This window comes from Mycobacteroides salmoniphilum, assembly GCF_004924335.1.
Taxonomy (GTDB): Bacteria; Actinomycetota; Actinomycetes; order Mycobacteriales; family Mycobacteriaceae; genus Mycobacterium; species Mycobacterium salmoniphilum.
On sequence record NZ_CP024633.1, the window covers coordinates 1,477,578 to 1,533,723 of the forward strand.

General features: G+C 65.1%; 60 protein-coding genes and 1 pseudogene (2 of these 61 only partly in view). 42 read left to right on the top strand and 19 right to left on the bottom strand.

Going from position 1 to position 56,146, the window contains the following annotated elements:
* The 6 genes from DSM43276_RS07345 to DSM43276_RS07370 form a co-directional block, all read left to right on the top strand.
* On the top strand, window positions 1–515 hold the 3' portion of the coding sequence (locus DSM43276_RS07345) for a DUF937 domain-containing protein (protein WP_078325445.1). 100 nt of this gene lie to the left of the window's left edge; the window shows 515 of its 615 coding nt (coding positions 101–615); its start codon lies beyond the left edge, outside the window; its stop codon occupies window positions 513–515.
* A gap of 176 nt (window positions 516–691) precedes the next feature.
* Window positions 692–3,352 carry a valine--tRNA ligase gene (locus DSM43276_RS07350; RefSeq protein ID WP_078328931.1) on the top strand — a complete coding sequence of 887 codons (2,661 nt, stop codon included), beginning with the start codon at window positions 692–694 and terminating at the stop codon, window positions 3,350–3,352.
* On the top strand, window positions 3,349–4,785 hold the full coding sequence (gene folC / locus DSM43276_RS07355) for a bifunctional tetrahydrofolate synthase/dihydrofolate synthase (RefSeq protein WP_078328932.1): 1,437 nt from the start codon (window positions 3,349–3,351) through the stop codon (window positions 4,783–4,785). The genes DSM43276_RS07350 and folC overlap by 4 nt, the downstream gene beginning before the upstream one ends.
* A gap of 62 nt (window positions 4,786–4,847) precedes the next feature.
* A complete protein-coding gene (locus tag DSM43276_RS07360) occupies window positions 4,848–5,192 on the top strand; it encodes a DUF4233 domain-containing protein (protein ID WP_234802984.1) in 345 nt (114 codons plus the stop codon).
* A 10-nt stretch (window positions 5,193–5,202) separates the two neighbouring features.
* On the top strand, window positions 5,203–5,613 hold the full coding sequence (ndk, locus tag DSM43276_RS07365; protein WP_078328934.1) for a nucleoside-diphosphate kinase: 411 nt from the start codon (window positions 5,203–5,205) through the stop codon (window positions 5,611–5,613).
* Window positions 5,614–6,022: 409 nt separating this feature from the next.
* Window positions 6,023–8,851: an Rne/Rng family ribonuclease gene (locus DSM43276_RS07370; RefSeq protein WP_078328935.1), complete on the top strand. Its 2,829-nt coding sequence runs from the start codon at window positions 6,023–6,025 to the stop codon at window positions 8,849–8,851.
* Between the two features lie 7 nt (window positions 8,852–8,858).
* On the opposite strand, the gene DSM43276_RS07375 is transcribed toward DSM43276_RS07370, so the two are convergent.
* Entirely contained in the window at window positions 8,859–9,194 is a 336-nt protein-coding gene (locus DSM43276_RS07375) for a heme-binding protein (protein ID WP_109556002.1), read from the bottom strand.
* Between the two features lie 43 nt (window positions 9,195–9,237).
* Window positions 9,238–9,579, bottom strand: coding sequence for a hypothetical protein (locus DSM43276_RS23775; protein WP_078328936.1), 342 nt, complete (start codon window positions 9,577–9,579; stop codon window positions 9,238–9,240).
* 304 nt (window positions 9,580–9,883) lie between these two features.
* On the opposite strand from DSM43276_RS23775, the gene rplU reads away from it, so the two are divergent.
* The 8 genes from rplU (at window position 9,884) to DSM43276_RS07420 (ending at window position 15,879) form a co-directional block, all read left to right on the top strand.
* Window positions 9,884–10,195, top strand: a complete 312-nt coding sequence (gene rplU, locus DSM43276_RS07385; protein ID WP_078291167.1) for a 50S ribosomal protein L21 — start codon at window positions 9,884–9,886, stop codon at window positions 10,193–10,195.
* A gap of 12 nt (window positions 10,196–10,207) precedes the next feature.
* Window positions 10,208–10,465 (top strand): 50S ribosomal protein L27, encoded by a 258-nt coding sequence (gene rpmA, locus DSM43276_RS07390; RefSeq protein WP_078298462.1) that lies wholly within the window; start codon window positions 10,208–10,210, stop codon window positions 10,463–10,465.
* A gap of 53 nt (window positions 10,466–10,518) precedes the next feature.
* Window positions 10,519–11,967: a GTPase ObgE gene (gene obgE / locus DSM43276_RS07395; RefSeq protein ID WP_078328937.1), complete on the top strand. Its 1,449-nt coding sequence runs from the start codon at window positions 10,519–10,521 to the stop codon at window positions 11,965–11,967.
* The gene (gene proB / locus DSM43276_RS07400) at window positions 11,964–13,070 is read left to right on the top strand and encodes a glutamate 5-kinase (RefSeq protein ID WP_078325452.1); all 1,107 of its coding nucleotides are present in this window, start codon (window positions 11,964–11,966) and stop codon (window positions 13,068–13,070) included. Before obgE ends, proB begins: the two co-directional genes overlap by 4 nt.
* A gap of 139 nt (window positions 13,071–13,209) precedes the next feature.
* On the top strand, window positions 13,210–13,848 hold the full coding sequence (locus tag DSM43276_RS07405) for a hypothetical protein (protein WP_136629003.1): 639 nt from the start codon (window positions 13,210–13,212) through the stop codon (window positions 13,846–13,848).
* Between the two features lie 34 nt (window positions 13,849–13,882).
* Window positions 13,883–14,503 (top strand): hypothetical protein, encoded by a 621-nt coding sequence (locus DSM43276_RS07410; protein ID WP_136629004.1) that lies wholly within the window; start codon window positions 13,883–13,885, stop codon window positions 14,501–14,503.
* 169 nt (window positions 14,504–14,672) lie between these two features.
* The gene (locus tag DSM43276_RS07415; protein WP_078325610.1) at window positions 14,673–15,266 is read left to right on the top strand and encodes a hypothetical protein; all 594 of its coding nucleotides are present in this window, start codon (window positions 14,673–14,675) and stop codon (window positions 15,264–15,266) included.
* Window positions 15,267–15,372: 106 nt separating this feature from the next.
* Window positions 15,373–15,879, top strand: a complete 507-nt coding sequence (locus tag DSM43276_RS07420; protein WP_234802986.1) for a hypothetical protein — start codon at window positions 15,373–15,375, stop codon at window positions 15,877–15,879.
* Window positions 15,880–15,881: 2 nt separating this feature from the next.
* Here DSM43276_RS07420 and DSM43276_RS07425 read toward each other — a convergent pair whose 3' ends face one another.
* The gene (locus DSM43276_RS07425; protein ID WP_078328940.1) at window positions 15,882–16,748 is read right to left on the bottom strand and encodes a ribokinase; all 867 of its coding nucleotides are present in this window, start codon (window positions 16,746–16,748) and stop codon (window positions 15,882–15,884) included.
* Window positions 16,749–16,804: 56 nt separating this feature from the next.
* Between DSM43276_RS07425 and DSM43276_RS07430 the strand changes: the two genes are divergently transcribed.
* The 10 genes from DSM43276_RS07430 to DSM43276_RS07475 all read left to right on the top strand — a co-directional run bounded on the left by DSM43276_RS07430 (window position 16,805) and on the right by DSM43276_RS07475 (window position 26,206).
* Window positions 16,805–18,109 carry a glutamate-5-semialdehyde dehydrogenase gene (locus DSM43276_RS07430; RefSeq protein WP_078328941.1) on the top strand — a complete coding sequence of 435 codons (1,305 nt, stop codon included), beginning with the start codon at window positions 16,805–16,807 and terminating at the stop codon, window positions 18,107–18,109.
* Window positions 18,110–18,179: 70 nt separating this feature from the next.
* Window positions 18,180–19,028 carry an AAA family ATPase gene (locus DSM43276_RS07435; RefSeq protein WP_078325457.1) on the top strand — a complete coding sequence of 283 codons (849 nt, stop codon included), beginning with the start codon at window positions 18,180–18,182 and terminating at the stop codon, window positions 19,026–19,028.
* The gene (locus DSM43276_RS07440; protein WP_078328942.1) at window positions 19,028–20,455 is read left to right on the top strand and encodes a vWA domain-containing protein; all 1,428 of its coding nucleotides are present in this window, start codon (window positions 19,028–19,030) and stop codon (window positions 20,453–20,455) included. Before DSM43276_RS07435 ends, DSM43276_RS07440 begins: the two co-directional genes overlap by 1 nt.
* A 32-nt stretch (window positions 20,456–20,487) precedes the next feature.
* Window positions 20,488–21,147: a nicotinate-nucleotide adenylyltransferase gene (gene nadD, locus DSM43276_RS07445; protein ID WP_167668334.1), complete on the top strand. Its 660-nt coding sequence runs from the start codon at window positions 20,488–20,490 to the stop codon at window positions 21,145–21,147.
* Window positions 21,144–21,545, top strand: coding sequence for a ribosome silencing factor (rsfS, locus tag DSM43276_RS07450; protein ID WP_078328943.1), 402 nt, complete (start codon window positions 21,144–21,146; stop codon window positions 21,543–21,545). The genes nadD and rsfS overlap by 4 nt, the downstream gene beginning before the upstream one ends.
* Window positions 21,542–22,207, top strand: a complete 666-nt coding sequence (gene gpgP, locus DSM43276_RS07455) for a glucosyl-3-phosphoglycerate phosphatase (protein ID WP_078328944.1) — start codon at window positions 21,542–21,544, stop codon at window positions 22,205–22,207. Before rsfS ends, gpgP begins: the two co-directional genes overlap by 4 nt.
* Entirely contained in the window at window positions 22,194–22,937 is a 744-nt protein-coding gene (gene octT, locus DSM43276_RS07460; protein WP_078328945.1) for a diglucosylglycerate octanoyltransferase, read from the top strand. The genes gpgP and octT overlap by 14 nt, the downstream gene beginning before the upstream one ends.
* A 3-nt stretch (window positions 22,938–22,940) precedes the next feature.
* Entirely contained in the window at window positions 22,941–23,777 is an 837-nt protein-coding gene (locus tag DSM43276_RS07465) for a DegV family protein (protein ID WP_078325462.1), read from the top strand.
* A 96-nt stretch (window positions 23,778–23,873) separates the two neighbouring features.
* Window positions 23,874–24,674 (top strand): ComEA family DNA-binding protein, encoded by an 801-nt coding sequence (locus tag DSM43276_RS07470; protein WP_078328946.1) that lies wholly within the window; start codon window positions 23,874–23,876, stop codon window positions 24,672–24,674.
* Window positions 24,671–26,206, top strand: coding sequence for a ComEC/Rec2 family competence protein (locus DSM43276_RS07475; protein WP_412458642.1), 1,536 nt, complete (start codon window positions 24,671–24,673; stop codon window positions 26,204–26,206). The genes DSM43276_RS07470 and DSM43276_RS07475 overlap by 4 nt, the downstream gene beginning before the upstream one ends.
* A 44-nt stretch (window positions 26,207–26,250) precedes the next feature.
* Here the strand turns inward: DSM43276_RS07475 and DSM43276_RS07480 are convergent, their stop codons facing one another.
* The 5 genes from DSM43276_RS07480 to DSM43276_RS07500 form a co-directional block, all read right to left on the bottom strand.
* Window positions 26,251–27,666, bottom strand: a complete 1,416-nt coding sequence (locus DSM43276_RS07480) for an FAD-dependent oxidoreductase (protein WP_078328947.1) — start codon at window positions 27,664–27,666, stop codon at window positions 26,251–26,253.
* Between the two features lie 85 nt (window positions 27,667–27,751).
* On the bottom strand, window positions 27,752–29,077 hold the full coding sequence (locus DSM43276_RS07485; RefSeq protein WP_078328948.1) for a hypothetical protein: 1,326 nt from the start codon (window positions 29,075–29,077) through the stop codon (window positions 27,752–27,754).
* Entirely contained in the window at window positions 29,074–29,439 is a 366-nt protein-coding gene (locus DSM43276_RS07490; protein WP_078328970.1) for a hypothetical protein, read from the bottom strand. Before DSM43276_RS07490 ends, DSM43276_RS07485 begins: the two co-directional genes overlap by 4 nt.
* 18 nt (window positions 29,440–29,457) lie before the next feature.
* A complete protein-coding gene (locus DSM43276_RS07495; protein WP_109555992.1) occupies window positions 29,458–29,616 on the bottom strand; it encodes a hypothetical protein in 159 nt (52 codons plus the stop codon).
* On the bottom strand, window positions 29,613–31,466 hold the full coding sequence (locus DSM43276_RS07500) for a hypothetical protein (protein ID WP_078328949.1): 1,854 nt from the start codon (window positions 31,464–31,466) through the stop codon (window positions 29,613–29,615). Before DSM43276_RS07500 ends, DSM43276_RS07495 begins: the two co-directional genes overlap by 4 nt.
* A 153-nt stretch (window positions 31,467–31,619) precedes the next feature.
* Between DSM43276_RS07500 and holA the strand changes: the two genes are divergently transcribed.
* Window positions 31,620–32,570, top strand: a complete 951-nt coding sequence (gene holA / locus DSM43276_RS07505; RefSeq protein WP_078328950.1) for a DNA polymerase III subunit delta — start codon at window positions 31,620–31,622, stop codon at window positions 32,568–32,570.
* A 73-nt stretch (window positions 32,571–32,643) separates the two neighbouring features.
* Here holA and rpsT read toward each other — a convergent pair whose 3' ends face one another.
* Window positions 32,644–32,904, bottom strand: a complete 261-nt coding sequence (gene rpsT / locus DSM43276_RS07510) for a 30S ribosomal protein S20 (protein ID WP_078325465.1) — start codon at window positions 32,902–32,904, stop codon at window positions 32,644–32,646.
* Between the two features lie 247 nt (window positions 32,905–33,151).
* On the opposite strand from rpsT, the gene DSM43276_RS07515 reads away from it, so the two are divergent.
* The 4 genes from DSM43276_RS07515 to gplR1 all read left to right on the top strand — a co-directional run bounded on the left by DSM43276_RS07515 (window position 33,152) and on the right by gplR1 (window position 37,385).
* Complete coding sequence (locus DSM43276_RS07515; protein ID WP_078328951.1) at window positions 33,152–34,807, top strand: circularly permuted type 2 ATP-grasp protein; 1,656 nt, start codon at window positions 33,152–33,154, stop codon at window positions 34,805–34,807.
* Window positions 34,807–35,784 (top strand): alpha-E domain-containing protein, encoded by a 978-nt coding sequence (locus tag DSM43276_RS07520; protein ID WP_078291117.1) that lies wholly within the window; start codon window positions 34,807–34,809, stop codon window positions 35,782–35,784. Before DSM43276_RS07515 ends, DSM43276_RS07520 begins: the two co-directional genes overlap by 1 nt.
* 32 nt (window positions 35,785–35,816) lie before the next feature.
* A complete protein-coding gene (locus DSM43276_RS07525; protein WP_078325467.1) occupies window positions 35,817–36,656 on the top strand; it encodes a transglutaminase family protein in 840 nt (279 codons plus the stop codon).
* A gap of 63 nt (window positions 36,657–36,719) precedes the next feature.
* Complete coding sequence (gplR1, locus tag DSM43276_RS07530) at window positions 36,720–37,385, top strand: TetR/AcrR family transcriptional regulator GplR1 (RefSeq protein WP_078298529.1); 666 nt, start codon at window positions 36,720–36,722, stop codon at window positions 37,383–37,385.
* 20 nt (window positions 37,386–37,405) lie between these two features.
* Here gplR1 and DSM43276_RS07535 read toward each other — a convergent pair whose 3' ends face one another.
* Entirely contained in the window at window positions 37,406–37,993 is a 588-nt protein-coding gene (locus DSM43276_RS07535) for a type II toxin-antitoxin system PemK/MazF family toxin (RefSeq protein WP_078325468.1), read from the bottom strand.
* Between the two features lie 77 nt (window positions 37,994–38,070).
* Between DSM43276_RS07535 and lepA the strand changes: the two genes are divergently transcribed.
* Window positions 38,071–39,924, top strand: coding sequence for a translation elongation factor 4 (gene lepA / locus DSM43276_RS07540; RefSeq protein ID WP_078325469.1), 1,854 nt, complete (start codon window positions 38,071–38,073; stop codon window positions 39,922–39,924).
* 138 nt (window positions 39,925–40,062) lie between these two features.
* On the opposite strand, the gene DSM43276_RS07545 is transcribed toward lepA, so the two are convergent.
* The gene (locus tag DSM43276_RS07545) at window positions 40,063–40,827 is read right to left on the bottom strand and encodes a DUF899 domain-containing protein (protein WP_234802988.1); all 765 of its coding nucleotides are present in this window, start codon (window positions 40,825–40,827) and stop codon (window positions 40,063–40,065) included.
* 55 nt (window positions 40,828–40,882) lie between these two features.
* Here DSM43276_RS07545 and DSM43276_RS07550 point away from each other — a divergent pair, with 55 nt between their 5' ends.
* The 5 genes from DSM43276_RS07550 to DSM43276_RS07575 all read left to right on the top strand — a co-directional run bounded on the left by DSM43276_RS07550 (window position 40,883) and on the right by DSM43276_RS07575 (window position 45,650).
* Entirely contained in the window at window positions 40,883–41,893 is a 1,011-nt protein-coding gene (locus DSM43276_RS07550; RefSeq protein WP_078328972.1) for an NAD(P)H-dependent flavin oxidoreductase, read from the top strand.
* A complete protein-coding gene (locus DSM43276_RS07555; protein ID WP_078325472.1) occupies window positions 41,890–42,072 on the top strand; it encodes a hypothetical protein in 183 nt (60 codons plus the stop codon). Before DSM43276_RS07550 ends, DSM43276_RS07555 begins: the two co-directional genes overlap by 4 nt.
* 81 nt (window positions 42,073–42,153) lie before the next feature.
* Window positions 42,154–44,082: a glycoside hydrolase family 15 protein gene (locus tag DSM43276_RS07560; RefSeq protein ID WP_234802662.1), complete on the top strand. Its 1,929-nt coding sequence runs from the start codon at window positions 42,154–42,156 to the stop codon at window positions 44,080–44,082.
* Window positions 44,079–44,846: a hypothetical protein gene (locus DSM43276_RS07565; protein ID WP_078328973.1), complete on the top strand. Its 768-nt coding sequence runs from the start codon at window positions 44,079–44,081 to the stop codon at window positions 44,844–44,846. Before DSM43276_RS07560 ends, DSM43276_RS07565 begins: the two co-directional genes overlap by 4 nt.
* Before the next feature lie 15 nt (window positions 44,847–44,861).
* Window positions 44,862–45,650: a hypothetical protein gene (locus tag DSM43276_RS07575; protein WP_078329035.1), complete on the top strand. Its 789-nt coding sequence runs from the start codon at window positions 44,862–44,864 to the stop codon at window positions 45,648–45,650.
* On the opposite strand, the gene DSM43276_RS07580 is transcribed toward DSM43276_RS07575, so the two are convergent.
* Genes DSM43276_RS07580 through DSM43276_RS07600 form a run of 5 tightly spaced genes read right to left on the bottom strand, consistent with a single transcriptional unit; the run spans window position 45,640 to window position 50,526 of the window.
* Complete coding sequence (locus DSM43276_RS07580; protein ID WP_078328974.1) at window positions 45,640–46,893, bottom strand: FAD-dependent oxidoreductase; 1,254 nt, start codon at window positions 46,891–46,893, stop codon at window positions 45,640–45,642. The two genes, DSM43276_RS07575 and DSM43276_RS07580, sit on opposite strands and share 11 nt — an antisense overlap.
* Entirely contained in the window at window positions 46,880–47,401 is a 522-nt protein-coding gene (locus DSM43276_RS07585) for a hypothetical protein (RefSeq protein WP_109556005.1), read from the bottom strand. The genes DSM43276_RS07580 and DSM43276_RS07585 overlap by 14 nt, the downstream gene beginning before the upstream one ends.
* Window positions 47,398–48,555, bottom strand: a complete 1,158-nt coding sequence (locus DSM43276_RS07590) for a hypothetical protein (RefSeq protein WP_078328975.1) — start codon at window positions 48,553–48,555, stop codon at window positions 47,398–47,400. Before DSM43276_RS07590 ends, DSM43276_RS07585 begins: the two co-directional genes overlap by 4 nt.
* A 1-nt stretch (window position 48,556) precedes the next feature.
* Window positions 48,557–48,970 (bottom strand): hypothetical protein, encoded by a 414-nt coding sequence (locus DSM43276_RS07595; RefSeq protein ID WP_078328976.1) that lies wholly within the window; start codon window positions 48,968–48,970, stop codon window positions 48,557–48,559.
* Complete coding sequence (locus tag DSM43276_RS07600) at window positions 48,967–50,526, bottom strand: hypothetical protein (protein WP_078328977.1); 1,560 nt, start codon at window positions 50,524–50,526, stop codon at window positions 48,967–48,969. Before DSM43276_RS07600 ends, DSM43276_RS07595 begins: the two co-directional genes overlap by 4 nt.
* A gap of 60 nt (window positions 50,527–50,586) precedes the next feature.
* Between DSM43276_RS07600 and DSM43276_RS07605 the strand changes: the two genes are divergently transcribed.
* The 7 genes and pseudogenes from DSM43276_RS07605 (at window position 50,587) to DSM43276_RS24070 (ending at window position 55,041) form a co-directional block, all read left to right on the top strand.
* Window positions 50,587–50,847 (top strand): hypothetical protein, encoded by a 261-nt coding sequence (locus DSM43276_RS07605; protein ID WP_078328978.1) that lies wholly within the window; start codon window positions 50,587–50,589, stop codon window positions 50,845–50,847.
* A gap of 167 nt (window positions 50,848–51,014) precedes the next feature.
* On the top strand, window positions 51,015–51,110 hold the full coding sequence (locus DSM43276_RS24065; protein ID WP_372990850.1) for an Ms4533A family Cys-rich leader peptide: 96 nt from the start codon (window positions 51,015–51,017) through the stop codon (window positions 51,108–51,110).
* Between the two features lie 133 nt (window positions 51,111–51,243).
* On the top strand, window positions 51,244–52,299 hold the full coding sequence (locus DSM43276_RS07610) for a sulfate ABC transporter substrate-binding protein (RefSeq protein WP_078328979.1): 1,056 nt from the start codon (window positions 51,244–51,246) through the stop codon (window positions 52,297–52,299).
* The gene (gene cysT, locus DSM43276_RS07615; protein ID WP_078328980.1) at window positions 52,296–53,195 is read left to right on the top strand and encodes a sulfate ABC transporter permease subunit CysT; all 900 of its coding nucleotides are present in this window, start codon (window positions 52,296–52,298) and stop codon (window positions 53,193–53,195) included. The genes DSM43276_RS07610 and cysT overlap by 4 nt, the downstream gene beginning before the upstream one ends.
* Entirely contained in the window at window positions 53,192–54,007 is an 816-nt protein-coding gene (cysW, locus tag DSM43276_RS07620) for a sulfate ABC transporter permease subunit CysW (RefSeq protein WP_078328981.1), read from the top strand. The genes cysT and cysW overlap by 4 nt, the downstream gene beginning before the upstream one ends.
* Window positions 54,008–54,021: 14 nt before the next feature.
* Window positions 54,022–54,684 (top strand): annotated as a pseudogene (locus tag DSM43276_RS07625) (sulfate/molybdate ABC transporter ATP-binding protein); the annotation flags it as partial.
* Window positions 54,685–54,714: 30 nt separating this feature from the next.
* A complete protein-coding gene (locus tag DSM43276_RS24070) occupies window positions 54,715–55,041 on the top strand; it encodes a TOBE-like domain-containing protein (protein WP_406801206.1) in 327 nt (108 codons plus the stop codon).
* A 69-nt stretch (window positions 55,042–55,110) separates the two neighbouring features.
* Here DSM43276_RS24070 and DSM43276_RS07630 read toward each other — a convergent pair whose 3' ends face one another.
* From DSM43276_RS07630 to DSM43276_RS07640, 3 genes are all read right to left on the bottom strand, one after another.
* Window positions 55,111–55,263 carry a zinc transporter permease gene (locus tag DSM43276_RS07630; protein ID WP_078291081.1) on the bottom strand — a complete coding sequence of 51 codons (153 nt, stop codon included), beginning with the start codon at window positions 55,261–55,263 and terminating at the stop codon, window positions 55,111–55,113.
* 75 nt (window positions 55,264–55,338) lie between these two features.
* Window positions 55,339–56,034: a sirohydrochlorin chelatase gene (locus DSM43276_RS07635; RefSeq protein WP_078328982.1), complete on the bottom strand. Its 696-nt coding sequence runs from the start codon at window positions 56,032–56,034 to the stop codon at window positions 55,339–55,341.
* Window positions 56,027–56,146, bottom strand: partial view of a sulfate adenylyltransferase subunit 1 gene (locus tag DSM43276_RS07640; protein WP_078325482.1) — the 3' portion only. The gene runs 1,161 nt beyond the window's last position; the window shows 120 of its 1,281 coding nt (coding positions 1,162–1,281); its start codon lies beyond the right edge, outside the window; it ends in the stop codon at window positions 56,027–56,029. Before DSM43276_RS07640 ends, DSM43276_RS07635 begins: the two co-directional genes overlap by 8 nt.

The window sequence follows — 56,146 nt, forward strand, 5'->3', positions numbered from 1 at the left end:
TGGTGCCGCTGTTGGTGGGCGGATTCCAGGCCAATGCCGACGACCCGGATAAGGCCGCTGATCTGCAGGCCAATGTCAGCAGCGCCCCAAGTACCCTCCTCGACGGCGGAGTGAACGTTGAGGACGTCGATCAGAACGCAGGCAGCGCGGTCGTCGCGTCGCTGTTCGGCGACAACAACGCCGACGATGTCGCCGCGAAGCTGGCCGGGGCGGGCGCGGGTAGCAGCGACCTGATCAAGCAGCTGCTGCCGATCCTTGCTCCGATCGTGCTGGCTTTCGTCGCCAAGAAGCTCACCGGCGGTGGCGCGCAGGCCGCGCCCGCAGAGGCGCCCGCGGCCAGCGGCGGCGGTATCGGTGACATTCTGGGCAACATCCTTGGCAGCGCCGTCGGCGGCGGGGCAGCCTCTGGCGGGAACAACCCGCTCGGCAGCATCCTGGGCAGCGTGCTCGGCAGCAAGGGTGGGAGCGACGCCCTGGGCAGCATCCTCGGCGGGCTGCTCGGCGGCAAGAAGTAGCCACACAGCAGCAGACGAAACCACCCGGAGCCTTCACGGACCGGGTGGTTTCGTCACGTAAGGGCCCGTCCGGTCCCACGGATATGACCTCGGTGTGGCGCGCAGCCCCCAATCGCGCGGTGGCGTCACGCTCGGCGCGTGAAAAGCCGTGGACCGGCAACCCTAGAATCTGATGGGTGACCCAAAGCCCTGACACGAACGCCGCCAGCTCCCTGCCCACCTCATGGGACCCGGGAGCGGTAGAGGCGGATCTCTATCAGGGCTGGGTGGACGCCGGATACTTCACCGCCGACCCCGCCAGCGGCAAGCCTGGCTACTCGATTGTGCTGCCGCCCCCGAACGTCACCGGCAGCCTGCACATGGGCCACGCGCTCGACCACACCCTCATGGACGCGCTAACGCGCCGCAAACGCATGCAGGGCTACGAGGTGCTGTGGTTGCCGGGTATGGACCACGCCGGTATCGCCACCCAGAGCGTGGTGGAAAAGCGTCTTGCCGTCGACGGCAAGACCAAAGAGGACTTCGGTCGCGAGCTGTTCATCGACAAGGTGTGGGACTGGAAGCGCGAGTCCGGCGGCACCATCGGCGCGCAGATGCGTCGCCTCGGCGACGGTGTCGACTGGAGCCGCGACCGATTCACCATGGACGAGGGTCTGTCCCGCGCGGTGCGCACCATCTTCAAGAAGCTGTTCGACGCCGGGCTGATCTACCGTGCCGAACGGCTGGTCAACTGGTCGCCAGAGCTGCAAACGGCATTGTCCGATATCGAGGTCAACCACAAGGAGATCGAGGGCGAGCTCGTCTCCTTCCGGTACGGCTCCCTGGACGACAACCAGCCGCACCTGGTGGTCGCGACCACCCGTCTGGAAACGATGCTGGGTGACACCGCCATCGCGGTACATCCCGATGACGAGCGCTACCGGCATCTCGTGGGCACCGAACTGGCGCACCCGTTCCAGGACCGGTCGATACCGGTCATCGCGGACACCCATGTCGACCCCGAATTCGGCACCGGAGCTGTCAAGGTCACTCCCGCTCACGACCCGAATGACTTCGAGATCGGTCTGCGGCACAGCCTGCCGATGCCCACCATCATGGACACTCACGGCAGGATCGCGGACAGCGGAACGCAATTCGACGGGATGGACCGGTTCGAGGCGCGGGTGAAGGTGCGTGAGGCGCTGGCCGGGCAGGGACGCATTGTCGCCGAGAAGCGCCCCTACCTGCACAGCGTCGGACACTCGGAGCGCTCGGGTGAGCCGATCGAGCCCCGTCTTTCGATGCAATGGTGGGTCAAGGTCGAGCCGCTGGCCAAGGCCGCCGGCGATGCGGTCCGTAACGGCGACACCGTGATTCACCCGGCCAGCCTGGAGCCGCGGTGGTTCGCCTGGGTTGATGACATGCATGACTGGTGTATCTCTCGTCAGCTGTGGTGGGGCCACCGCATCCCCATCTGGCACGGTCCGCACGGCGAGATCGTGTGTCTGGGGCCGGATGAGACCGCCCCCGAGGGATACGAGCAGGACCCCGATGTGCTCGACACCTGGTTCTCCTCGGCGCTGTGGCCGTTTTCCACCATGGGTTGGCCCGACGCCACCCCGGAACTGGAGAAGTTCTATCCCACAAGCGTTCTCGTTACCGGGTACGACATCCTGTTCTTCTGGGTGGCGCGGATGATGATGTTCGGCACCTTCGTGGCGGGCGATCCCGCGCTAGAGGGGGGCTCAAGGAAAGGCAAGGTGCCTTTCGAGAACGTCTTCCTGCACGGCCTGATTCGCGATCAATTCGGTCAGAAGATGAGCAAGTCCAAGGGCAACGGCATCGATCCACTGGATTGGGTGGAAGGTTTCGGCGCCGACGCGCTGCGCTTCACCCTGGCCCGGGGCGCCAGCCCGGGCGGTGATCTATCCGTTGGCGAGGACGCCGCGCGCGCCTCGCGCAACTTCACCACAAAGCTGTTCAACGCCACGCGGTTCGCCCTGATGAACGGTGCGGTCGTGGGTGAACTGCCTGCCGCCGACGACCTCACCGATGCCGACCGGTGGATCTTGGGCCGCCTCGAGCAGGTGCGGGCCGAGGTGGATGCCGCGTTGGATCGTTACGAATTCAGCGTCGCCTGTGAGGCGCTGTATCACTTCGCATGGGACGAGTTCTGTGATTGGTACCTGGAATTGGCGAAGGTTCAGATGAGCGACCGCGCCGAGGGCACCCGCATTGTGCTGGCGACGGTGCTGGACACCTTGCTGCGGCTGTTGCATCCGGTGATCCCGTTTGTCACCGAGGTGCTGTGGAAGACGGTCACCGGTCAGGAGTCGGTGGTGATCGCGGCCTGGCCGACAGGCTCCGCTGCCATCCTGGACAGCGCCTATGACGTTGCCGTCCAGCGCATTGCCGATATGCAGAAGCTGGTGACCGAGGTGAGGCGGTTCCGCAGCGATCAGGGTCTGGGCGATCGGCAGAAGGTCGCGGCCCGCCTGGCCGGTGTCTCCGAGGCCGGTCTGGATGGACAGCTGGCCGCTGTGACATCGCTGGCCTGGCTGACCCCGGCCGAGGACGGTTTCAGCCCGACGGCCTCGGTGGAGGTGCGGTTGTCCGGTGGCACCGTCACCGTCGAGGTCGACACCTCCGGCACTGTCGACCTTGACGCAGAGCGCCGGCGGCTGGAGAAGGATCTTGCCGCCGCGCGCAAGGAACTCGACGGAACCGCAAGTAAACTGGGCAACGACGCGTTCTTGGCGAAGGCACCTGATGCTGTGGTTGACAAGATTCGGGCCCGCCAGCAGGTGGCCTCCGAGGAGGTCGAGCGGATCACCGCCCGTTTGGCGGCGCTGGCGTGAGCGAGTCATTGGTTCCGGAACCCTCGCCCGACGAGATCGCGGCCCTGTTGCAGATCGAGTATCTGCTCGATCAGCGTTGGCCAGAAACGAAGATCGAACCGTCGACCGACCGCATCGTCGCGCTGATGGAATTACTGGGCTCGCCCCAGCGGGCGTATCCGTGTATCCATGTCGCCGGTACCAACGGCAAGACCTCGGTGACACGGATGATCGACGCGCTGTTGACGGCACTGCACCGGCGCACCGGCCGTACCACCAGCCCGCACCTGCAGTCGGCGGTCGAACGCATCGCCATTGACGGTGAACCGATCTCGCCGGCGAAGTACGTGGAGATCTACTCCGAGATCGAACCGTTCGTGGAATTGGTGGACAAGCGGTCGCAGGAGCAGGGCGGGCCCGCGATGAGCAAGTTCGAGGTGCTGGTCGCCATGGCCTTCGTGTCGTTCGCGGACGCACCCGTCGATATCGCCGTGGTGGAGGTCGGGCTGGGCGGGCGTTGGGATGCCACCAACATCGTCGACGCCCCGGTCGCCGTGATCACCCCGATCGGCATCGATCACGTCGATTTCCTGGGTTCGGATCTCGCATCCATTGCCAACGAAAAGGCAGGAATCATCAAGCGGCACAAGCTTGATGAGATGACTGGTGAGGCGGGCCCCGATACGGTGGCCGTCATCGCCCAGCAGGCACCCGAGGTGATGGAGGTGCTGCTGAGCCAAACCGTGGAAGCGGATGCGGCCGTGGCGCGGGAAGGTTCGGAGTTCTCGGTGCTGTCCCGTCAGATAGCGGTCGGCGGCCAGGTGCTCGAGCTGCAGGGTCTGGGCGGGGTGTACTCGGAGATATTCCTGCCCCTGCACGGTGAGCATCAGGCCCATAACGCGGCGGTCGCGCTGGCCGCGGTGGAGGCGTTCTTCGGTGCGGGCGCCGATCGTCAGCTCGATATCGACGCGATACGAACGGGATTCGCCTCGGTGATCGTCCCCGGACGGCTTGAGCGCGTGCGCAGCGCTCCCGCCGTCTTCCTGGACGCCGCCCACAACCCCCATGGCGCCGCCGCGTTGGCGGACACCCTGCAATCAGAGTTCGACTTCCGGCGTCTGGTCGGTGTTATCAGTGTGATGGCCGACAAGGATGTCGCCGGAATTCTCGCCGCGCTCGAGCCCGCATTCGACGAGATCGTGGTGACGCACAACGGTTCGCCCCGCGCATTGGAGACGGACGCACTGGCGGCCATCGCCCTCGAGCTCTTCGGCGAGGACCGTGTCGTCGTCGCACCCACTCTGCTCGACGCCATCGAAACCGCCACGGCCATGGTGGAGGAGGCCGCCGAAGATGGGGGAGCGGAAGGTTTCTCGGGTACCGGCATCGTGATCACCGGATCGGTCGTCACCGCGGGTGCCGCACGGACGCTGTTCGGAAAGGACCCGCAGTGAGCAGTCCGGAGGACGAAACCCAGCCGGCGCCGGTGGATCCCTGGCGCAGTTTTCGCGGGGTGATGGCGGGCACGCTCATCCTGGAGACGATCGTGGTGCTGCTGGCCATCCCGGTGGTGAAGATGGTGGGCGGCGGGCTCTCGCCGTTATCGCTGACGTACCTCGTCGGCGTCGCCGTGGCGATGGTCCTGCTCACCGGAATGCAGGGCAGGCCGTGGGCTCTCCAGGCCAACCTGGCACTCCAGGTGGTCCTGGTGGCGGGATTCTTCGTGAACGCCGCGATCGGCTTCGTCGGGTTGTTGTTTCTCGGCGTCTGGTTGCTGATCTGGTACATGCGCAACCAGGTCCGTGACCGTCAGGGCCGCGGTGAGCTGCCGGGTCAGCAGGGGCGTACTACCGACCAGTAGGCTGTCGCCCGTGACTGAGCGGACGTTGGTTTTGATCAAGCCCGATGGTGTGCAGCGGGGACTTGTCGGTGAGGTGCTGAACCGTATTGAGCGCAAGGGCCTGACGCTGGCCGCCCTTGAGCTCAAGAATGTCGACGAGTCGCTCGCAAGTGCGCACTATGCCGAGCACAAGGAAAAGCCGTTCTTCGGCTCACTACTGGAATTCATCACCTCGGGGCCCGTGGTGGCGGCCGTGCTGGAGGGGCCGCGTGCCATCGCCGCCTTCCGCCAGCTCGCCGGCGGCACCGATCCCGTAGAGAAGGCCGCGACCGGGAGCATTCGCGGTGATTTCGCCCTGGAAACCCAGGAGAACCTGGTGCACGGATCCGACTCACCCGAGTCAGCCGCGCGCGAGATCGCGCTCTGGTTCCCGGCGCTCTGACCCCATCCACCTGATCCGAAATCGCGAGTGTGCGGTTTGCGTCGGTTTCCCAGGAAATCTCGACGTAAAGCGCACACTCGCTTGGTTTTGTGGCCCCGCGGATCGCGCGGGTTCACGTCCTTGGTGCCCACCATCTGATTCGTATGGGATACTGAGTGTGGGCCACGGCACTTCGACCCCAATAGGGGCCGGCCGGAAACCCGAATGACGACACGGCGAGCGCGATTACCATTGCAGCACGTCAAGCCATCATTCCAGCCAGGCACTGGGTGGGTTCGGAACTGCGGCATCGCAGCGACGGATCGCCCGGAGCAAGACCACCACAAACCCGGACATACCCGGGTACATAGAGAGAAAGCCCTCGCGTGGCCGCGTCCGAAGGACGCGCCCGGGGGCTTGAGGAGAATAAGTGGCCGACTATGAGCTACCAGAAGACCTACACACCAGCACTCCGGAAGGGGACCCCGCCGCGCTAGCGCCGGACACCCCGCAAGTTCCTGCTGAGCAGGGAGAACTACCCGAGAAGCTGAGGGTGCACAGCCTCGCACGTGTCCTCGGGACCTCTACCCGCCGCGTCCTCGACGCGCTGTCGAAGCTGGATGGGCGCGCGCGCAGCCCCCACTCGAATGTCGACAAGCAGGACGCCGCGAAGGTACGCGAGGTGCTGGCCGGTGAGGAGGAACCCGCCACCCCGGCAGCGAGTCAGGACCCGGCCCCGGTCATCACCGAGGAGCCCGCGAAGGTAGTCGCCGAGAGCCCGACCGAGGATCCCGACGCCCCGCCGACCGGGCCGATCCTTATCGCGGAGCCGACCATCTTCGAGGCTGCCGCGGTGCCGACGCCGGAGACCTCGGGACCCACTGCCTTTGACTATGGCCCGCTCTTCGTGGCGCCACAGGCGCCCGAGCCGCAGGAACGCCCCGCGCCCGTCGTGACGGACAGCACCGAGGACCCCGATGAGGACTCCGGTGACGGGGACGATTCAGACGCAGAGGATGACGGTGACCGTCCCGCGGCGCGTCGCCGGCGACGGGGACGTCGTGGTCGCGGACGCGGTCGCGGCGAGCAGGCGGGCGCCGATGGGGAGGAATCCGATACCGAGGGTGGCGAGGCCGCCGATGGTGAGGATGCTGCCGAGGGCGCCGATGCTGACTCCGCCGCTGCGGAGGGTGACGAGTCGAACGCTGAGGATGGCGACACGCCCGAGGGCGCCAGCCGCCGTCGCCGCCGTCGCCGCCGGCGCAAGGCCGGAAGTGGTGACGATGGTGATAGCGCGTCGGAAGATGATCCGCCGAACACCGTTGTGCACGAGCGCAAACCGCGTGCCGAGCGCGCTGAGCGTGGCGACGAGATTCAGGGTATTTCCGGATCTACCCGCCTGGAGGCCAAGCGTCAGCGCCGCCGGGACGGACGCGATGCCGGACGGCGCCGCCCGCCGATCCTGACCGAGGCCGAGTTCTTGGCCCGGCGTGAGGCCGTCGACCGGGTGATGGTGGTTCGGGACAAGACCCGTACAGAGCCGCCGCACGAGGGCGCCCGGTATACGCAGATCGCCGTCCTGGAGGACGGTGTCCTGGTCGAGCATTTCGTGACGTCGGCCGCGTCCGCGTCGCTGGTGGGCAACATCTACCTCGGCGTCGTGCAGAACGTGCTGCCCTCGATGGAGGCCGCCTTCGTCGACATCGGTCGTGGTCGCAACGGTGTGCTGTATGCCGGTGAGGTCAACTGGGAGGCCGCCGGTCTCGGCGGTTCCAACCGCAAGATCGAGCAGGCACTCAAGTCGGGCGACTACGTCCTGGTCCAGGTCAGCAAGGACCCGGTGGGTCATAAGGGTGCCCGACTGACCACGCAGATCTCGCTGGCGGGTCGCTATCTGGTGTACGTGCCGGGTGCGTCGTCGACCGGAATCAGCCGCAAGCTCCCCGACACCGAGCGGCAGCGTCTCAAGGAGATTCTGCGCGATATCGTCCCCTCGGACGCGGGCGTCATCATTCGCACCGCATCAGAAGGCGTGCGAGAAGAGGACATTCGCGCCGATGTGCAGCGGCTGCAGGAGCAGTGGCAGGACATTGAGCAGCGTTCCACCGACCTCACCTCCAAGGCATCCGGTGCCGCCATGGCGCTCTATGAGGAGCCCGATGTGCTGGTCAAGGTGGTTCGTGACCTATTCAACGAGGACTTCTCCAAGCTCATCATCGAGGGTGACGTGGCCTGGGGCACCATCGACGACTATGTGAAGAGCGTTGCCCCCGATCTTCTTTCGCGCATCAATCGGTATGAGCCCACTGACGGTCCCGACATCTTCGCGGTGCATCGCATCGATGAGCAGTTGGCCAAAGCACTCGACCGCAAGGTGTGGCTGCCCTCCGGCGGCACCCTCGTCATCGATCGCACCGAGGCCATGACGGTTGTCGACGTCAACACCGGAAAGTTCACCGGTGCCGGCGGCAACCTGGAGGAGACGGTCACCCGCAACAACCTGGAAGCAGCCGAGGAAACCGTCCGGCAGTTGCGCCTGCGCGACGTCGGCGGAATCATCGTCATCGACTTCATCGACATGGTGCTCGAATCCAACCGGGACCTGGTGCTGCGGCGCCTCACGGAGGCATTGGGACGCGATCGCACGCGCCATCAGGTATCCGAGGTGACCTCGCTGGGGCTGGTGCAGCTGACTCGCAAGAAGCTCGGTACGGGCTTGATTGAGGCGTTCTCGTCAACCTGCGCCCATTGCGCAGGCCGGGGCATCGTGCTGCATGTCGATCCCGTCGATAACGCCGGCGCGGCAGCCGGGGGAACCAAGAAGGCCGAAACCGGTCGCCGTACCAAGCGTTCGCGCAAGGGCAAGGCGGATGAGCCCGAAGTGGTGGTCGTCCGCACCCCACCGCACCCGCAGGGTGAGCACCCGATGTTCAGGGCGATGGCGGCCGCGAACGGCCACGATGAAGACGGGGAAGACGGCGACGCGGCCGAGGACGTGCTGGACAACGACGTGATCGACGAGGTCGACGAGATTGTCCAGAGCGTGGAGACTCCGGACACTTCGCACGCTGAACCCGAGCCCGCCGACAGTGACGTCACACCGGAGATCGAGGCCGACAACGTGCCCGAGGTTGCCGCCGAAGGTTCAGACGAGCCTGCGGCGCCGGTGGCCGATCCCGAACCGGCTGCTAAGGCGCCGACACGACCTCGGCGGAGGCGTTCGGCCGCGCGGGCCGCGGGGCCTCCGGTCGACCAGTAGGCCGCTGTTAGTTGCAGCGTTCCCGGAAATCCCCAAGTGGTTGGCGGATCTCCTGTAGATCGGCCTTTACCTGGGGATTCTCATCGAGATAGTGCCGGGCCTTCTCGCGTACCTGGTCTTTGGGCCGGCCCTTGAGACTCGTAAAGAAGTCGTTCACGTCCGGATGCGTGAACAGGTACGTCGAAGTGGCAGCGGAGACGCCCGTCGCGACACCCGCTAGATCTGCGGCCGTGCAGTTGGGCGGTGGATCGGCGGCGGCCGTGACGGCTCCGTTCAGTGTCAGCGCGGCGGCGACACCGAACAGTCCAGCGGCCATCCTGGGAGTGGCCCAAGCTGTCATCATGACTCCTCTGTAGTCGAATTCATCACTGCTGGAACGGCATTGATCATCGTGGGCCGACGATGCCGCCTCCGCCACCTGGACGGCCCGGACGTCCAAAATCGGGTGGCGGTGACGGATTGACGGTAGGCGGTGGCCGCGAATCGTGATCGGATCCGAGGATGACGTCCATTTCCCAGTTGTCGCAGTACCAGTCGTTCTCGCAGGGGTACGGAACGTATGGCGTCGAGGATGTTGTGCTCCCGCCGCCGCGGACATCACCCTGCGCGCACAAGGTGGTTCCGTTGGCGTTCACACAGTCGGCCGCGGAGGGGGGTGCGGCGATCATGCCGAACGCCGGCAGCAAGGTCATCACGCTGGCCGAGAGATAGCACCGAATCGTTCGCACTAGCCGTTACCTCCGCGCTGAGAGGAGCTGATCGCCGGCCAATCGATACGATTAAGCAGCGGCGGGCCAGGCGCGCTGAGGGGAGTGTAGTTCCGATCACACCCCGGCAGGGTGTGAATCGGGCCGAGCCGCGAGCCGGTTTGACCCTTAGCCCGCTGGTCACGTAGCCTTGAGCAGTTGTCACGAGGCTTCCGGCCTGCGACACGCGGCCTAGTGGAAGAACTGAGCGGGCCCACCCACGATCCAGATGCGTCAGCCGACCTGGTTGCGCGCGTCCGAAGAGCAGAGCAGAGGTAGCGCAACGATGGCGACGTACGCAATCGTCAAGACCGGTGGCAAGCAGTACAAAGTTGCCGTCGGTGACGTGTTGAAGGTCGAGAAGATCGAATCGGAGCCCGGCTCCTCGGTGCAGCTGCCCGTCGCTCTGGTCGTGGACGGCGCTACCGTCACCACTGACGCAGACAAGCTGGCCAAGGTGGCAGTGACCGGGGAAATCCTCGAGCACACCAAGGGCCCGAAGATCCGTATCCACAAGTTCAAGAACAAGACCGGCTACCACAAGCGGCAGGGTCACCGTCAGCCGTTGACCGTGCTCAAGGTCACCGGGATCAAGTAGAGGATTTGACTCATGGCACACAAGAAGGGCGCGTCTAGCTCGCGCAACGGTCGTGACTCCAACGCCCAGCGGCTCGGCGTCAAGCGGTTCGGTGGCCAGCTCGTCAAGGCCGGCGAGATCCTGGTCCGTCAGCGCGGCACTCATTTCCACCCGGGCGTGAACGTCGGGCGTGGCGGCGACGACACCCTGTTCGCGACCTCCGCGGGCACCGTCGAGTTCGGCGCTCGCCGTGGTCGCCGGGTCGTCAATATTCTCCCGGTCGACGCTTAATTGGTGTTCTGTGTTCGGTATGACCGAGCACAGAACAGTGTGAAGGAGGCTTAATGCCTCGTTTTGTTGACCGTGTTGTCATCCATGCCAGGGCAGGTACCGGCGGTCATGGCTGCGCTTCGGTGCATCGCGAGAAGTTCAAACCGCTCGGCGGCCCTGACGGCGGCAACGGTGGTCGTGGCGGCAGTGTGATTCTCGAAGTGGATCCGCAGGTGCATACCCTGCTGGACTTCCACTTCCATCCGCACGTGCAGGCACCCAACGGCACGCAGGGTATGGGTGGGCATCGCAGCGGCGCCAACGGCGACGACCTGATTCTCCGGGTGCCCGACGGCACCGTCGTGCTCGACGATGACGGCCGGATCCTTGCCGACTTGGTCGGCGCCGGTACGCGTTTCGACGCGGCCGCCGGTGGCAGGGGCGGACTGGGCAACGCCGCGTTGGCGTCGCGTGCCCGCAAGGCCCCCGGATTCGCCTTGCTCGGTGAGGACGGAGCAGAAGCAGACCTCACCCTCGAACTGAAAACCGTCGCCGATGTTGGGCTGGTTGGTTTCCCGTCGGCGGGTAAATCGTCTCTGGTCTCGGTGCTTTCGGCCGCAAAGCCGAAGATCGCCGACTATCCGTTCACGACATTGGTGCCCAACCTGGGCGTGGTGACCACCGGAGAGCACTCCTTTGTGATGGCCGATGTCCCCGGCCTGATCCCTGGCGCGGCCGATGGGCGCGGGCTGGGTCTGGAGTTCCTGCGGCATATCGAGCGCTGCGCGGTGCTGGTTCACGTTGTTGACTGCGCGACGCTGGAACCCGGCCGCGACCCAGTGTCCGATATCGACGCCCTGGAAAATGAGTTGGCGCGGTATCAACCGACGTTGCAAGCTGATTCTGTGTTGGGTGATCTGGCCGACCGGCCTCGCGCGGTGGTGCTGAACAAGGTGGACGTGCCTGAGGCCGCCGAACTTGCCGACTTCGTCACCGAAGAGGTCTCCAAACGCGGCTGGCCGGTCTTCCAGGTATCCACGCTGACTCGGGATGGGTTACGGCCGTTGACCTTCGCGCTGTGGGAGATGATCACGGCGGCCCGCGCCGCGCAGCCCACACAGGTGAAGACCCGTGCGGTGATCCGGCCTGTCCCGGTCGACGAGAGTGGCTTCACCGTGATCCCCGACCCGGAGAACCCCGGCGGATTCGTGGTGCGCGGAGTGCGTCCCGAACGCTGGATTCGCCAGACCAACTTCGAAAACGACGAGGCCGTGGGCTATCTCGGCGACCGGCTGGCGCGCCTGGGTGTCGAAGATCAGCTGCTCAAGCTGGGGGCACAGCCCGGCTGCGCGGTCACCATCGGCGCTATGACCTTCGATTGGGAGCCGCAGACCCCGGCGGGTGTCGACGTGACTCTCAGTGGGCGCGGCACCGATTCACGCATCGACAAGATCGATCGAGTGGGCGCGTCCGAGCGTCGCCAGGCCCGGCGGGTGCGCCGTGGGCAGGTGGAGCCGGAGTGACCACGGGTGTGCGGGCACGCCAAGCAATTCAGGCGGCACGCACCGTCGTGGTGAAGGTCGGTACCGCTGCCCTCACGGACGCGACCGGAACATTCAGTGCCGACCGGATGGAGTACCTCGTCGAGGCCATCGAGGGCCGGATGAAGGCCGGGTCCGATGTGGTGATCGTGTCCTCGGGAGCGATCGCGGCCGGCATGGTTCCGCTCGGATTGACCAAGCGCCCCACGGATTTAGCGACCAAGCAGGCGGCGGCCAGTGCGGGCCAGGTTGCGCTCATCAGTGCCTGGAGCGCGGCCTTCGCGCGTTATCAGCGCACCGTGGGCCAGGTGCTGTTGACTGCCCACGACATCTCCATGCGCGTGCATCACACCAACGCGCAGCGCACACTCGAAAAGCTCCGGGCATTGCATGCGGTGGCCGTGGTGAACGAGAACGACACCGTGGCCACCAACGAGATCCGCTTCGGGGACAACGACCGACTGTCGGCGCTTGTCGCTCATCTCGTGGGTGCCGATGCATTGGTATTGCTCTCCGACATCGACGGGCTGTACGACTCTGACCCCCGAAAGGGAAATGCGCGCTTCATTTCCGAGGTAAGTGGACCGGAGGATCTGGGCGGTGTGATCGCCGGACCGGGTGGTTCCCGCGGCACCGGGGGAATGGCGTCGAAACTCTCTTCGGCCCTGTTGGCCGCGGACGCCGGTGTCCCGGTGCTGCTGGCCTCGGCGACCGAGGCAGAGGCGGCGCTGGGGGACGGATCCTGCGGAACTGTGTTTGCCGCGCGACCGCAACGCATGTCGGCCCGCAAGTTCTGGGTGCGTTATGCAGCGGAGGCGACGGGTGCGCTGAGCCTTGACGCGGGTGCCGTGCGCGCGGTGGTGGCATCGCGCCGTTCCTTGTTGCCCGCCGGAATTACCGAGGTGTCCGGGCGCTTCCACGGTGGCGATGTGGTCGAACTTCGCGATGCCGATGGCGCGATGGTCGGTCGCGGCGTGGTGGCCTATGACGCCGCCGAGCTGGCAACCATGCTGGGCCGTTCCACCAGTGAGCTTCCCGAGGACCTGCGGCGCCCTGCGGTGCATGCCGACGACCTCGTCACCTGAGCGTTTCGCGCCTTACTCGAAAGAGTGGCGCATCGCATCGGCGCCTGATAGAAATTGACAGCTGGTTCACAGCTTGGGGTAGGTCCCCCAATTTCGACGCGGCGTGTGCTGTGCGCTGGTCAGGCACGGAGGGGTACCGATGGCAGGGCGGTTGACCGGGGTCATGAGTGCGGTGGTGATTGCGCTGGGCGCGGTGACATCGTCCGCCGTCGCCGCAGCGACATCGACCGACGAAAGCCAGATCCGGCAGGTGGTTGCCGCCGAGCTGACCGCACTGCGGGCGCTCGATCCCACTGCCTACGCCCAGAACTTCTGTGCCGAGTACCGCGATGCGTACCAGGCGTGGGTGCAGCGGAACATCACGCCGCCGCCCGTCGAGGATCTTGAGGGGGCCAATCCGAAGAGACTGACTTCGGTGCTGCGCAAGAACTTCCCCACAGTGTCGGATGCCGCGATCCAGGCTTTCGTCGATGCTGCCACCGAAGGTGATCGGGAGGCGTATCACCAGGCGTGGCGCGGGATTCTGCGGGAAGAGTTCTCCCACTACTCATATCGGGTGCGGCAGGTGCACGTCACCGGCGACCAGGCCGAGGTGACGGTCCAGGCCACACTGGGCAAGGCATCGGGCACCGTCCCATGGCAGTTCCTTCGCGAGAGCGGCGACTGGACGGACTGCACGGCTCCACCGGTCACACCCGATTCCGCGGCACCCTCCCTAAAGGGTGAAGCGTCCCAGGGACTTCTCGGTGAGATCGGCGATGTGCGTGCAGCGGGATAGTGACGGGAAACAACTGGATCGAAGGAGAATGACCATGTCAAAAAATGTCTTCGCTTGGTTGGCAACGCTTTTCGTGGCCATCGGGCTGGTTGCGCAGACTGCTGTCGCAAGCGCCACCGCGGCAGATGAGGCCGAGATCCGGGATGTCACCGCTGGACGGCTGTCGGCGCTGCAGGCTGTGGACGCGGTGCAATACGCGTCGTTCTTCTGCGGCAACGTTCGGGACAAGATCGAATCGGATTGGGGGCAATCGTTCTCCCCACCCGAGGTCAGCCGTTTGGAGGGCGCGAACCTGAAGAAGCTGCGCGCGAAGGTTCGCGAGGTGTTTCCCCTGGCGTCACACGCAGCCGTTGAGGACTTCGTGACCGCGGTGGACAACCAAGACCAGCAGGCATTGTCGTCGGCGTGGCACCGGTTCTGGGTGGAGACTTTCGCGCACCTGACCTTCAAGGTCACCAAGGTGACGGTGAACGGCGATACGGCCAACGCGACCATCGCGTTCCGCAATACCGGCGGGCGTGGCAACGAGCCGAGGAAGTTCGTGCGCGAGGACGGGGCCTGGAAGGACTGCACACCCGAAGCCACGCAAACCGAAACAGCGATCGGCAACGATGAGCCGCTGCTGGAGGCCCTCACCGGCGCCGAGGGCTCATAGATTTCGGGGCTGATCGCGGCGTCACGAGCGCGATCTCCGCACGCCCGTTGGCTGGTAGGTTTGCTCGGTCAGGGTGCACGAGCTGATCTGGACTGATAGAAATTAGCTCGGAGACGAGTGGTCAATACGAGCGAGGGTTGTCATGGTTTGCCGGAGATGGGCCGGAGTGGTGCTGCTGGGGGCGCTGCTGTTCGGTGGGGTGGGTTGCACGCAAACCGTGGCGGGGGACGGTCAGCCGAATGCTGAGGCGCTCGCCACGACGCGCGACGAGAATCAGATCAAGGCCCTGATCGAGAAGCAGAACACGTACACCTCGAGCTTTGACTTCGCGAAGCTGGCCGAGACCAAGTGCGCCAAGTACCGGGATGCCACCGCACAGAGCGGACCGCCCATCCCGCCGATGAGCGAAATCGCGCCGCCCGAGATCGCCACGGTGCCTGGCGCCGGGGATGCGTTGCGTGGGTTGCTGGCTCAAAAGTTCCCCACGGTGCCGCAAGATGTCATCAATGCGGTGGTCGACAGTCTTGTCGCGCAGGACGAGCAGGCGTACCAGACGGCGATGCGCAATCTGCTGAAATCGCTCATCACCGTCAAGGTCACCGATGTCCAGAACATCGAAATCAAGGGTGACCAGGCCACCGCGGATATCACGATCACCACCACGTCGGGAAACAAGACGCCCTCTGAGGAGAAGCAGACCGTCAAGTACGTCAAGGAAGACGGAAAGTGGCTGGACTGCGCGCCGCCGACTGGCGGGTCCTAGCCCGAACGTAACGGACCCGGTGTCCTGCGGCGATACCGTGATGAAGTACTGCCAACCAGGGGAGGGAACCGTGAAGCGAACGCTTGTAGTCATCGCGGCGGTTGCCATGCTGGCCACGCTCGGGGCCCCCGCCGCGGGTGCGGCGCCCAACCGCGACGCGGTGTCAGAACATGTCCGGGCCTGGGAAAAGGCATACAACGACGTCGACACCAACAAAATCGGCGACCTGACCTGCGATAAGTATCGCGACCGCGAAATGGCGAACAACGAGTCGCGGATCCCGACGTGGGACGATTTCACCAAGACCAAGGATCTGTACGCCAAGTTTCCCAAGTTCGCTCAAGAAACTCTCGATCAGCTACTCGACGCCGCCAAACGCAAGGACGCCGCCGCTTTCCGGCAGGCGTCGGTGCAGGTAGTGCGCGAGAACGCGCATCTGACGGTGACCAACATCGACAAGGTCAATGTCATCGAGGCCAAGAACGCGACGGCGACGGTGACCACGTCGTTGGTGTGGGGTAACGACTCGCCCAAGACCACCACGTCCGATTGGTACCTGACCTACGAACGCGACGCCTGGCGGTACTGCAACCCGGTGCTGACCGTCCGCTGATTTCAGGCCCCCTTGAGCGATAGCTCGATCCTGGCCGCCGACGGAGCACAGTTCCCGGCGCCGGTGCGCAGTGTGGCGAGCGCGCCGGCCACATTCGCCCGGCGCAGGGCGGTCTCGGCTCCGTGGGGCCACCACGCCGCCAGCACACCGGCGAACACGTCACCGGCACCGGTGGTGTCGATTGGCCGCACCGGATACGACGGAACCGTGATCTCGCCTTGAGGGCTGCGGTAACGCGATCCCTCGTCGCCCAGTGTGGTCACCAGGTGCCGCGACGGGTACAGCCAGGATCTCGCCTCGGTCTCGTTGACGACGACCACGCTCGCGCGAAAGGCCAGCTCCGCCAGATCGGGTGAGCGCTCGGGTATCGGGGAAGCATTGAGTATGAATTGCTTACCGGCGGCGGCGGCCCACCGCGCCGCCGTCAGAGCGATCGGAACCGGGATCTCCAATTGACACAGCAACACGTCGTGCGAACAGATGATGTCTTTGTGCACCTTCTCGTCCAAAGTGAAGGCACTGTTGGCCCCGGGGGCCACCACGATGGAGTTCTCGCCGGAATCCTCCACGGTGATGGCGGCCATTCCGCTGGGGCCGTCCACCTCGACCAGCCCGTCGATACCAATGTTGTTATCTGCCAAGTGAGATCGCAGCATGGGTGCGGCGCCGTCGGACCCCACCGCTCCGATGAACTGGACCGAGGCGCCGGCACGCGCTGCGGCGACGGCCTGATTGGCGCCCTTGCCTCCGGGAGCGGGCAGGGCCGATGTCGCCAGCACCGTCGCACCTGGCGTGGGCAGCTCCTCCACCCGCAACGTCAGATCCATGTTGACGCTGCCGAGGACACATACTGTGGCTAACTCGGTCACCCGCCTAGGCTAGTCCTGGCGCAGCTACATTTCGGGCACCCGGATACCCTGACACGATGAGCGTTTCAACCAACGAGTTGGCCGCACCCACGGCGGACGTCTCCGGTGTCGCCGCGGATCTGCGCGCGGACGTTCATGATGCCGCCCGGCGGGCGCGGGTCGCTGCCCGCGATCTGGCCCGGCTGACCGCGGACACGAAGAACATCGCGCTTCGTGCGGCGGCCGATGCGATTGTCGCCGCCACCGATTCGGTCATCACCGCCAACGCCGATGACCTGCAGCGAGCTCGGGACGCCGGTATCGGGGTGGCCATGCTCGATCGACTCGCTCTGGACGAGCGCCGGATCGCCGGTATCGCCGACGGGCTACGCCAGGTCGCTGGTCTGCCGGACCCCGTCGGCGAGGTACTGCGTGGCTCCACCCGGCCCAACGGACTGCGGCTGCGTCAGATCAGGGTGCCGCTCGGGGTGGTCGGCATGGTGTACGAGGGGCGACCGAACGTCACGGTCGATGCTTTCGGATTGACTCTTAAGTCGGGCAACGCGGTGCTGCTGCGCGGCAGCTCTTCGGCCGCAACCTCCAACACCGAACTCGTGCGGGTGCTGCGTGAATCGCTGGTCGCCAGCGGGCTGCCCGCCGATGCCGTGCAACTGCTCGACAGCCAGGACCGGGTGACGGTGACCCATCTCATCCAGGCGCGCGGCCTGGTCGACGTCGTGATTCCGCGCGGCGGGGCCGGTCTCATCGACGCCGTGGTCCGCGACGCGCAGGTGCCCACCATTGAAACCGGGGTCGGCAATTGCCATGTGTACGTGCATGCCGATGCCGACCTCGAGCTGGCCGAGCGGATCCTGTTGAACTCCAAGACACGTCGCCCGAGCGTGTGCAATGCCGCGGAGACGCTCCTCATAGACCGTGATATCGCGGAGGTCGCGGTGCCGCGACTGATCGGCGCGCTGCAGGCCGCCGGGGTCACCGTGCACGGCGATCTGACAGTGCCGGGCGTCGTTCCGCTGACCGAGGCGGACTTCGGCACCGAATACCTATCGTTGGATATCGCGGCCGCAGTCGTCGACGACCTCGACGCCGCGGTTCGCCACATCGAGCAGTACTCCAGTGGACACACCGATGCCATCGTTACCGCGAATCTCGGTGCGGCCCAGGAATTCACCGATCGTGTCGACAGCGCGGCCGTGATGGTCAACGCCTCCACCGCGTTCACCGACGGCGAGCAGTTCGGCTTCGGCGCGGAAATCGGCATCTCGACACAGAAGCTGCACGCCCGCGGCCCCATGGGGCTGCCCGAACTGACCACAACCAAGTGGATCGTCTTCGGAGACGGTCAGATCCGTCCCGCCTAACACCTGGAGCACCGTGTCTGACTCTCTTCGCGCAAGCGGCTCATCGCAGGACCGAACCGAGACCGCGCCGATGTTCACGAGCATCGACGACGTCATCGCCCGGCTGGCCGAGACCGGATACCTCGCGGACACCGCCACGGCGACGGCGGTATTTCTTGCCGACCGGCTGGGCAAGCCGCTCCTGGTGGAAGGGCCCGCGGGCGTCGGTAAGACCGAATTGGCCAGGGCGGTGGCGCAAACCACGGGCTCAGGCCTGGTGCGTCTGCAGTGCTATGAAGGCGTCGACGAGGCACGCGCACTCTACGAGTGGAACCACGCCAAGCAGATCTTGCGTATCCAGGCCGGGTCGGGCAACTGGGACGAGACCAAGACCGATGTTTTCGCCGAGGAATTCCTGCTGTCGCGGCCACTGCTCACCGCGATCCGCCGCGAGGAACCCACGGTTCTGCTCATCGACGAGACCGATAAGGCCGATATCGAGATCGAGGGCCTGCTGCTGGAGGTGCTCAGTGATTTCGCGGTCACCGTCCCCGAGTTGGGCACCATCCAGGCCACCCGCAAGCCGTTCGTTCTCCTGACCTCCAACGCCACCCGTGAGCTCTCCGAGGCGCTCAAGCGCCGCTGCCTGTTCCTGCACATCGATTTCCCCGATGCCGAGCTGGAACGACGCATTCTGCTCAAACGGGTGCCGGAGCTGCCTGCCGCGCTCGCGGAGGAGCTGGTGCGCATCATCGGAGTGCTGCGCAACATGCAGCTCAAGAAGGTTCCCTCGGTGGCCGAGACCATCGACTGGGGGCGCACCATTCTGGCGCTCGGCCTGGACACCCTTGACGACGCCGTCATCGCCTCGACGCTCGGCGTGATTCTCAAACATCACTCTGACCAGCAGCGGGCCGCGGGAGAGCTGAGGCTGAACTAATGCCCGCGCGTAAGCCTCCCAAGCCGTCGCTGCCCCTGGCGCCGCACGGTCTGCCGGGTCATCTGGTGGGTTTCGTGGAAGCGCTACGCGAACAAGGCATCTCGGTGGGTCCATCGGAGACGGTGGACGCGGGCCGAGTGATGATGGTGCTGGGACTGCAGAGCCGCACCGAACTCCGTGAAGGTCTGGCCTGCGCGGTTTTGCGCCGCGCCGATCATCGGCCCACCTTCGATGTGCTGTTCGACCTATGGTTCCCGCCCGCGCTGGGCGCTCGTTTCGTCGATGATTCCGACGAATCGGCGGCCCTTGATATCGACGATATCGAGCAGGTGCGTGAGCAGCTGATCGACCTGCTGGCCTCCGACGCCGGCGACCTGCCACTGAATTCGTTGATCGCTCAGATCGTGGAGGCGTACGGGAAGTACAACTCCACCCGCGGAACCTCCTACTCGGCCTACCAGGCCATGAAATCGCTGTCTCTGGACCAAATTGAGGCCAAACTGCTGATGGGCCTGCTCGGCAGTGGCGACTCCGATTCCCCAGCGTCACCAACGGACCAGGCCGTCGCGAAAGCTATTGCCAAACAGCGCATCTCGAAGGTGCGCCAGCTGGTCGAGGCAGAGACAAAACGCCGCACCGCCGAGCAGCTGGGGCGGGAACGAGTGACCGCGTACGGGGTGCCGCAATTGGCCGAGAATGTGGAGTTCCTGCGCGCTTCGGGGGAGCAGCTGCGCAACATGCGCCAGGTGGTGCACCCGTTGGCGCGGATGTTGGCCAGCCGTCTGGCCGCCCGGCGCCGCCGGGCCCACACCGGTCAGATTGATCTGCGCCGCACACTGCGCAAGTCCATGTCCACCGGCGGCGTGCCCATCGACGTTGTGCAGAAGAAGCCCCGTCCGGCCCGCCCCGAACTGGTGGTGCTCTGCGATGTGTCGGGATCGGTGGCCGGGTTCTCGCATTTCACGCTGCTGCTGGTGCATGCACTGCGTCAGCAGTTCTCGCGGGTGCGTGTCTTCGCGTTCATCGACACCACCGACGAGGTGACCCACCTGTTCACGCCCGACACCGACCTGGCCGAGGCCATCGTGCGGATCACCCGGGAGGCAGAGGTGTTCACCGGCGACGGACACAGCGACTACGGGCACGCCTTCAAGACGTTTATCGAGAAGTTCCCGACGGTTCTTTCCCCGCGCAGTGCGCTGCTCATCCTGGGTGACGGACGCACCAACTACCGCAATCCTGCCGTCGAGGTGCTCTCCTCGATGGTGTCCTCCAGCCGCCACGCTCACTGGCTCAATCCCGAACCCAAGAACCACTGGGGAACCGGTGATTCGGCCGCCACGCGGTACCAGGACGCCATCACCATGCACGAATGCCGATCGGCCAAGCAGCTGGCCACCGTGATCGACAACCTGCTGCCCGTCTAGCGCCGGTCAGCACTCCAGTAAGCTGGCAATTCGTGCAATCTGTCCCCGACGCTCTTCGCGCAAGCGGCTCATCGCCGCGCCGCCGACTTGGCGTGATGGGCGGGACGTTCGACCCCATCCATCACGGTCACTTGGTTGCCGCCAGCGAGGTCGCCGACCGGTTTGAACTCGACGAGGTCGTCTTCGTGCCGACGGGAGAGCCGTGGCAGAAGCAGGGGCGCAAGGTCAGCGCCGCCGAGCATCGGTATCTGATGACCGTCATCGCGACCGCATCAAATCCGCGGTTCACCGTCAGCCGGGCCGATATCGACCGTGGCGGCGCGACCTACACCGTCGATACCCTCATCGACCTCCGAGACGCGCATCCCGACGCGGACCTGTACTTCATCACCGGCGCAGACGCGCTGGCATCGATCCTGTCGTGGGAGAACTGGGAGCAGCTGTTCACCTTGGCCAAGTTCATAGGGGTCAGCCGACCCGGATACGAACTGAGTTCCGATCACATCGCCCATGCCGAGCTGCCTCCCGACGGGCTCTCGCTCGTCGAAGTGCCCGCGCTCGCCATCTCGTCGACCGACTGCCGGATTCGGGCAGGCCAGGCACGGCCGATTTGGTACCTGGTACCGGACGGGGTCGTGCAGTACGTCGCTAAACATCAGCTTTACAGTCAGAACCGAGGGGACGCCGCATGACCGCTACCACAGATGCCGTCGAGCTTGCGACGCTGGCCGCACAGGCCGCCGCAGCCAAGCTCGCCACCGATGTCGTCGTTATCGACGTCTCCGAACAGCTGGTCATCACCGACTGTTTCGTGATCGCCTCGGCCTCTAATGAGCGTCAGGTGAACGCGATCGTCGACGAGGTGGAAGAGCAGCTGCGCCGGCGCGGTCAGAAGCCGGTGCGCCGCGAAGGCGGCCGCGAGGGCCGCTGGACGCTCCTGGACTATGTGGATGTGGTTGTACACGTCCAGCATGAGGACGAGCGTAATTACTATGCGCTGGAACGGCTTTGGCGTGACTGCCCGACCATCCCCGTGGATCTGGACGCGTTGCCGGCCGAGGCCCCGGCCGAGACGGAGGACGGCGCATGATCCGTCGGTTGGTGCTGCTGCGGCATGGGCAGACGACCTTCAACGCCGACAGCCGGATGCAGGGACAGCTGGACACCGGGCTGTCCGATCTGGGCCGGGCGCAGGCGGTCGCGGCCGCCGAGGTGCTGGCCAAGCGGCTGCCACTGGCGATCGTGTCCTCGGATCTGCAGCGGGCGTATGACACCGCGACGGCGCTGGCGGATCGCTGCCATGTCGAGGTGTCGGTCGATGAGCGGCTGCGGGAAACACATCTGGGCGATTGGCAGGGGTTGACCCACCACGAGGTCGACGCTATTGCCCCAGGTGCCCGCGCCGAGTGGCGCGATGATGCGACGTTGGCGCCGCACGGCGGAGAGAGCCGCATCGATGTCGCCAATCGCAGTCTGCCCCTCGTCGCCGAACTCGTTGACTCGGTGACGGAATGGGGAACCGACGAGCGCGATCACCCGGTGGTCCTTGTTGCCCATGGCGGTCTGATCGCCGCGCTGACCGCCGCACTGCTGCGGCTGGATGTCAGCAACTGGCCGGTGCTCGGCGGGATGGGCAATGCGAGCTGGGTCCAGCTGGGCGGACATTCGGCGGACGGCGCCGGATTCGACGGCATCCGGTGGCGCCTGGATGTCTGGAACGCCTCGGCACAGGTGACCAATGACGTCCTCTGAGGGAGGCTCAGAGCGTAAGAAGCTGCTGATCTTTGCCGACTCGTTGTCCTACTACGGACCAACCGGGGGTCTGCCCGCCGACGATCCCAGGATCTGGCCCAATATCGTTGGGCAGCATCTCGGTTGGGATGTCGAACTGATCGCCCGAATTGGCTGGACCTGCCGGGACGTGTGGTGGGCGGCGATCCAGGACCCGCGGGCATGGGCAGCGGTACCGCACGCCGGGGCCGTCATCTTCGCGACAAGTGGGATGGATTCACTGCCGTCGCCCCTTCCGACGGCCTTGCGGGAGTCGATCAGGCTGATTCGTCCGCCGAGACTGCGCAGCTGGATCCGCGACGGGTACGGTTGGTTGCAGCCCCGGCTTTCACCCATTGCGCGAGTGGCGCTGCCCCCCACGCTCACCGTGGAATACCTTGAAAAGACTCGCGGGGCACTGGATTTCAACCGTCCCGGGCTGCCCATGATCGCCTCATTGCCGTCGGTGCACATCGCCGAGTCGTATGGCCGCGTGCACTCGGGCCGGGAGGCCACCGCGTCCGCCATCCAGAGCTGGGCATCGGAACACAAGATGCCGGTGGTTGACCTGAAGGAAGCCGTCGGCGAGGAGATCTTCGCGGGCCGGGGGAATCCGGACGGAATCCACTGGAACTTTGTTGCGCATGAGCGCGTTGCCGAATTGATGATCAACGCACTGCGGACCGTGCTGCCCGAGCTCGGGGTTCGGTGACCCATGCCGGTTGTGGTGGTGACAGATTCAGGGGCGCGACTGCAACCGCAAGACGCCGAGATGCTGGGTATCCGGCTAGTGCCGTTGCATGTCTTGACCGGCGATCTGGACCTGCGTGACGGCGTGGATCCCATCCCCGCCTCGGTGTACGAGAAGGGTCGTGCCACTACTGCGGGCGCGTCGCCGGCCGAGCTGACCGAGGTGTATCGGCAGGCCCTGATCGACAGCGGCGGCGATGGCGTGGTCGCAGTCCATCTGTCCGGCAGATTGTCGAGCACGTTCGAAGCCGCCGAACAGGCGGCCCGTGAGTACGGCGATCGGCTGCATGTCGTTGATTCACGGTCGGCCGCGATGGGTAGCGGTTTCGTCGCGCTGGCCGCGGCCCGGGCCGCGGCCGCCGGTGCCGACCTGAATGCGGCGTACCAGGCTGCGCGGGATGCGGTGGGGCGCAGTCGATGTGTCATGGTGGTGCACAAATTGGATCACCTGAGGCGCAGCGGACGTATCAGTGCCACCTCGTCCTGGCTCGGCACCGCGCTGGCCCTCAAGCCGGTGCTGCAGATCGACGATGACGGAAAGCTGGTTCTCGCGCAGCGTGTCCGCACCGCCACCAAGGCGATCGGGGCGATGGTCGACAACATCGTCGACTTCGTGGGGGAGCGTCGCGTCTCGGTGACAATCCACCACGTGGACAACACCGAAACCGCCGAGAAGGTCAACGAGCTGGTGTGCTCGCGGCTGAATACCGCTCATGATCCGGTGATCTCGGAGATGGGGCCGGTGCTGGCAGTGCACGTGGGTCCTGGTGCTGTCGGGGTATGCGCCGAACCCGTGGAGTGAGGTAGGGGCGTTCGGAGTTCTCCACAGCCTTGGTATTGATCCACAGATCCCCCTTCGCCTCTGGCCGGATGGTCTGGCGCTTTCTAGCGTCGGGATATGGAACCCGAGCTGCTGCACCGACGCCTTGCGCCGCCCGGGCGCGCGGCTGACGACGATGACGACGACGTCGATGTCGCGGGGGCGGCCGGTGTAGAGCCGGATTCTGCGTTGCGTTGGCTCCCGGATTCACTGACGCCGGGCAGTGCGCGGGGGTGGCTCGAGTCCGTCCGCACCGACCCCGGTCGTGCCGGGATGGTCGCTCTGGGTGCCATTGGCATGCTGGCAGTACTGGTCACCATCTTCACCGTGATGCGTCAGCCGCCACCCCCAGTGAGTGCACATCTTCCTCCGGTGCAACCGGTTTCCTCGAGCTCGGTGTCTGCGCCGAGTTCCCTGGTCATCAGTGTGGCCGGCCTGGTGAAGCGACCGGGCCTGGTCACGTTGTCCAGCGGTGCGCGAGTCGCCGATGCGGTGACAGCGGCTGGGGGTGCGGTCGACGGCGCCGATGTGGTGACGCTCAACATGGCTCGGCCGGTTGTCGACGGTGATCAGATAGTGGTTGGCCTGGCTCCGGCGCCCGGACAGCCGGTAGGGATGACGAGCTCGATTATCGCCGCCGGGCAGCCACCTTCCGCGAGTGGCGGCTCCAGGGGGCCGGTACCGCCGGGGCGGATAAACCTCAACACGGCAACCGAATCCGAGCTGGATACGCTGCCCGGTGTGGGGCCGGTCATGGCGGCGTCGATTGTGCGGTGGCGCTCTGAACATGGCAAGTTCACCAGCATCGATCAGCTCTCGGAGGTCGACGGGTTCGGTCCCGCGCGGCTGGACAAGCTGCGCGCCCTTGTCGTGTTGTGACTCACGCCTATTTCGTGAATGCGGTCCGCGCCGATGAGTCTCTTCTGGATCTGCGGCTGGTACCTCCCGCGCTTGCCGCCTGGGCCGCTACCGCCGCGGGAATCCTGTGGCCCATAGGCTATTTCCTGGCCGCGGTGTTGGCCCTCGGAGCACTGGGCGTGCACCTGTTTCGTCGCCGGCTGAGCAAGGCCTTCGTCACCGCGGCGCTCGTCGTCCTCATCGCCGGTGTTGGATTTTCGGTTGCCGCGACGATGCGACGCGACGGGGTGCAGAGTCATCCCTTGCGCTCCCGCGTGGGACACGTTGTTGCGGTGCAGCTGCGGGTCACGGATGACCCGCGATCGATCAGCGGAGGGCGCGCGATGGCACGCGCCGACCTTGTCGCGATGGGCGATCCCGCACAGCCGAGTGCCGGCTCGGTCGTCGTCTTCGGGTCATCGTCGCTACTGGGCGCCGTCGCGGTCGGCGACACCCTCCAGCTGCGCGCGGTGGTCACCCGTTCCGCGCGGCATGATCTGACCGTCGTCACGCTCGCCGCCGTAGGAGAACCCACGGTCATCGGCCACTCGCCAATTCATGGTGCCGCCAATAGCATTCGTGATCGATTTGTCGAGGTCGCGCGAAGTGCGCTGCCTGCCGACCAAGCCGCGCTGCTGCCGGCACTGGTGTTGGGGGATACCAGCGCGCTCGATGAGGGCACCATCGCGATGTTTCGAACATCGGGACTTACCCACTTGATGGCGGTGTCGGGGGCCAACGTGTCCATCGTGTGTGGGGCCGTATTGTTGCTGGGGCGATTGATCGGCCTACGGGCCTCGGTGATGTTGGCGGGGCTCGTTCTGATCGGTTTCGTCATCCTCGTCAGGCCCTCACCGAGCGTGTTGAGAGCGGCGGCGATGGGTGCGATCGGGCTACTTGGTGTGCTGACAGCGCGGCGTCGGCAGGCAGTACCGGCCTTGGCGGCAACGGCTTTGGTGCTGCTCGCCATATCACCGGGTCTTGCCGTGGACATCGGGTTTGCGTTGTCGGTGGTCGCCACGGCGGCCCTGGTGGTGTTGGCGCCGCGCTGGTCGGTGCGCCTGACCGCCCGGGGCTGGCCCAAACCATTGGCCGATGCGCTATGCATCGCGGTGGCGGCGCAGGTGGTCACCGCGCCGCTGATCGCCGCGATCTCCGGAAGCGTCAGCCTGGCATCTGTGGCCGCGAACATGGTCGCGGGCGTCGTCATCGCGCCCATCACCATCCTGGGTACGGCGGCCGCGGGGCTTGCCGTGATCTCACCGCAGACCGCAGGTCTGCTGGTGCGGTTCTGTGGCCCGGAACTGTGGTGGCTGCTGCGCGTCGCCGACTATGCCGGCGCGGGTGGATCGACAGCGATTTCGGTGCCCTCGGGTGCGATCGGCTTCGTGATTGTGGCGGTCGCGCTGGGATTTTCGCTGTGGCTATGGCGCCGGTGGTGGTTCCGCGCAGTGGTCTGGTTCGCGGCGCTGTGTGTACTCGCGTTGGTTATCTCGGCGAGGCTGGTGAGCTGATGGGGGATCTCTGCATCCTGTCGCTCGCAGCCGGGCACCACGAGCTACGTCCCGGAAACGGCGAACTGGCGCTGAGGTACTTGATCGGGTACGTCGTGCCGCCGCCGGCCGTGGCGCAGCACCCGCAGCAGGAATGCAGGCCGTCGCATCAGCGATGGGGAGTCGTGCAGGTGGCTGACGCGCAGGATCGTTTCGGTGATGCGAATGTCCTCACGCGCGGCGGACATCATCGTGAGCGCCCACCACGCCAACAGCCTCCAGGCGATGCGTTGTGTGACAGAGGCATTCGCGGGTGTTCCGGTTAACAGGGGAGCGGCCATTTTGTTCTGTTGCCACACCGCGTTGATGCGTCGGCCGACGGCCCCGAAGTACCGATGGGCGAGTTCGGCGTCGCCCGCGATAAGGCAGTCGCGCAAAGTCACCGCCTCGACAAGGGCCATCGTCATCCCTTGTCCCTTGATGGGATCCAGGCTGCAGATCGCGTCTCCGATCACCAGCAGACCCTCGGGGAACTGCTGAATCTGGTCATAGCGTCGCCACACGGCTTCGCGGTATCGGTAGGTGTGCACGTCGCCAATCGGTACTGCCGACCGGACGGTGTCCAAGAGCTCGGTGGGTACGAATTGTTCGGCGAAGGAGATCATTTCGGCGAAGGTGGTGGGCGGTTCGTCCTGATTGAATGTGCCCAGGGTCATCATCACGGTGCCGTTCTCGCAGCGTGCGATTGCTCCACCGTGGGGGTGTTCTGGTGCCGGGTTGAAGAAGGTCAGCTTGTCCAGGTCGACATCATCGGGAACGTGCAGCAGCTGACTGGCGTAGGTGACGGGCGATGTCATGCGGACCTCGGCAGGCCTTTCACACCCGAGGCGATCCAAAAAGGTCTGAGTCCGCGGAGTCCGCCCGGTGGCGTCAACCACCAGGTCCGCGATGAGCGTCGTGACCAGCCCCGTGGATCGTCGCGCTACCCGAACGCCCGTGACGCGATGCTCCTCGGTCATGGGCTCGATGACATCGTGTCCGTCGAGGAATCTGACATTGTCGATCAGTCGAACATTTTGTCGTACATGTGATTCCAGGAAGGGCCGGGTCGTGAGGTACAGCTTGAAGGTTCCTGGGTCACTGAACTTCTCTGATCGGTTGAACATCTCATGTGGCCCGATCAGCATCCTGACGCGGGAGAGGTCACCCTCATCGCACACGGTGGCCCCATCGGCCCGGAGCTCTGCGAGAATTCCGGGGAAGAGTTGTTCCAGCGCCTCGGTGCCCGAGCTCATGAACATGTGGATGTGCTGACCCTGCCGCACGCCGGTGCGCGCGGTGGCGTCCGCTCCCAATTCGTCGCGCTCGACCACGGTGACCGATGCGTAAGACTCCGACAGCACCCTGGCTGCCAGTAGTCCGGCCATCCCGGCCCCCAGGACTACTGCGTGATCTCTGTGTTCCCGCGCTTCAGGTGTCATCGCCGATCCTTTCGTCTCGATGCACCCTACTCTTACTACTCTCTTAATTTCTTAGAAAAGCCTTAGATTTGAGGCGGCGGAGTCGTCATCCGCCGAAGAGCAGATACAGCCCGGTGAAGGTGTAACCGACCATCACCAGCATCATCGCCAGCTGCCCGGTCACCTGGTGTCTCCTGGGCAAAACCCGCAGGGCCCGGTCGTGCGCGGCCATCACGCCCGCGATGTGCCCGGCCAGCACGAAACCCACCTTGAGCGTCGCGAGCACCGCGGGGTGCATCGACAGGAGATACGAGACGTCGACACCGGAGAACCATCCCCGCCCGAGGGGATCGGCGAGCCGCAGCAGGGTCTGCTGGCCGCGCTCCACGAGATAGGTCAGATAGTGAGCGAACACATAACCGATGACGATCGGGATCAGCGAGTGCGCGAGCAGGCCCGGCAGCGCGCGCCGAGTGGCAGCGGTGACGCCGCCGGTCGCGCGCGCGGCCAGGCAGAAGGTGCCGGCGACCGTGGCCACGAAGACCGTCAGCCCGACGGTTCGGACCGCGATGGCCGCGACCGTCGAGTCACCGGCAAGTTCGTCGACGAACGCGCGCCAGCCGGGCATGGCCGAGAAGCTGTCGAACGCGGTCGAACCCAGCAGGACCGCGAGCACCGCCACGATGCCCGGCCGAATCGGCAGTGACGGCAGATGATCGAACGGATTGCCGACCGCGAGGCGGCCGTCAGCGTTGCGCCGTACGGGTGACAGCCGTGAGGCCACCATGCTGTACACCTCGAACGGATCGGCCCGTCCGGACCAGCGCGTGCCACATGCCAGCGTGCCCGCGAGTGTGATCACCAGATACGCCAATAGCCAGATCTTCACCGCACGAAGCGATCCGGGGTCCGCACTGGCCAGTTCCAACCAGACGAACAGATAGAGCCCGGCGGCCGCGGGCCAATATCCCCACCGCCGTGGGTATTCGGCGGGCGGAGGCCGTCGCGAGAAGGCGAGTAATCGGTATATGGCGCGCACGGGAGACAGCAGCCGCCATACCGGCCCGAACAGCAGCGACAACGCGACCACCCCGACCCACAGCAGTACGTAGAAGACGCCCGGCAGTGGGTTCCTGCCGTCTTGGGGGCCGAACACAGCGGCCACGGTGATCCACGCGGTCGCCAGGAGTACCAGTGCGGTAGCGGCCCAACGCGCGGCCGGACCGTCGGCGACGGCCGTGATCCAGGCCGGCAGTGGTCGCCCGGGCCGGTCCGCGTCGAACCGGGGCTTCTTCCAGGCCAGCGCAACCACGGCGAAGGTGAACGTCAACGCCCACGCCGCGCCGATCAGTGCGTAGGTATAGGGGATCGGAAGATCGGACGAACCGCCCAGGCCGTGGGCGAGTATGGCCGTCGACCGGCCGGCGGTCACGGCTGTACGGAGATCGTGGCGATCGTCTTCTTGAGCTTGTGGAGCTCGACATCCACTTTCCCGGGCACGGTGACGCTGAACTGGAACGTCTGGCCGCTCTTCGGTTCGATCTCGAAGCTGTGATCGGGCGTGGAGTGAACGTGCAACTCGTCGGCGGTATCGCTGTCCACGCGGATCACGATGGGTTCGGAGACCCGTGCGTGCAGGGTGGCGTTGCTCGGTGTGACGACCCCGCTCTTGATGGTGACATCGATGGTCAGCGCAGGTGACGGTGCGCTGGACCCGGTGGCGGGGGTGTCTCTCGATGTTGCGCACCCGGCGCAGATCAGCACTGCGGCGGTGATCGCGCTCAGGGCTCTCATCGTCATCTTTGATTCCTCCTAGTCGCGGTGTTCTTCTTCGCCGACGGGATCGTCCTCGTCGTCGTGACGTCGATCGCGCATGGCCACCCAGATGACTACGCCCGCCACCACGATCGCGGGCGCGAATGCGGGCAATGCCAACAGCAGTGAGTGATCGGCCAGATATTCGACGGTCATGGGCCGTGCGACACCGGCTCCTTGGGATCCGGGGTCGGCAATGTGTCACGGGCACTGCGTGTTTCGGTGCCGTTGATGCGTCCGGCGCCCCAACTCAGTGCCGCGATGAGCACCAGGGTGCAGAACAGCACCACCAGCGACGCCACGTTGAACAGCCAGGAAGGATGGTTCTGGTTGCGCTCGCGCTGCAGGATGGTCAGCTCCTGGGTGAACGGTCGAGTGCTGGAGGTCAGCGCGGGCGTCTCCGGTGCGCCGATGCCGGGATCGGCGGGCAAGAAGATCGGCACGCCGGTCATCGTGGTGCCGTCCTGCACGCGCAGCAGCGTCTTCCAGGAGCCGGACACCGGGATGGGCTGAGTCGAACGGTAGTGGCCCGCACTGACCTTCTGCAGCCTGTCGATCGACAGCCCGCGGTGATTGGCCAAGCCGCCCTGCCAGGACAGGATCGTCACCCACTCGGGATCGTCACTGATGAGGTCGCGCGGATTGATCACCACGTCCGCCGACACCATGCGCTTGCCACCGTCGTTGGATAGCTCGCTCAATGTGATTGTCGCCGTGGCATGTTCAGGAACCTCGGTGCGCAGGCCATTGGCCACCGCGCCACCGATGATCAGCACCGTGATGACGACCGCGGTGATGCTCAGTGCGGGTCTGGGCAGCTGCCGCCCGGTGAGCACCATGCCCAGCAGCGCGCCGCAGACGCCCATGGCGATCGCGACGGGCACCGCCATCGCGAGGGCCTCCGGCCACATGCTCACCGGCCACGGGTACCGGTAGACCGCGCCGATCCAGAGCGACTCCAGCCACAGCCCGGCGGTACCTACGCCCAGGCCCGCGATGGCGCCGAAGAGTATGGGGCGTTTGATCAATGGAGTCAGTGCGATGAGTTCGACGACCAAAGCGGGCCCGAGATACAGCGCGAACCAACTCGTCGGCCCGCCGAGAATCGGGCCGACGAGCACCGAGACGGCTCCGCGCAGCGCGAGGGCGAGCAGGGCGCCGATGATGGCTGCGCCGCGACCCATGACCATGCGCGCGGCCACGGCGGCGAAGGCTCCGGCCGCGGCGATCATCATCGGCTGCTGCACCAACCGGAACTGCTCGACGCCGAAGTCGTACTCGATCTGAAACACCGACAGGCCGATGAACAACCCGCCGAAGGACATGTAGCGCAAAAACCTCACGAAACTGGTGTCATCGGCTGTGTTGAAGCCGATGGCCCGCCTGCCCTCGTATTCAAGGATCAGTACGGAGACCAACGACAGCCCGGCACCGCCGATCAGCATCAGGTGGGTGGGGCCCCAGAGCGTGACGTCCTGGCCGAAGATGCGGTGCCAGATGTCGTCCAGCGGGAACCCGATCAACGCATACAGGCCGCACATCGCCATCAGCAGACCACCGACCGGCGCGTACCAGGTGCGGGTGATGCGCACCGCCGCCGAACCCGGCCTGTCATAGGGCAGAACGATCGCCAGCGTGCCCGCGATGAACAGCAGGAACAACCCGAACAGGATGAAGTAGTGCGCGGGATTGGCCAGCGGGCCAGCGTCGCGGCCCTTGCCGATGTGCAGGCTGACATCCCAGATGAAACCGAACAGTGCGGCAACGATCGTCGAGACGAAGAGGCAGATCTGAAGCGCCACCCAGGGTGGGCGATTGAACTTGTCACCCACCCGGTCTGCGAGGTTCTGTAGCCAGGTGATGCGTCGCTGCCGGTGCAGGTATCCGATCCAGAGCAGGCCACCGGAGACGATTGTGGCTGCCACCGACATGCCGATCACCTGGTCCAACGCAGCGCCGCCGCCTTCGTCGGCAGCAGCGATGATGTGCAGAGACTCCGTTGTCATTGGCCGGCCATCCTGTCCGCTGAGTGGGGGAGCGACGGTGCTACTCGTCGGTAATGTTTCCAGAGTTCTCCGGCTTAAACAGGGGTACGTACTAATCGCTTACCCGCTCGATGGTGGAAACTCGCTGTCGCTGCGGCATGGCACGATCGTCGGGTGACCGAAGCGCTGCACCTGATCCTGGGCGATGAAGAACTACTGGTCGAGCGTGCGGTGACGTCGGTGCTCCACGCGGTTCGTGGCAAGACGGGTACCGATATCCCCGTCAACCGGTTGCGGGCAGGGCAGGTCGATGTGGCAGAGCTGGCCGAGCTGCTGAGCCCCTCGCTGTTCTCCGACGAAAGAGTCATCGTTGTCGAGGCCGCCGCCGAAGCGGGCAAGGACTCCGTTGCCCTCATCGAGCAGGCGGCCTCCGATCTGCCGCCGGGGACCTTTCTGCTTGTCCAACATTCGGGTGGTGGCCGCGCGAAGGCGCTGGCCACCACATTGCAGAATCTCGGCGCCGCGGTGCACAACTGCGCACGGATCGCCAAGGCCGCCGAGCGCGCCGACTTCGTGCACAAGGAGTTCCGCCGCCTGGGCCAGAAGGTGGACGCCGATGTGGTCGCCATCGTGATCGACGCCGTCGGCTCCGACATTCGGGAACTGGCGGCAGCGTGTTCGCAGTTGGTATCGGACACCGACGGCAACGTCGACGAGGCCGCGGTGCGCCGCTATCACTCCGGACGTGCGGAGGTGTCCGGATTCGACATCGCCGACAAGGCGGTGGTGGGTGATGTTGCCGGCTCGACGGAGGCGCTGCGCTGGGCGATGCAGCGGGGCGTCCCGCATGTGTTGTTGGCCGATGCGCTCGCCGAGGCGGTGCACACCATCGCACGGGTGGGGCCCATCAAGCAGAACGCGTACGCGGCAGCATCCGAGCTCGGGATGCCGCCGTGGCGCATCGAAAAGGCGCAGAAACAGGCGCGCCGGTGGTCGCGTGACGCGGTGGCCGAGGCTATCCGGATAGTGGCCGCACTCAACGCCGATGTGAAGGGGGCGGCGGCCGATGCCGACTATGCCCTGGAATCGGCGGTGCGCAAGGTGGCCGAATTGGTGAACACCTAACTCGCCACAGCTACGTCGAGACGCGAAAAACGCCGAGCACGCATGCGCGCTCGGCGTTGATCGGAAGACTAGATCAGAGCTTGTTCAGAGCCAGGGCCAGCGCCGACTTCTTGTTGGCGGCCTGGTTCTTGTGGATGACACCCTTGGTGACGGCCTTGTCCAGCTTGCGGCTGGTCGCGACGAGCAGTTCGCCCGCCTTGTCCTTGTCACCTTCGGCGACGGCATCGCGGAAACCGCGGACTGCCGTACGCAAAGACGACTTGGTCGCCTGGTTGCGCAACCGGGCACGCTCGTTGGTCCGGATGCGCTTTTCCTGCGACTTGATATTGGCCACGCGTCTAAATCCTTCGGTAAATATCGTCTGGTAGGGCGGCGGGCCTCCAGATCATTGGATCCAGGGCAGCTGAGCAGCGCCGCAAGGGAAGAGACTACCAGGGGTGCGGCCGAAACCTGAAACCGGCGGGTGAGCCAACAACGTGAGATTGCGTCCAGGTAGCCAGCAAGTATCGGCGATACGCGCGCACGCACTGCCGAATCCGGCGAGTTGGTGCAGCATAGGCAAGGTGAGCCTGCGAACAGTGATGCCGAACTCGGGGCGACCCACACGCGCGGCGGCTACGCCACGGCTAACCCGGCGTGATGACCAGATCTTTGGTGGATACCGCGCTCTGGTGTCCGAGAAGGGCGCTTACTCCAAAGCCTTCGATGAAATGTTCGACGCGGATGGCAACGTGCGCGGACCCTATAAGGGGATCTACGCCGAGCTCGCGCCCACCGACGCCGCCGATCTCGCCGCGCGCGCCGATGCGCTGGGCAGGGCATTCGTCGATCAGGGAATCACCTTCTCGCTGTCGGGTCAGGAGCGGCCGTTTCCGTTGGATCTGGTGCCGCGCGTCATCGCCGCGGCAGAGTGGTCGCGGCTGGAGCGGGGCATCGCCCAGCGGGTCAAGGCACTCGAGATGTACCTCGCCGATATCTATGGCGATCAGGAGATCCTGCGCGACGGGGTAATCCCGCGTGCCTTGATCACCTCCTGTGAGCACTTCCACCGCGAGGCCGCCGGGATCAACCCACCCAACGGGGTGCGCATCCATGTCGCGGGTATCGATCTGGTGCGCGATGCGCAGGGCACCTTCCGGGTGCTCGAGGACAATCTGCGGTCCCCGTCCGGGGTGTCGTACGTGATGGAGAACCGTCGCACCATGGCGCGGGTCTTCCCCGACCTGTTCACCTCGCACCGTGTGCGCGCGGTGGACGACTACGCCTCGCATCTGTTGCGGGCCCTGCGCAAATCGGCGGCCACCAATGAGGCCGATCCGACCGTGGTGGTTCTCACACCCGGTGTCGCGAACTCCGCCTACTTCGAGCACTCACTACTGGCCCGCCAGATGGGTGTGGAACTCGTCGAGGGACGCGACCTGTTCTGCCGCGACAACCAGGTCTATATGCGTACCACCGAGGGTGAGCGCCAGGTCGATGTCATCTACCGCCGCATCGACGACACGTACCTGGACCCGATGCAGTTCCGTCCCGATTCGGTGCTCGGGGTCGCGGGGCTGCTGAACGCCGCCCGCGCTGGGAACGTTGTCATCTCCAGCGCCGTCGGCAATGGAGTGGGCGATGACAAGCTCGTCTACACCTACGTGCCGACGATCATCGAGTACTACCTCGGCGAGAAACCCATCGTCGCGAACGTGGACACCTACCGATGTTGGCTCGACGACGAGCGCGAGGAAGTGCTCGACCGCATCGACGCGCTTGTCATCAAGCCGGTGGAGGGGTCCGGCGGGTACGGCATCGTGTTCGGGCCCGACGCCTCCGAGAAGGAACGCGCCGCGATTGCCAAGAAGATCAGAATGGATCCGCGTGGGTGGGTGGCCCAGCCCGTGGTCCAGTTGTCCACGGTGCCCACGAAAGTTGGCGATCAGCTGGTGCCTCGGCATGTGGATCTGCGCCCGTTTGCGGTCAACGACGGTGATGACGTGTGGGTGCTGCCGGGTGGCCTCACCCGGGTGGCGCTGCCGGAGGGCTCGCTGGTGGTGAATTCCAGCCAGGGTGGCGGGTCCAAGGACACCTGGGTGCTGGCCTCGCGGGCCTCTGTCGCCGAGCGCGAACTCTCGGGTGCCGAAGTGGTCCCCGAACTACCGCAGGCCGCAGAGGTTGAACAGGGGCCTGAGGCGACTACCGCGGGTCTGCAGGTGCAACAACAACAGCAACAACAGCAGGTGATGTTCTAATGCTGGCGCGAAACGCGGAGTCGCTCTACTGGATCGGCCGGTATGTCGAGCGTGCCGATGACACCGCGCGCATCCTCGATGTCACGGTGCACCAGCTGCTCGAGGACGCCAGCGTGGATCCCGACCACGCCTCCCGGGTACTGCTGCGCGTACTGGGTATCGACGCGCCGGACATCGTGCTCGATGTGTGGTCACTCACCGAACTCGTCGCATTCAGCCGTGGAGTGCAGGGCGGGTCGATCGTGGACTCCATTTCGGAAGCGCGTGAGAATGCCAGGGGCGCACGCGAAGTGACTTCTACCGAGATGTGGGAGTGCCTCAACACCACCTACAACGCGCTGGCCGACCGTGAGCGCGCCGCCCGCAGACTCGGCCCCCACGAGTTCTTTACCTATGTGGAGGGGCGCGCCGCGCAATTCGCGGGACTCGCCGACTCCACGCTCAGCCGCGACGACGGGTACCGATTCCTGGTGTTGGGCCGGTCCATCGAGCGGGTGGATATGACGGTGCGGCTGCTGCTTTCGCGTGTTGGTGACCGCGCGTCCTCGCCCGCCTGGGTGACCCTGTTGCGCAGCGCGGGCGCTCACGACACGTACCTGCGTACCTACCGTGGGGTGTTGGATGCCAGCCGGGTCGTCGAGTTCATGCTGCTGGACCGGCTGTTCCCGCGTTCGGTGTTCCATTCATTGCGCCAGGCCGAGCTGAGCCTGGAGGAACTGGATCACCAGCCGCATAGCCGGGTTGGTGCGCGTGCCGAGGCGCAGCGGCTCTTGGGGCGGGCCCGTAGTGAGCTGGAGTTCATGCGCCCCGGGGTGCTGCTGGAGGACTTACCGACACGTCTGGCCGGCCTGCAACAGACCTGCCGGGAATTGGGTGAGGCGGTGGCGCTGCAGTACTTCCACGCCGCGCCGTGGGTGGCGTGGAGTGATGCCGGTGGTCGCCACGATGTGGATCCCATTGAAGAAGGCGAGATCTGACGATGAGCCGCTTGCGCGAAGAGGAGAAGTAGATGTGGCGCCTGCGAGTCGTTCACGCGACCGGTTACGCCTACAAGACGCCGGTGACCGCCTCCTACAACGAGGCGCGGTTGACGCCGCGTAGTGACGGTCGTCAGAACGTCATTCTCAATCGCGTGGAGACGGTTCCGGCCACCCGCTCGTATCGGTATGTCGACTACTGGGGTACTGCTGTCACGACGTTCGACCTGCACGCACCGCATACCGAGCTGGAGGTGACGGGTCTGTCGGTGGTGGAGACCGATGTCGCAGAAAGGCCAGAGGAATCCGTGGTGTGGGACGACATCCACGCCACCGCCGTCATCGACCGATTCGACGAGTACCTGTCGCCCAGTGCGTACGTCCCACACAGCAAGAAGGTGCAGTCGGTGGGCAAGAGGATCGCCAGGGAGGCCACTCCCGTCGAGGCCATTGTGGCGGCATCGAAATGGGTGCACGCGGAGCTCGACTACGTGCCCGGAACCACCGGCGTGCACTCGTCGGCGCTGGATGCGCTGCGCGAAAAAAAGGGAGTGTGCCAGGACTACGCGCATCTGACCTTGGTTCTACTGCGCAGTATGGGGATCCCGGCGCGCTATGTGTCGGGCTATCTGCATCCCAAGGGCGACGCCGCGGTGGGCGAGACGGTGGATGGACAGAGTCACGCGTGGATCCAGGGGTGGGCCGGAGGTTGGTGGGATTACGACCCCACCAACGACAGCGAGATCAACGAGCAATACATCACCATTGGCGTCGGCCGGGACTACTCGGACGTCAGCCCTCTTAAGGGCATCTACTCGGGGGGCGGCTCGACCGATCTGGACGTCGTGGTCGAAGTCACACGACTCGCCTAAACACCGCAGAAAAAGCCGGTTATTGCACAGGTGTCTGGCAAGAAGAGTAATAATGCGTAGACCATGGTGACCAAACAAGCTACCGGGCTATACGGCGGACGAACGGCAGACGAGCGCCGCGCGGAGCGGCGGAGACGCCTCCTTGAGGCGGGGCTCGAGGTTATGGCCAGCTCAGGCTGGGCAGCGACAACGGTTCGGGAGATCTGCAAGACCGCCGGACTGAACACGCGTTACTTCTACGAGTGCTTCGACGGCCTCGACGAGCTGCTCGTCGCGGTCTTCGACTGGATCATCGAAGACAGCATCGCCACGGCAGGTTCGGCGATGGCCGCTGCCGACAAGGACTCACGCTCGCAGGTGCATGCCGGCGTCGTGGGTGCGGTCACCGCACTGACCGCCGACCCCCGTCGCGCCCGTGTGATCGCCACCGAGGCGATGGGAAGCCAGCGACTCACTCGTCGTCGCATGCGGTTGACGCACTACATGGCGTTGATGCTCGGTGCTGCTCGCGCCGAGTTCGACCCGGATGCCGATCCGAACTACACCGCGGTGCAGGCCGAAGCCCTGGCCGCGGGTGTCGCCGGCACCGTATTGGCATGGCTCGACGGACGGCTGCGTCTGGAGCGTGAGGAACTGGCCGAGTACACCGCTCAGTTCATCGATCAGGCCATGTTCACGCCGTCGCCGGTGCGTAACTCCGTAGAACTGCGCAACTCCGTAGAACACTGAGGCTGCGCTGATCGATGGGATCAGCTCCAGGAGAACCGCGCGCGCAGATGCCTCGCGACGATGTTGAATAACTCCACGTCCAGAATGGCGCCCTCGCGCCGAATTCCTTCTTCGGGAACATCGAGCACTCGATCGAGGCGCACCCAGCTGGGGCGTCCGTCGTAATCCCAGCTTCCGCTGCCGAGCGCCACCCAATCCAGATCGCTCTCGTGGCGCTGCTGGCTCGACAGCATCAGGCCCAGCAGGACCGTCCCGTCCCGTCCCACGACGAGCACCGGGCGGTCCTTTCCCTGTGAGGGGTCATCCTCGTAGACCACCCAGGTCCACACGATCTCGCCGGGATCAGCGCGACCGTCGAGGTCGGGTGTGTATTCGATGCGTCGGGCGCGATGGGCCGTGGGCACACTGCGGTTGGTCACGGGACGGCCCGGAATGGCGGTCTGCTGCTCGGTCTCCACGACACCGATAGCCTCGAGCCCGCGCTGAAGTCCACGCTGGACGAATTCGGACCCCTGTAGTTGCCGCAGCACCTTCGGGCCTTCGCGGAACACGATGGTTTCCGCGATCTTCCCGAGCCTCCGCCCGAGCGTCTGCCACTGTGACGCCATCCAGCGAGCATACTGACCGGTAGCCCTCGGCGACGTGTGTGTCAGGAGCACGTCTGTCGGCATGGGAGCATGGTGCGGTGCCAAGTTTTGCCGACACGACGTTCACGGACCCGGCGCGTATCCGTAACTTCTGCATCATCGCCCACATCGACCACGGGAAGTCGACGCTGGCCGACCGGATGCTGCAGCTGACCGGTGTGGTCGACGCGCGGTCCATGCGCGCCCAGTACCTGGACCGGATGGATATCGAACGCGAGCGCGGCATCACCATCAAGGCACAGAACGTGCGGCTGCCCTGGAAAATCAGCACGGCTGCCGATTCCGCCGAGTACGTACTGCATCTCATCGACACCCCCGGGCACGTCGACTTCACCTACGAGGTGTCGCGCGCGCTGGAGGCCTGTGAAGGCGCCGTGCTGCTGGTCGACGCCGCGCAGGGCATCGAGGCGCAGACGCTGGCCAACCTGTACCTGGCGCTCGACAAAGACCTGACGATCATTCCGGTGCTCAACAAGATCGATTTGCCCGCCGCAGATCCCGACCGCTACGCGCAAGAGATCGCGCACATCATCGGCTGTGAACCCTCCGATGTGCTTCGGGTGTCCGGCAAGACCGGTGAGGGCGTCGAAGCACTGCTCAACGAGGTGGTGCGGCTGATTCCTGCGCCGCAAGGTGATCCGGATGCCCCGGCGCGCGCGATGATCTTCGACTCGGTGTACGACATCTACCGCGGCGTCGTCACCTACGTCCGCGTCGTCGACGGCAGGATCACGCCGCGCGAGAAGATCGCGATGATGTCGACGGGTGCCACCCACGAACTGCTGGAGGTGGGCATCGTCTCGCCCGACCCCAAACCCTCTGTGGGCCTTGGAGTCGGTGAGGTGGGCTACCTGATCACCGGCGTGAAGGATGTACGTCAGTCGAAGGTCGGTGACACCGTCACCTCCGCGCGCAAGGGCGCGACCGAACCGCTCACCGGCTATCGCGAACCCAGGCCGATGGTGTATTCCGGGCTGTACCCGGTCGACGGATCCGACTACCCGAATCTTCGTGAGGCGCTGGACAAGCTGCAGCTCAACGATGCCGCGCTCACCTACGAGCCGGAAACCTCGGTGGCGCTGGGCTTCGGATTCCGTTGTGGCTTCCTGGGATTGCTGCACATGGAGATCACCCGTGAGCGGCTGGAACGCGAATTCAACCTCGACCTCATCTCGACAGCACCGAACGTGGTGTACCGGGTGGTCAAGGAAGACGGCACTGAAATGGTGGTGACCAATCCGTCCATCTGGCCCGAGGGCAAGATCCGGGCGGTGTTCGAGCCCGTGGTGAAAACCACCGTCATCGCGCCGAGCGAGTTCATCGGTTCGATCATGGAGCTGTGCCAGTCGCGGCGCGGCGAACTCGGCGGTATGGACTACCTGTCGCCGGAGCGTGTCGAGCTGCGTTACACAATGCCGTTGGGCGAGATCATCTTTGACTTCTTCGACTCGCTGAAGTCACGCACCCGTGGCTATGCCAGCCTGGACTACGAAGAGGCCGGCGAGCAGGAGGCCGACCTGGTGAAGGTCGACATCCTGCTCCAGGGTGAGGCGGTTGATGCGTTCAGTGCCATCGTGCACAAGGACGGCGCGTCGGCGTATGGCAACAAGATGACCGTCAAGCTCAAGGAGCTCATCCCGCGCCAGCAGTTCGAGGTGCCGGTGCAGGCTGCCGTCGGCTCCAGAATCATTGCGCGCGAGAACATTCGGGCTATCCGAAAGGACGTGCTGTCCAAGTGCTACGGCGGCGACATCACCCGTAAGCGCAAGCTGCTGGAGAAGCAGAAGGAGGGCAAGAAGCGCATGAAGACCATCGGACGGGTCGAGGTGCCGCAGGAAGCCTTTGTGGCGGCGTTGTCCACCGATTCCGCGGCGGACAAGCCCAAGAAGTAGCGCGCAGCGGGACCGTGCCGCTGTCCTGGGCAACGGTGCGGACCCCGTCAAGGAGCTGTTCGACGACCGGTAGTTCGGTCGAGCGTGCGGATAGTGTTGAAATATCGCCGAGTTCCGACCGAATCCGCACGCTCGGCTTCAGCGCTGGCATTCCTGACTCGGCATCCCGACGATAGCCCCGCCCTGCGGCCAGCCGGCGGGCGAATCCTCCCACGGCTCCTGACGTCCATAGGGCGTCAGGTCCAGGAACGGATACCCGACCGCGGAATGGTCCAGCCCGCGCGCGAAGGCGGAATAGGTATGAAAAACCTCATCTCCGCGGCGCAGAAAGACGCTGGCGCCGGGCCAGTCGCCGCGCAGGTCCTCGTCGCGCAATCCGTCGGCTCGCAACTCATCAAGCGACTTGTAGTTGTACTCGACCGGCGCGCGTGACGGGTCGAGCGTGACGTGGAAGTCATAGCTGAAATCGCCGTCGGCGGTGGAGTACCACGGGAACGTCCAGCCATGCTCGTCGCGATAACGCGCGATGCTTGCGTACGGTGCACGGGATACGCAGGCGAAGGTGACGCCCTTGTCGGTCAACAAGGTGCGGTCCCGCTCGGTGAACGTCATGTCGGCGGCCCCGGTGCAGCTGGGGCAGCCACGGTCGATCTCGTCGAGCCACATGAAGTGGTGGATGTACAGCGTGTGTCGTCCCTCGAACATGTCCAGCAGTCGCACCTGTCCGTCGGGGCCCTCGAACACGTAATCCTTCTCGACCTTCACCATGGGAAGCCGTCGACGTTCGGCGTTGACGGCATCGCGGAGATGCGTGGCCTCGCGCTCGCGGGCCAGCAATTGCTTGCGGGCCGTCAGCCATTCCTCGCGGGTGACGGCGGTGGGATAGGCGGGTGAGCTAGTCATATCCATACCGACCCACCCCGGCCGGAAAACTCATCGCGTCGATACGCTGAGGTACATGAGTAGCGTGCTTGCCGGGCTTCGTCTTCCCATTGTCGGTGCCCCGATGGCGGGCGGTATCACCGTCCCGGCGTTGGCGCGCGGCGTGAGTGCGGCAGGCGGTTTCGGCCTGCTGCCCGCGGGGTACCGCACCATCGCGCAGTTGGATCAGGACCGCGCGGCGATGGGCGATCTGCCCTTCGGCTTCAACGTCTTCTTCCCCACGCCCGATCAGGGTGCCGACCTGCGGGAGTATCTCGACAAGCTGAAGGTCTGGGCCGACAAATTCGAGGTTGTTCCCGGCGACCCGGTCTGGCATGACGATGCGTATGCCGACAAGATCGAGTATCTGGTGACCCACCCTGTCCCGGTGGTGTCGTTCACCTTTGGTGTGCCGTCCGTCCGGGATGCGCACAGGCTTCGCGACGCCGGATCCGAGGTGTGGATCACGGTCACCAGTGCCGCCGAGGCCACGATCGCCGAGGGGGTCGGCGCCGACGCGCTGGTGGTGCAGGGCCCGGAGGCCGGCGGTCACCGCAGCAGTTTCGACGCCGGGGCTCCCGAGGAGCCGCTGGTGGACCTGATCGCGAACGTGCGGGCGGTTACCGCGTTACCGCTGGTTGCCGCGGGCGGAATCATGGACGGCGCCGACATCGCCCAGGTGCTTGCCGCCGGAGCCTCGGCCGCGCAGCTGGGCACCGCGCTGGTGGTGACCGACGAGTCGGGAGCCAAGCAGGTCTATAAGGACGCTCTGCTGCAACCGGCCGAGACGGTGGTGACGCGGGTCTTCTCGGGCCGCCCGGCGCGGAGCATTTCCAACGCATTCCAGCGGGATATGGAATCGGTTGCCCCGGTGAGTTTCCCGGCGCTGAACTCGGCGACCAAGGAGCTTCGGGCGAGTGGGGACCCGGATGTGATGTCGTTGTGGGCGGGTACCGAACATCACCGTGCGCGGGCCCTGCCGGTGGCGGAATTGATGTCCGTGTTGGCTGCCGAGCTGGGCTCGGCTGGCGGTGAGGTGACGACATGAAGCCGACTGCTCTCATCTGGACCATGGTCATCGCCGCATGCGTGTTGATCGGCCTCGACCTGGTCATCTATTTGGCGGGGCCGCGCAGTGGAGGCTCCACCGGTGTCCTTGTGGCCCTTTTGGTATTCAATCTGCTGTTGTTCGGCGGTCTCGGTATCTATCTGCGCCGCCGACGCTAAATAACCTGTGCGTTCCCGGGTCGCACCTACGATGGTCCGATGGTCTCGTCTCTTGATCCCGAGCTGTCGCTAGAAGGACTGATGTCCGCTCAGTCTCCCGTCCAGCGCCGCGGTCCCTTCCCGCCGATCGCCGACTACGCGTTCCTCTCGGACTGGGAGAACACCTGCTTGATCGCCGCCAACGGATCAGTGGAGTGGATGTGCGTCCCGCGGCCGGACTCGCCGAGCATCTTCGGGGCCATTCTCGACCGCGGAGCCGGCCACTTCCGGATCGGGCCGTACGGACACAACGTTCCGGCCGCGCGCCGTTACCTGCCAGGCAGCCTGATGGTGGAAACCACCTGGCAGACCAAGACGGGGTGGCTCACCGTCCGCGATGCGCTGGTGCTGGGGCCGTGGCATGACGTCGATTCGCGCTCCAAGACACACAAGCGCACGCCGACCGACTGGGATGCCGAACACATCCTGCTGCGCACCGTGCGCTGCGTCAGCGGCACCGTCGAAGTGATCATGAACTGTGAGCCCGCCTTCGACTATCACCGCGAGGGGCTCACCTGGGAGTACTCCGGCGATGGATATGGTGAGGCGATAGCCCGGGCGGCCAAGAATCCCGAGACCAATCCGACGCTCAAGCTCACCACGAATCTTCGGCTCGGATTGGAGGGTCGCGAGGCTCGGGCCCGCACCCGACTGACTGAGGGTGACAGCGTCTTCGTCGCGCTCAGCTGGTCCAAACATCCTGTTCCGCAGACTTATGCGGAGGCCGCCGACAAGATGTGGAAGACCGCCGAGGCCTGGCGGCAATGGATCAACATCGGCGAATTCCCCGATCATCCGTGGCGTTCGTACCTACAGAGCAGTGCGCTGGTCCTCAAGGGGCTGGCGTACTCACCGACCGGGGCGCTGCTCGCGGCATCGACCACCTCACTACCGGAAACCCCTGGGGGAGTGCGTAACTGGGATTATCGCTATTCCTGGGTGCGTGACTCGACATTTGCGCTGTGGGGCCTGTACACGCTCGGGCTGGACCGCGAGGCCGACGACTTCTTCGCCTTCATCGCCGATGCGTCCGGTGCGAACAACGGGGAGAGACATCCGCTGCAGGTGATGTACGGCGTGGGTGGAGAACGCACGCTGACGGAGGGCGAGCTGCCGCACCTGTCCGGGTACGACGGGGCCCGGCCGGTGCGGATAGGTAACGGTGCGTTCGATCAGGTTCAGCACGACATCTGGGGCACCATGCTCGATTCGGTGTACGTGCACGCGAAGTCGCGCGAACAGATTCCGGCGACACTGTGGCCGATTCTGAAGAATCAGGCAGAGGAGGCTGCGCGGCACTGGCGCGAACCCGACCGTGGCATCTGGGAGGTCCGGGGTGAGCCGCAGCATTTCACCTCGTCCAAGATCATGTGCTGGGTCGCGATGGATCGTGGCGCCAAACTCGCTGAGCTGCACGGTGAGAAGAGCTATGCCCAGCAGTGGCGCGGTATCGCCGACGAGATCAAAGACGACATTCTCGAACATGGCGTCGACGAACGCGGCGTGCTGGTACAGCGTTACGGTTCAACGGCTTTGGATGCCTCGCTGCTGCTGGCGGTGCTCAACCGATTCCTGCCGCCCGACGACCCGCGGATTCGTGCGACGGTGTTGGCGATCGCCGACGAGCTGACCAATGACGGTCTGGTGCTGCGCTATCGGGTGGAGGAGACCGACGACGGGCTCTCGGGTGAGGAAGGTACCTTCACCATCTGCTCGTTCTGGTTGGTCTCGGCATTGGTGGAGATCGGCGAGGTGCGCCGGGCGCGGCACCTGTGCGAGCGATTGCTGTCCTTCGCCAGCCCGCTGCAGCTCTATGCCGAGGAAATCGACCCGCGCACCGGTCGGCATCTGGGCAACTTCCCGCAGGCCTTCACCCATCTGGCATTGATCAACGCGGTCGTGCACGTCATTCGGGCCGAGGAGGAGGCGGACGTCAGCGGCACCTTCCAGCCGGCGAACGCACCCACATGAGGGTCCGGGGCGGCACCGCCGTGGTCGCGGTGGTGACGTGTGTGGTCGCAGCTGGTTGCGGCCGCGCCACCGATCACGCTGAGCCGACGTCTATCGCGACGGAGTCCTCGTCGGGGACAACGTCGTCGCGCTCCGCGGTGAATCCCGCCCCGGCATTTGGGTATACACCCGTATCGGAGACGGTCAAGGGTGCCGAAGGGATGGTCACCTATGACGTCCAGGTGCCGCAGCTGTCCGGTGGAGTATCTGCCGTTCGTGATCGATTCAACGAAGGCACGCGCACCGCGCTGCGGGAATTGATCGACGCATTACCGGGTCCTGGCAACAGCCAGCCGGTGTCGATCGGTGACGGCGATCTCGGGCCTGGCCTGGACGCCACCGGCGTCGCCATGATCGGACCGCACGTGGTCGCGGGTATCCAGGTGTATCTCTGGTACGCCGGCGGCGCGCACCCGAACCAGTCGGTGTCGACAACTGTGATCAATAGCGATACCGCCCAACCCGTCACCTATGACGACCTGTTCCCCAACCAGTACGCGGCCCTCGAACGGCTGAGGCAGGTGTTACCCGGTCTCGATCCGACCGGACGGGTGCGCCAGGAGACCGTCAACGGACGACTTGAGCAGTGGGTGCCGGCGCCGACGGGATTGCGGTTCTATGTGCCTGTCTCGCATGCCGCCGGTGATTTTGTTCCGATTACGGTGCCGTGGGAAAGGATTCGTGACCTGGTGGCACCTGAGATTCTGCCGGTGTTGAGTCAATAGTTGGGGGCTGTGCTGATGAAGTCACATCTTGTGGTGATGATGGTGTTGATGGGTGGTGTTGTCGCCGGTTGCCTCAAACCACCGGAAGACCCTACACAGACTTCTACAGTCCCGCCGTCGACCAGCACAACACCATCCAAACCGGCTGTGTCCCTTACCCCGGCGCAAACGCCGCCGACCGCGAAGCCGGCCTTTGGCTTCAACCCAACGCTGGAGCAGGAGGCCGGAAAGCAGGGAAAGGTCGACTACAACGTCAAACTTCCTCACGTCACTGGCGATAAGGTCGGCGCTCGGGACAGGTTCAACGAAGGCATGCGCGCGGCGCTCAACGACGTGCTGCGGATCCTGGACGATCCGAAGAATACGAGGCCCGCGACAGTAGGCGATGGACAACTGCAGCCACGGGAATCGAGTCGGGTCTCCTTTATTGGGCCGCATGTGTTGTCGGGAGCCGCCGTGTTCCTCGCGAACAGCGGTGGCCCCTATCCCAGCAACACGGTGGCGACCATCACCATCAATACCGATACGGCTCAGCCGATCATGTTCGGTGACGTCTTCGAGGATCAGGGTGCGGCTCGGGAGCAGTTACGCACGCTGGCTCAGGAGCTGGGGCCACCTGATCGCATCAAGGCCGCCGGGGACATGAACTCTGAGCAGTTCCTGCACTGGCTACCCGTGCCTAGCGGGCTGACCTTCTACATCTCCGTTCCGCACGTCGCGGGTGGCTATGTGCCGGTTACCGTGCCCTGGGAGCGGATTCGCGATCTGGTGGCGCCTGGGATGCAGCAGGTGCTCAGCCAGTAGGAAAGCGGCGTGCGAAATCGGGTGCATGCTCGGGCAGCGGTCCGATCGCCACACCATAGGCCGGAATCGCTTGCAACCATGGGTACTTGGTGGCAATCGACAAGACTGACGCGATCTTGGTGCTCGGGGTGATGGTGGTGGTCGAGTCCACCGCCGAGAACACCCTTCGGTGCACGGCCCGCTGCACCCGCTGGATCAGGGCGGTCGGTCCCCATCGGCGCACCTGTACCTTGCGAAGGTCGGCGGTGGTGAGCGTTGCCCGACGCAACGGCTCGGCGAGGATGCGTGCGGTGGCCACGGCATCGGCGATGGCGAGGTTGATGCCGACGCCGCCGACCGGAGACATGGCGTGCGCGGCATCGCCGATGAACAGCAGCCCCTCCCGGTACCACTTGCGGAGCCTATTGAGCTGCACATCAAGCAGTTTCACGTCATCCCAGCTGGTGATGGCATCGGTGCGGTCGGCCAGCCAGGGCACCATTTCGGCGATCCGGTCCCGGAGCACTTGCACATCGCCGCTGCGCATCTGTGAGTCGGTGCCCTTGCCGATGAGATATCCGCACTGAAAGTAGTCGCCGCGATCGAGCATCACCATGAATCGGTTGGTGCCGACCCGTGCGCGCGGCCCCTGTGGATCATCGGGATGCTTGGGCAGGCGGAACCACCAGACATCGATCGGAACACCGAACTGCCGTGGCCGCATTCCGGCTGCGGCACGAAGTATCGAGCCACGGCCATCGCAGGCAACGGTGAGATCCGCTTTGAGCTGGCCGGTTTCTCCCGCGGCGGTGCGATATTCGACACCGGTGATGCGATCACCGGCTCGTAAGAGCCCGGTGACCTCCGTGCTGCGCAGCAGCCGGAAGGTGGGTTCGAGCTCCGCGGCACTGGCCAGCATTTCCAGGAAGTCCCATTGGGGTGCCATCGCGATGTGCTTGTGCGGTCCGGGAAGCCGATTGAGATCGCCCAGCCGATACGTCTGCTCGCCCAGGTCCACGGTTACCTGCTGAACCAGGTTGTGCGGTATGGCCGCGAACTTCGCGCCGAGCCCCAATTCGTCGAGCAGATTCAGCGTGCTGGCATGCACGGTATCCCCGCGAAAGTCCCGCAGAAAATCGGGATGCTTCTCCAGCACCGTGACGTTGACGCCGGCGCGTGCGAGCAGCAGTGCCAACATCATCCCGGCGGGCCCCCCGCCGGCGACCGCACACGTAGTGCTCTGCGACAGTTCAGTTTTGGTCACGAGTCCTCCTCCACGCCACGATCAAGACCCCGGCCAATGCGAACACGGGGATCAACGAGAGCGTCCAACTCAACGCCAGCGGCGGCCCTGGCTGGGACAGCACCTCCAGGTTGAGTGTGCCCCTCCCGGGGCCCTGAGGGCCGGTGATGTCGAAGATGAACTGGTAATGCCCCTCTTCCTGCAGCGCCCGGATGTCCAAGCCCCAGACCTCGCGCTTACGTGGGTGGCGGGCCAGCGGTTCGGCGCGCCCTTGCCGCCCGTCGGGTGGGACGACGGTCAGGGTGCCCGTTTTCCCGGTGATCCCCTCGGCGGGAATGAATGTGAAATCCAGTGATTGCATGGCGCGCAGCGGCCATGTCGAGAACCCGACAGTCAGCGGATACGGACCCGCCGTCACCTGTTCGGTGTGTACCACGTTCACCGGCGCGTAGGCCTGGGCGGGGGCACTGAGCCCGAGGGATAGGCCGATGATGGCTAAGAATGACAACAGGATTCGGGTATGTCTCACGCGACGGCCTCTGTCGTGCCGACATTGTTTCCGGGTACCCGCAACATCAGTGCGATGCGTTGCGCCAGGAATCCGGCGAACGCGCCGAGTGCCAACCCCGCCAGGCCGACGGTGACGTAGCTGCTCACGGTTTCGGTTCCCTGCCGATATAGCATCGCGCCCTGCAGCAGATATCCCATGCCCGCCGCCGAACCCAGAATCGTACCGATGGCGGTCATCGGCCACCGCTGCCATGCGCGGTCACCTGCCAGATGCAGCAGTCCTGCGGCGAGCGCGGCGAAGATCGCGAGAAATATCGGCATCATTCCGGGGATCGTGGGTGGTCCGCCCCAGAGGTCATCACGCAGCGGCAATCCCACCGCTGCGGCGTATTCGTGTGCGGCCCACGGTGAGAACCACCAGAAGATGGACTGAATGGCGCCCATGATCGCCGCGACGCCGAGCGGGGCCAATGTCGATCGCAAGACGCCCGCGATGACCAGCAGTACGAGCGGAACGACGAACGCCGAGCCCAGAGATATCGGGTTGAAGTCGAACTTGAAGAGGAACAGCGCGGTGAACGGGATGGCCGTCATCGCTGCCACCAGCGACGCCTGGGCCATCAAACCCACCGCACCCCAGCGGAATCGGCGTGCAGCCGCGAAGGTGACGACACTGCCGAGGTCGGTGACGGTTCCGGATACGAACAATGCGAAATGCGGGGGAGAGGCCAGAACGGCATCGAATCCGTAGACCGTGTGCCACCACAGATCCAACAGTCCGTACATGAGAAACGACGCGGCGCCGCAGCCGGAGAGTAGGAAGCCCAGGGGAGCGGTGAATCTGCCACCGAACACGCGGATCGGCACACCACCTACCCAGCTCGGTACCTCTTCGCTCGCGCGCTGGGCGGCGGTGATCATCAAAACCATGACGAGGCTGGTGATTCCACCGATCGCACTGCCCGAGTACAGGAAAAGATGCGGGAGTGTGAAGAACGTATCGGGGCCCACATCGTCATGCCATTCCACGTCCCAGGTGGTTCCCACCGCACCCACCACGCTGCCCAGTAGCACTCCGTACGCCCCTAGCGGCGCGTACTTCTCGATGGTGGCGCGGGTAATTCGCGGCACCTGCTGGGCACCGGCGGGCGCCGTGCTTGTCTCGGGACTCATCTCAACCTCCACTCACCCATAGTGGCATTGTCGTGCGCTCATCGGGATCACCCGACGGCGGCGTGACGGTCACGACGATGTCCCAGGGCCCGGCCATGGACAGCATCACCTGGTCGAACTTCGTGCGGCAGGACACCACCTCGCGCAACGGTGGCATGGCGTGGCCCATCAGGGGCATCACCAATTCGACTGACACCGATTCGGATTCAGGGAGATTGTCGTCTTCCCTGTTGACGATGGCGAGCTCCAGCGCGGTCATCCCGACACGGGGACTATCGATGGTCACCGTGATGGCGTAGTGCTCGGTACCGGAGTACAGGGTGACGGCCTCGGGCGCGCTGGGCCAGGCAATCCATGCCAATCCGAACACGGCGGCAAGTATTACCGCGAGCCCCGCCCACACCTGGCGTGTCATGAGATGTCCAGTCGTACCGGGATTGTCAGCACCCGATAGTCACGCTGTGCCTGAATCCAGGCGAGGTATCGGCCCGGCTTGGGGAACGTGAAGGTGAACGGCACATCTGGCCCGAAGGCGGCCACCGTCTCGTCGGGTGGACTGTCACCGTTGAGGGGTGGGACACCGACCATGGGTGGCATCGGCTCATCTTGTGTCGGCGCATGGCCAGCGCTGTGATCCATGCCTGTCATACCGGGCATATTGGTTCCCCCGTGACCGCCCATGGAATGAGCATGGGCCCAGACCGCTGAATCCTGTACGGCGGTACCGAGATCGCCCGCAGGGGTGTCACGGGGAATCGGGCCGGCGATCACCAGATGACCGAGCATGCCCAGCCACGGTTGCAGGACCGGGTCCGCCCCGACGGTGGCGGAGAGCGTTGTCGGCCGCCCCGCGCGTAGGCCGGTGGCGCTCACCTGCACGTGTAGCCCGTCGATCATGCGCATCCCGGGTCCGTCGAACGGCGCCGGCGTGGCAGGCCCCCCGCCACGCGATGTGAGTCCACCCGGCAGGCGCACCGTCTGCACGCCGCCGCCACGCCGCACGAACTCGGCCGAGACCGCATACCGGCCCGCGACCACAGGTGAGAGCGGTACCGAGTAACGGCCCGGTGCAACCCTGATCGGATGCAGATGGGATAGCCGCCCGTCCGGGGCCACCACCAGGAGGTGGATCAACGCGCTGTCATGGATGACCAGGTCGTCGGCGGGCAGCCCGGTCGCCGTGTCGACGAGTGAGAAGTAGAGGTCGGTGGCGCGCCCCGAATCCAACTCGGACTGTTCGGTGATGAACGTGGCCGAAGGCCGGGAGTAGTCGGTGACCGCGGGACGGTCCAGCCGGTACGGATTGGCGGTGTTGTCGACGGTCGGGTCTCGTTGCACGCCGGGCTCGGGTGGTGGCGGGGCCGAGGCGGACAGCACCGCGCCGGTGATGGCGACCGCGAGGGCCGTGACCGTGGCGGTCACCGGCACGGCGATCCACACCCCACGACGGACCCGCGTCGCCACCACGAGTGAGACGAGCAGGAGCAGGCCCGTGGCGGCCAGCCCGAGATAGGCCACTCGTTCCGATGGTGACATCGCCTGACCGACGAGGACCAGCGGGATCCGGGCGGTGTGCACACCGTCGCTGATCGTCAGGTCGTTCGGCCCGGTGCGGTCGACATCGAGAGTCGCACCGTACGGACCGGGTTTCTCACCGAGGACCACCATCGCCGTCGATATGGGAACGCCCGGAGCCGGTTGATGGTCATCGGTGCTGGCGCCGGTGGGCACGATTTGCACCCGGAGCGGGCCGGACGGGGTGCCGTGGTGAGCGATCACGTCGACACGCAGCGGACCGGGAATGCTGGTCACCCGGCGGGCCACCACAGTGAGCTCGCGCTCGCCCAGGCTCAGCGCGACCTGCACATCGGCGCCCGCGGCGGCTGAATCCGCCGCCGCGACGGGGGCTCCGCTCAATAGTGCGGAGAGTGCGAGCACCAGGAACAGGCACGTCGCGCGCAAGTGGCTCATCGGTATCCAGTCTGCCCTGCGCCGGAGAGGCCGCGGGATGGTCCGCCTAAACTGGCCCGCGTGAACAGCGACAGCGTGATCGGCCTCCTGAGTTGGTGGGATGGCGTGGAGCTGTGGCTCAGCGGACGCGGGTTCATCCTTCAAACGATCATCGTGATGCCGGTGGTGTTGGGGTTGGCGTACGCGATGGCCGTGGCCGGTGACAAGATCTTGTTTGTGCTGCTCAGCATGGTGAATCGGCTCGGGCGGTGCTACCAGGCGGCGCGCCGACCCTCCATGGAAAATCGGGTAGCCGCGGCCACCCCGGTGGACCTCTCATGAGCGGTTTGCCGCAGTCGCGCGTCACGTTGGCGCTGGTTGCGTTGGCCATTCTGGTGATAGTCGCCTGGCTGTTGAGTCGGTAGTTACTGTCTGTTGATGTAATAGTGCTTCTACCTGCCGCTTCGGCCGTAAAGACCGCATCAAAGAGCTCTGCTACGCTTCCGCTCATGCATTCCACCGCCCCGGTTAACCGCGTGCGCCACATCTTGGCGCTCATTGCGGTCGGTACATGCGCGGTTGCAGACGTTCACTGTTGTCGCTAGACCCATCCCGTCCGCGGTTTGGTGTCGGTAGCGGCTAGTTCGAAGCCCACTGGCTGTTTCGCTACCTTTCTGTCGTTACGGGATTCCATGAGATATCCGTCCCAGGTAATCGTCATCCCACGAAAGGCATCGCATGCTCGACTCCAGGATCAATATCGCGAAGACGGTCGGCGCCCGCCGGTGGCGCCACATCGGAGTTCTTGCCACGGCGGCAACACTTCTCGCCGCCTGCGGTGGGGGATCCAGTGATGTCGCCGGCGGCGAGTCACATTCGGATGCCGACACCACCTTGACGCTCGTTGCGTACGCCGTGCCGGAGCCTGGCTGGAAGAAGATCATCCCGGCATTCGCGAACACCGCCGAGGGCAAGGGTGTCGCGGTCACTACCTCTTATGGTGCTTCCGGCGATCAGTCCCGCGCCGTCGTCGACGGCAAGCCGGCCGACATCGTCAACTTCTCGGTGGAGCCCGATGTGAGCCGTTTGGTCAAGGCGGGCAAGGTTTCCGAAGATTGGAATGCCGATGCCACCAAGGGCGTGCCGTTCGGTTCGGTGGTCTCGCTTGTCGTGCGTAAGGGCAACCCGAAGAACATCAAGGACTGGGATGACCTGCTGCAGCCCGGAGTCACGGTCATCACCCCCAGCCCGTTGAGCTCGGGTTCGGCCAAGTGGAACCTGTTGGCGCCGTACGCGGCCAAGAGTAACGGCGGCCGCGATGACCAGGCGGGTATCGACTTCGTCAGCAAGCTCGTCGGCGAGCACATCAAGCAGCGCCCCGGTTCCGGACGCGAGGCCACTGATGTGTTCCTGCAGGGCAGCGGCGACGTGTTGATCAGCTACGAGAACGAGGCGATCAATGTCGAACGTCAAGGCAAGGACGTCGAGCACGTCAATCCGCCGCAGACGTTCAAGATCGAGAACCCGGTTGCGGTCGTCAAGGGCAGCGCGCACCTGGACAAGGTGAACGCCCTGAAGAACTTCCTGTACACCCCGGAGGCACAGAAGCTCTGGGCCGAGGCCGGTTTCCGACCCGTCGATCCGGCTGTTACGGCAGAATTCGCCAAGGACTTCCCGACGCCCGAGAAGCTGTGGACCATTGCCGAACTGGGCGGCTGGAAGACCGTTGACCCAGCGTTGTTCGACAAGGAAAACGGCAGCATCACCAAGATCTACAAGAAGGCCACCGGATGACAGCGTCTACGGAACAGTCGACGGAACCGGCTTCCGAGCCGAAATCGACAGCCCGGCCCGACCGTGAGGTCGGTGCCGGGCAGTCGGGGGGACTCTTGAGGCGCCGGTACGGCAGCACCTCGCTGCGGGTCGGTGCGGCGTCGATCTGGCTCAGCATCATCGTGCTGCTGCCGCTGGCCGCGATCATCTGGCAGTCGGCCGGTGGCGGGTGGACGGCGTTTTGGAACGCCATCACCTCTAATGCCGCGGTGAGCTCGTTCCGGGTGACCCTGGGAGTCTCGTTCGGGGTCGCCGTCATCAACCTGTTCTTCGGGCTGTTGGTGGCCTGGGTGCTGACCCGCGACGACTTCCCCGGAAAGCGGTTGGTCGATGCCGTCATCGACCTGCCGTTCGCGTTGCCGACGATTGTGGCGAGTCTGGTGATGCTCGCGCTGTACGGCCCGGGCAGCCCGGTGGGCATCCACATCCAACACACCAGTTGGGGTATCGGGATAGCCCTGCTGTTCGTCACCCTGCCGTTCGTGGTGCGATCCGTGCAGCCTGTCCTGCTGGAACTCGACCAGTCCGTCGAGGAGGCCGCAGCCTCGCTGGGAGCCGACAACTGGACGATCTTCCGGGCGGTGATTCTCCCCGCGCTGCTTCCGTCACTGTTATCGGGTGCGGGTCTGGCCTTTTCGCGTGCGATTGGTGAATACGGTTCGGTGGTGCTGATCGGTGGTGCGGTGCCCGGTGAGACGGAAGTCTCTTCGCAGTGGATCAGGACGCTCATCGAGAACGACGATCGCACCGGCGCTGCGGCGATCTCGATTGTGCTGCTGATTATTTCGTTTGTCGTGTTGTTCGTCTTGCGCACCATCGGGTCGCGCGCGGCCAAGCGAGAGGAGCTGGCGCAGTGACGCCGTCACCGCTCGTCAAGTATGTGGCGCGGTACGTGGCGCTGCTGTACATCGGCATCCTGGTGATCGTTCCCGTGGGCCTCATCCTGTGGCGCACGTTCGAGCCAGGGGTCGGGGCGTTCTTCGAGTCGATCGCCACGCCGGCCGCGGTATCGGCCTTGCAGCTATCGCTGCTGGTGGTGGCGATCGTGGTGCCGCTGAACGTCATCTTCGGCATTCCCACGGCGTTGGTACTGGCGCGGAACAAGTTCCGCGGCAAGGCCGTGCTGCAGGCGATCATCGACCTCCCGTTCGCGGTCTCGCCCGTCGTGGTGGGTGTCGCGCTGATCCTGTTGTGGGGATCGGCGGGCGTGTTCGGGTTCGTCGAGAACGATTTCGGGCTCAAGATCATCTTCGGGTTCCCGGGCATCGTGCTTGCCAGCATCTTCGTCACGATTCCGTTCGTCATCCGCGAGGTCGAGCCAGTGCTGCATGAACTGGGCACCGAGCAGGAAGAGGCTGCCGCAACGCTGGGAGCCACTGCCTGGCAGACGTTCTGGCGTATCACGTTGCCGTCCATCCGCTGGGGGTTGACCTACGGCATCGTGCTCACCATCGCGCGCACACTGGGTGAGTACGGCGCGGTGATCATGGTGTCATCGAACCTGCCCGGGGCATCGCAGACCCTGACCCTGCTCGTGTCCGATCGCCATCAGCGTGGTGCCGAATACGGCGCATACGCCATCTCAGCATTGCTCATGGCTGTCGCGGTGATCGTCCTGGTGGTCCAGGTGGTCATCGATGCGCGGCGAGCAAAAGCCAATAGCGAATAGCAAGGAGCCACAGAATGACTGACGCGATTACCGTTCGGGGCGCGAACAAGCATTACGGCGACTTCGCCGCGCTGGACAACATTGATTTCGAGGTGCCCTCCGGCTCGCTGACCGCACTACTGGGCCCCAGTGGTTCGGGTAAGTCGACGTTGTTGCGGGCCATCGCCGGGCTGGACCAGCCCGATACCGGCACGATCACCATCAACGGGCGTGACGTCACGGGTGTTCCGCCACAGCGGCGCGGAATCGGTTTCGTGTTCCAGCATTACGCCGCCTTCAAGCACCTGACCGTGCGTGAAAACGTCGGATTCGGACTCAAGATTCGTAAGAAGCCGAAGGCCGAGATCAAGGAGAAGGTCGACAATCTGCTGGAAGTGGTGGGGCTGAGCGGTTTTCACGCACGCTATCCCAACCAGCTTTCCGGCGGCCAACGTCAGCGCATGGCGCTGGCCCGGGCGCTCGCCGTCGACCCGGAAGTGCTGCTGCTCGACGAGCCCTTCGGTGCGCTCGATGCCAAGGTGCGTGAGGACCTGCGGGCCTGGCTGCGCCGGCTGCACGAGGAGGTACACGTCACCACGGTGCTGGTGACCCACGACCAGGCCGAGGCTCTCGACGTCGCCGACCGGATCGCGGTGCTCAACAAGGGCCGCATCGAGCAGGTGGGTTCTCCGGACGACCTCTACGATCGCCCGGCGAACAGCTTCGTGATGTCGTTCCTGGGTCCGGTGGCCAAGCTGAACGGAATCCTGGTGCGCCCGCACGATATTCGTGTCGGGCGCAACGCCGATCTCTCCCGTGCTGCCGCAGAGGGCACCGGCGAGACGACCGGGGTGACCAAGGCGACGGTGGGTCGGGTCGTGCACCTCGGTTTCGAGGTGCGGGTGGAGTTGACCAGCGCCGCTACCGGGGAGCAGTTCACTGCGCAGATCACCCGTGGTGACGCGGAGGCGCTCGGGCTGCATGAGGGCGACCAGGTGTACGTGCGCGTCACGCGGGTCCCCGACCTGGGGGACCTGGCGGAGGTCGCGTCCTAGGGCGGTTCTGAAACAGCGTGGATAAACAGATGGCCCCCGGTTCTCCGGGGGCTATATTGTTATCGGACTCTAGTGCTCGTCGTAGTGATCGCCGTGTGGGGCGTGGCGGTGCCCGTCGTGGATGTAGTCCACGTGGTCCTCGTGAGTAACTGCCTCGTGGCCGCAGTCAGGGCCGTGGACGTGGTCGGGATGGTCGTGGGTCTTGTGCTCAGTACTGGTCACGCGTTCAACACTATCGCAGACATGCGCATGTAACAATGTGTTGAGCGGGAAGGGGCGCCCACGGGTGGGGGTCTACTAGTGCGATACCGGGATGGATGCTGAGACCGCGGCTTCGTAGCGTTCGACCACTACCTCGGCGACCAGCCGGTCCGCGCCCAACGGTGCTGCCACCTGGATACCCGCATGGGCGGATTCGGCGCGCACCTGATCCAACAGCAGTCCGGGGGACAGGAACCACGGTGCGACAACGGTTTTCGTGGCACCGCGAGACCGTAGCGCGTCTGCCGCGTCGGCAATGGTGGTCGACTCTCCGGTGGCGAAAACCGTCGTCGAGATGGACCACTGCGCGGCCAGCGCCCGAGTGCGGGCATTGGCCGTGGAGTCCGAGGACCCGACCGCGGTGAGAATCACGCCGGGATTGTCGATGCCGAGTTCGGCCACGCGACGCCGGGCCAGCCGCAACAGGCGGTCATCGGCACCGAGCACACGGGCTTGTGTCACCCGCAATCCCGAGGGCGCCGAGGACAGCACGGTCGGCAGATCGATCTGTGCGTGGTAGGCATCCGACAGCAGCAGCGGAACCGCAACCGCATCATCACTCAGATCACCCAGCACGTCCACGAGATTCGGCTCGGACAACTCAAGGAACGCCAGGCGGACGTCCAACTCCGGCCGGAGCATCCGTACCTGCGCGACCAATCGACGCGCGTTCTCCGGGAACCGTGGGTCACGGCTCCCATGTGCGACGGCGAGAAGCGTTGGACTACGCACGATTCAGTTCGACGGCGCGCAAGACGTCGCCCACCAGCCCCGCCGCCAACGTGTTACCGCTCGAGGGATCGATCAGCAGGAAGCTTCCCGCCGTCCGGTCGTCAACGTATTC

Excerpts from the sequence above, each read along its gene's own strand:
- DSM43276_RS07590 (WP_078328975.1), bottom strand. The coding sequence starts at position 48,555 with ATGAGTCCCGAGACAAGCACGGCGCCCGCCGGTGCCCAGCAGGTGCCG.
- DSM43276_RS24065 (WP_372990850.1), top strand. The coding sequence starts at position 51,015 with ATGCATTCCACCGCCCCGGTTAACCGCGTGCGCCACATCTTGGCGCTC.
- DSM43276_RS07410 (WP_136629004.1), top strand. The coding sequence starts at position 13,883 with ATGTCAAAAAATGTCTTCGCTTGGTTGGCAACGCTTTTCGTGGCCATC.
- DSM43276_RS07465 (WP_078325462.1), top strand. The coding sequence starts at position 22,941 with ATGCCGGTTGTGGTGGTGACAGATTCAGGGGCGCGACTGCAACCGCAA.
- DSM43276_RS07440 (WP_078328942.1), top strand. The coding sequence starts at position 19,028 with ATGCCCGCGCGTAAGCCTCCCAAGCCGTCGCTGCCCCTGGCGCCGCAC.
- DSM43276_RS07610 (WP_078328979.1), top strand. The coding sequence starts at position 51,244 with ATGCTCGACTCCAGGATCAATATCGCGAAGACGGTCGGCGCCCGCCGG.
- DSM43276_RS07565 (WP_078328973.1), top strand. The coding sequence starts at position 44,079 with ATGAGGGTCCGGGGCGGCACCGCCGTGGTCGCGGTGGTGACGTGTGTG.
- gplR1 (WP_078298529.1), top strand. The coding sequence starts at position 36,720 with ATGGTGACCAAACAAGCTACCGGGCTATACGGCGGACGAACGGCAGAC.
- cysT (WP_078328980.1), top strand. The coding sequence starts at position 52,296 with ATGACAGCGTCTACGGAACAGTCGACGGAACCGGCTTCCGAGCCGAAA.
- rpmA (WP_078298462.1), top strand. The coding sequence starts at position 10,208 with ATGGCACACAAGAAGGGCGCGTCTAGCTCGCGCAACGGTCGTGACTCC.
- rsfS (WP_078328943.1), top strand. The coding sequence starts at position 21,144 with ATGACCGCTACCACAGATGCCGTCGAGCTTGCGACGCTGGCCGCACAG.
- DSM43276_RS07525 (WP_078325467.1), top strand. The coding sequence starts at position 35,817 with ATGTGGCGCCTGCGAGTCGTTCACGCGACCGGTTACGCCTACAAGACG.
- DSM43276_RS07545 (WP_234802988.1), bottom strand. The coding sequence starts at position 40,827 with ATGACTAGCTCACCCGCCTATCCCACCGCCGTCACCCGCGAGGAATGG.
- gpgP (WP_078328944.1), top strand. The coding sequence starts at position 21,542 with ATGATCCGTCGGTTGGTGCTGCTGCGGCATGGGCAGACGACCTTCAAC.
- DSM43276_RS07550 (WP_078328972.1), top strand. The coding sequence starts at position 40,883 with ATGAGTAGCGTGCTTGCCGGGCTTCGTCTTCCCATTGTCGGTGCCCCG.
- DSM43276_RS07495 (WP_109555992.1), bottom strand. The coding sequence starts at position 29,616 with ATGACCGTCGAATATCTGGCCGATCACTCACTGCTGTTGGCATTGCCC.
- DSM43276_RS07600 (WP_078328977.1), bottom strand. The coding sequence starts at position 50,526 with ATGAGCCACTTGCGCGCGACGTGCCTGTTCCTGGTGCTCGCACTCTCC.
- DSM43276_RS07595 (WP_078328976.1), bottom strand. The coding sequence starts at position 48,970 with ATGACACGCCAGGTGTGGGCGGGGCTCGCGGTAATACTTGCCGCCGTG.
- DSM43276_RS07555 (WP_078325472.1), top strand. The coding sequence starts at position 41,890 with ATGAAGCCGACTGCTCTCATCTGGACCATGGTCATCGCCGCATGCGTG.
- DSM43276_RS07515 (WP_078328951.1), top strand. The coding sequence starts at position 33,152 with ATGCCGAACTCGGGGCGACCCACACGCGCGGCGGCTACGCCACGGCTA.
- DSM43276_RS07490 (WP_078328970.1), bottom strand. The coding sequence starts at position 29,439 with ATGAGAGCCCTGAGCGCGATCACCGCCGCAGTGCTGATCTGCGCCGGG.
- DSM43276_RS07470 (WP_078328946.1), top strand. The coding sequence starts at position 23,874 with ATGGAACCCGAGCTGCTGCACCGACGCCTTGCGCCGCCCGGGCGCGCG.
- DSM43276_RS07405 (WP_136629003.1), top strand. The coding sequence starts at position 13,210 with ATGGCAGGGCGGTTGACCGGGGTCATGAGTGCGGTGGTGATTGCGCTG.
- DSM43276_RS07560 (WP_234802662.1), top strand. The coding sequence starts at position 42,154 with ATGTCCGCTCAGTCTCCCGTCCAGCGCCGCGGTCCCTTCCCGCCGATC.
- octT (WP_078328945.1), top strand. The coding sequence starts at position 22,194 with ATGACGTCCTCTGAGGGAGGCTCAGAGCGTAAGAAGCTGCTGATCTTT.
- DSM43276_RS07520 (WP_078291117.1), top strand. The coding sequence starts at position 34,807 with ATGCTGGCGCGAAACGCGGAGTCGCTCTACTGGATCGGCCGGTATGTC.
- DSM43276_RS07575 (WP_078329035.1), top strand. The coding sequence starts at position 44,862 with ATGAAGTCACATCTTGTGGTGATGATGGTGTTGATGGGTGGTGTTGTC.
- DSM43276_RS07435 (WP_078325457.1), top strand. The coding sequence starts at position 18,180 with ATGTTCACGAGCATCGACGACGTCATCGCCCGGCTGGCCGAGACCGGA.
- DSM43276_RS07375 (WP_109556002.1), bottom strand. The coding sequence starts at position 9,194 with ATGATGACAGCTTGGGCCACTCCCAGGATGGCCGCTGGACTGTTCGGT.
- DSM43276_RS24070 (WP_406801206.1), top strand. The coding sequence starts at position 54,715 with ATGTCGTTCCTGGGTCCGGTGGCCAAGCTGAACGGAATCCTGGTGCGC.
- rplU (WP_078291167.1), top strand. The coding sequence starts at position 9,884 with ATGGCGACGTACGCAATCGTCAAGACCGGTGGCAAGCAGTACAAAGTT.
- DSM43276_RS07535 (WP_078325468.1), bottom strand. The coding sequence starts at position 37,993 with ATGGCGTCACAGTGGCAGACGCTCGGGCGGAGGCTCGGGAAGATCGCG.
- obgE (WP_078328937.1), top strand. The coding sequence starts at position 10,519 with ATGCCTCGTTTTGTTGACCGTGTTGTCATCCATGCCAGGGCAGGTACC.
- DSM43276_RS07420 (WP_234802986.1), top strand. The coding sequence starts at position 15,373 with ATGCTGGCCACGCTCGGGGCCCCCGCCGCGGGTGCGGCGCCCAACCGC.
- DSM43276_RS07360 (WP_234802984.1), top strand. The coding sequence starts at position 4,848 with ATGGCGGGCACGCTCATCCTGGAGACGATCGTGGTGCTGCTGGCCATC.
- DSM43276_RS07480 (WP_078328947.1), bottom strand. The coding sequence starts at position 27,666 with ATGACACCTGAAGCGCGGGAACACAGAGATCACGCAGTAGTCCTGGGG.
- DSM43276_RS07430 (WP_078328941.1), top strand. The coding sequence starts at position 16,805 with ATGAGCGTTTCAACCAACGAGTTGGCCGCACCCACGGCGGACGTCTCC.
- DSM43276_RS07500 (WP_078328949.1), bottom strand. The coding sequence starts at position 31,466 with ATGACAACGGAGTCTCTGCACATCATCGCTGCTGCCGACGAAGGCGGC.